This is a genomic window from Clostridioides sp. GD02404 (assembly GCF_045898275.1).
Classification (GTDB): Bacteria; Bacillota; Clostridia; order Peptostreptococcales; family Peptostreptococcaceae; genus Clostridioides; species Clostridioides difficile_A.
Genome location: NZ_JBJOCA010000009.1, coordinates 1 through 57,671, shown reverse-complemented (window position 1 = coordinate 57,671; position 57,671 = coordinate 1). Strand labels below are relative to the sequence as shown.

General features: G+C 29.1%; 56 protein-coding genes, 1 tRNA gene and 1 riboswitch (1 of these 58 running past the window's edge). Of the genes, 49 read left to right on the top strand and 8 right to left on the bottom strand.

The window, feature by feature from the left end; genetic code table 11:
• From Q3287_RS07465 to Q3287_RS07430, 8 genes are all read left to right on the top strand, one after another.
• On the top strand, positions 1-48 hold the final stretch of the coding sequence (locus Q3287_RS07465) for a helix-turn-helix domain-containing protein (protein ID WP_054269641.1). It extends 504 nt beyond the left edge of the window; only the last 48 of its 552 coding nucleotides appear in the window; its start codon lies beyond the left edge, outside the window; it ends in the stop codon at positions 46-48.
• Between the two features lie 160 nt (positions 49-208).
• Entirely contained in the window at positions 209-1,084 is an 876-nt protein-coding gene (locus Q3287_RS07460; protein WP_407963792.1) for a metallophosphoesterase, read from the top strand.
• A 155-nt stretch (positions 1,085-1,239) separates the two neighbouring features.
• A complete protein-coding gene (locus Q3287_RS07455; protein WP_054269643.1) occupies positions 1,240-2,220 on the top strand; it encodes an SPASM domain-containing protein in 981 nt (326 codons plus the stop codon).
• Positions 2,221-2,724: 504 nt separating this feature from the next.
• Positions 2,725-2,946, top strand: a complete 222-nt coding sequence (locus Q3287_RS07450) for a hypothetical protein (protein ID WP_054269644.1) — start codon at positions 2,725-2,727, stop codon at positions 2,944-2,946.
• A gap of 502 nt (positions 2,947-3,448) precedes the next feature.
• A complete protein-coding gene (locus Q3287_RS07445) occupies positions 3,449-4,318 on the top strand; it encodes a nitroreductase family protein (protein WP_054269645.1) in 870 nt (289 codons plus the stop codon).
• Positions 4,319-4,547: 229 nt separating this feature from the next.
• A complete protein-coding gene (locus Q3287_RS07440; RefSeq protein WP_407963791.1) occupies positions 4,548-5,414 on the top strand; it encodes a GyrI-like domain-containing protein in 867 nt (288 codons plus the stop codon).
• Between the two features lie 154 nt (positions 5,415-5,568).
• The gene (locus tag Q3287_RS07435) at positions 5,569-5,766 is read left to right on the top strand and encodes a helix-turn-helix transcriptional regulator (RefSeq protein ID WP_054269647.1); all 198 of its coding nucleotides are present in this window, start codon (positions 5,569-5,571) and stop codon (positions 5,764-5,766) included.
• 2 nt (positions 5,767-5,768) lie between these two features.
• Entirely contained in the window at positions 5,769-6,212 is a 444-nt protein-coding gene (locus Q3287_RS07430) for a hypothetical protein (protein WP_054276218.1), read from the top strand.
• 194 nt (positions 6,213-6,406) lie between these two features.
• On the opposite strand, the gene Q3287_RS07425 is transcribed toward Q3287_RS07430, so the two are convergent.
• Positions 6,407-6,754 carry a cupin domain-containing protein gene (locus Q3287_RS07425; RefSeq protein ID WP_407963790.1) on the bottom strand — a complete coding sequence of 116 codons (348 nt, stop codon included), beginning with the start codon at positions 6,752-6,754 and terminating at the stop codon, positions 6,407-6,409.
• Positions 6,755-6,884: 130 nt separating this feature from the next.
• On the opposite strand from Q3287_RS07425, the gene Q3287_RS07420 reads away from it, so the two are divergent.
• Complete coding sequence (locus Q3287_RS07420; RefSeq protein ID WP_407963789.1) at positions 6,885-7,790, top strand: LysR substrate-binding domain-containing protein; 906 nt, start codon at positions 6,885-6,887, stop codon at positions 7,788-7,790.
• A gap of 703 nt (positions 7,791-8,493) precedes the next feature.
• On the opposite strand, the gene Q3287_RS07415 is transcribed toward Q3287_RS07420, so the two are convergent.
• From Q3287_RS07415 to Q3287_RS07405, 3 genes are all read right to left on the bottom strand, one after another.
• Complete coding sequence (locus tag Q3287_RS07415) at positions 8,494-9,687, bottom strand: alginate O-acetyltransferase AlgX-related protein (RefSeq protein WP_407963788.1); 1,194 nt, start codon at positions 9,685-9,687, stop codon at positions 8,494-8,496.
• A gap of 16 nt (positions 9,688-9,703) precedes the next feature.
• Entirely contained in the window at positions 9,704-11,113 is a 1,410-nt protein-coding gene (locus Q3287_RS07410) for an MBOAT family O-acyltransferase (protein ID WP_407963787.1), read from the bottom strand.
• 952 nt (positions 11,114-12,065) lie between these two features.
• Positions 12,066-12,148 (bottom strand) — tRNA-Leu (locus Q3287_RS07405).
• 338 nt (positions 12,149-12,486) lie between these two features.
• Here Q3287_RS07405 and polA point away from each other — a divergent pair.
• The 26 genes from polA (at position 12,487) to mgsA (ending at position 38,131) form a co-directional block, all read left to right on the top strand.
• Complete coding sequence (polA, locus tag Q3287_RS07400; protein WP_407963786.1) at positions 12,487-15,135, top strand: DNA polymerase I; 2,649 nt, start codon at positions 12,487-12,489, stop codon at positions 15,133-15,135.
• 8 nt (positions 15,136-15,143) lie between these two features.
• The gene (gene coaE, locus Q3287_RS07395; RefSeq protein WP_054269652.1) at positions 15,144-15,746 is read left to right on the top strand and encodes a dephospho-CoA kinase; all 603 of its coding nucleotides are present in this window, start codon (positions 15,144-15,146) and stop codon (positions 15,744-15,746) included.
• On the top strand, positions 15,739-16,293 hold the full coding sequence (locus Q3287_RS07390) for a lytic transglycosylase domain-containing protein (protein ID WP_054269653.1): 555 nt from the start codon (positions 15,739-15,741) through the stop codon (positions 16,291-16,293). The genes coaE and Q3287_RS07390 overlap by 8 nt, the downstream gene beginning before the upstream one ends.
• Entirely contained in the window at positions 16,293-18,011 is a 1,719-nt protein-coding gene (locus tag Q3287_RS07385) for an ABC transporter substrate-binding protein (protein WP_407963785.1), read from the top strand. The genes Q3287_RS07390 and Q3287_RS07385 overlap by 1 nt, the downstream gene beginning before the upstream one ends.
• 72 nt (positions 18,012-18,083) lie before the next feature.
• Entirely contained in the window at positions 18,084-18,296 is a 213-nt protein-coding gene (locus tag Q3287_RS07380; protein ID WP_054269655.1) for a heavy-metal-associated domain-containing protein, read from the top strand.
• 200 nt (positions 18,297-18,496) lie between these two features.
• Positions 18,497-19,096, top strand: a complete 600-nt coding sequence (locus Q3287_RS07375) for a hypothetical protein (protein ID WP_054269656.1) — start codon at positions 18,497-18,499, stop codon at positions 19,094-19,096.
• Between the two features lie 278 nt (positions 19,097-19,374).
• The gene (locus Q3287_RS07370; protein ID WP_054269657.1) at positions 19,375-19,746 is read left to right on the top strand and encodes a VOC family protein; all 372 of its coding nucleotides are present in this window, start codon (positions 19,375-19,377) and stop codon (positions 19,744-19,746) included.
• A gap of 131 nt (positions 19,747-19,877) precedes the next feature.
• Positions 19,878-21,164, top strand: coding sequence for an SH3 domain-containing protein (locus Q3287_RS07365; RefSeq protein ID WP_407963784.1), 1,287 nt, complete (start codon positions 19,878-19,880; stop codon positions 21,162-21,164).
• 110 nt (positions 21,165-21,274) lie between these two features.
• Positions 21,275-22,219 (top strand): hypothetical protein, encoded by a 945-nt coding sequence (locus tag Q3287_RS07360; RefSeq protein WP_407963783.1) that lies wholly within the window; start codon positions 21,275-21,277, stop codon positions 22,217-22,219.
• Between the two features lie 215 nt (positions 22,220-22,434).
• A complete protein-coding gene (rsxC, locus tag Q3287_RS07355) occupies positions 22,435-23,772 on the top strand; it encodes an electron transport complex subunit RsxC (protein ID WP_054269660.1) in 1,338 nt (445 codons plus the stop codon).
• Between the two features lie 22 nt (positions 23,773-23,794).
• Positions 23,795-24,772 (top strand): RnfABCDGE type electron transport complex subunit D, encoded by a 978-nt coding sequence (locus Q3287_RS07350; RefSeq protein WP_054269661.1) that lies wholly within the window; start codon positions 23,795-23,797, stop codon positions 24,770-24,772.
• Positions 24,772-25,341, top strand: a complete 570-nt coding sequence (locus Q3287_RS07345) for an RnfABCDGE type electron transport complex subunit G (protein WP_054269662.1) — start codon at positions 24,772-24,774, stop codon at positions 25,339-25,341. Before Q3287_RS07350 ends, Q3287_RS07345 begins: the two co-directional genes overlap by 1 nt.
• A gap of 12 nt (positions 25,342-25,353) precedes the next feature.
• Positions 25,354-25,947: an electron transport complex subunit RsxE gene (gene rsxE, locus Q3287_RS07340; protein WP_021383804.1), complete on the top strand. Its 594-nt coding sequence runs from the start codon at positions 25,354-25,356 to the stop codon at positions 25,945-25,947.
• Between the two features lie 14 nt (positions 25,948-25,961).
• Positions 25,962-26,537 (top strand): electron transport complex subunit RsxA, encoded by a 576-nt coding sequence (gene rsxA / locus Q3287_RS07335; RefSeq protein WP_054269663.1) that lies wholly within the window; start codon positions 25,962-25,964, stop codon positions 26,535-26,537.
• 15 nt (positions 26,538-26,552) lie between these two features.
• The gene (locus tag Q3287_RS07330; protein WP_054269959.1) at positions 26,553-27,524 is read left to right on the top strand and encodes an RnfABCDGE type electron transport complex subunit B; all 972 of its coding nucleotides are present in this window, start codon (positions 26,553-26,555) and stop codon (positions 27,522-27,524) included.
• A gap of 219 nt (positions 27,525-27,743) precedes the next feature.
• On the top strand, positions 27,744-28,328 hold the full coding sequence (locus tag Q3287_RS07325; RefSeq protein ID WP_054269664.1) for a nucleoside triphosphate pyrophosphatase: 585 nt from the start codon (positions 27,744-27,746) through the stop codon (positions 28,326-28,328).
• Between the two features lie 44 nt (positions 28,329-28,372).
• Complete coding sequence (gene radC / locus Q3287_RS07320) at positions 28,373-29,032, top strand: DNA repair protein RadC (RefSeq protein WP_021383866.1); 660 nt, start codon at positions 28,373-28,375, stop codon at positions 29,030-29,032.
• 69 nt (positions 29,033-29,101) lie between these two features.
• Positions 29,102-30,163, top strand: a complete 1,062-nt coding sequence (locus Q3287_RS07315) for a rod shape-determining protein (RefSeq protein WP_054269665.1) — start codon at positions 29,102-29,104, stop codon at positions 30,161-30,163.
• A 9-nt stretch (positions 30,164-30,172) separates the two neighbouring features.
• A complete protein-coding gene (mreC, locus tag Q3287_RS07310) occupies positions 30,173-31,066 on the top strand; it encodes a rod shape-determining protein MreC (RefSeq protein WP_054269666.1) in 894 nt (297 codons plus the stop codon).
• Between the two features lie 14 nt (positions 31,067-31,080).
• Positions 31,081-31,569 (top strand): rod shape-determining protein MreD, encoded by a 489-nt coding sequence (mreD, locus tag Q3287_RS07305; RefSeq protein WP_219673570.1) that lies wholly within the window; start codon positions 31,081-31,083, stop codon positions 31,567-31,569.
• A gap of 11 nt (positions 31,570-31,580) precedes the next feature.
• Positions 31,581-34,559 carry a penicillin-binding transpeptidase domain-containing protein gene (locus tag Q3287_RS07300; RefSeq protein ID WP_054276226.1) on the top strand — a complete coding sequence of 993 codons (2,979 nt, stop codon included), beginning with the start codon at positions 31,581-31,583 and terminating at the stop codon, positions 34,557-34,559.
• A gap of 97 nt (positions 34,560-34,656) precedes the next feature.
• On the top strand, positions 34,657-35,340 hold the full coding sequence (gene minC / locus Q3287_RS07295) for a septum site-determining protein MinC (RefSeq protein ID WP_054276227.1): 684 nt from the start codon (positions 34,657-34,659) through the stop codon (positions 35,338-35,340).
• Between the two features lie 23 nt (positions 35,341-35,363).
• Positions 35,364-36,161, top strand: a complete 798-nt coding sequence (minD, locus tag Q3287_RS07290; protein WP_021383865.1) for a septum site-determining protein MinD — start codon at positions 35,364-35,366, stop codon at positions 36,159-36,161.
• Positions 36,162-36,178: 17 nt separating this feature from the next.
• Positions 36,179-36,463, top strand: a complete 285-nt coding sequence (minE, locus tag Q3287_RS07285) for a cell division topological specificity factor MinE (RefSeq protein ID WP_021383822.1) — start codon at positions 36,179-36,181, stop codon at positions 36,461-36,463.
• Between the two features lie 84 nt (positions 36,464-36,547).
• Positions 36,548-37,678: a rod shape-determining protein RodA gene (gene rodA, locus Q3287_RS07280; RefSeq protein WP_407963782.1), complete on the top strand. Its 1,131-nt coding sequence runs from the start codon at positions 36,548-36,550 to the stop codon at positions 37,676-37,678.
• A gap of 39 nt (positions 37,679-37,717) precedes the next feature.
• On the top strand, positions 37,718-38,131 hold the full coding sequence (gene mgsA / locus Q3287_RS07275; RefSeq protein WP_054269671.1) for a methylglyoxal synthase: 414 nt from the start codon (positions 37,718-37,720) through the stop codon (positions 38,129-38,131).
• A gap of 103 nt (positions 38,132-38,234) precedes the next feature.
• Here mgsA and Q3287_RS07270 read toward each other — a convergent pair whose 3' ends face one another.
• Positions 38,235-39,428, bottom strand: a complete 1,194-nt coding sequence (locus Q3287_RS07270) for an FprA family A-type flavoprotein (protein ID WP_054269672.1) — start codon at positions 39,426-39,428, stop codon at positions 38,235-38,237.
• Between the two features lie 318 nt (positions 39,429-39,746).
• Between Q3287_RS07270 and Q3287_RS07265 the strand changes: the two genes are divergently transcribed.
• The 9 genes from Q3287_RS07265 to Q3287_RS07225 all read left to right on the top strand — a co-directional run bounded on the left by Q3287_RS07265 (position 39,747) and on the right by Q3287_RS07225 (position 48,069).
• The gene (locus Q3287_RS07265) at positions 39,747-41,591 is read left to right on the top strand and encodes a TIGR03960 family B12-binding radical SAM protein (RefSeq protein WP_074178849.1); all 1,845 of its coding nucleotides are present in this window, start codon (positions 39,747-39,749) and stop codon (positions 41,589-41,591) included.
• Between the two features lies 1 nt (position 41,592).
• Positions 41,593-42,294, top strand: coding sequence for a TIGR03936 family radical SAM-associated protein (locus tag Q3287_RS07260; RefSeq protein WP_054269674.1), 702 nt, complete (start codon positions 41,593-41,595; stop codon positions 42,292-42,294).
• 16 nt (positions 42,295-42,310) lie between these two features.
• Positions 42,311-43,732, top strand: coding sequence for an Rne/Rng family ribonuclease (locus tag Q3287_RS07255; RefSeq protein ID WP_407963781.1), 1,422 nt, complete (start codon positions 42,311-42,313; stop codon positions 43,730-43,732).
• A 100-nt stretch (positions 43,733-43,832) separates the two neighbouring features.
• Positions 43,833-44,144, top strand: a complete 312-nt coding sequence (rplU, locus tag Q3287_RS07250) for a 50S ribosomal protein L21 (protein WP_003419082.1) — start codon at positions 43,833-43,835, stop codon at positions 44,142-44,144.
• A gap of 14 nt (positions 44,145-44,158) precedes the next feature.
• Positions 44,159-44,476, top strand: coding sequence for a ribosomal-processing cysteine protease Prp (locus tag Q3287_RS07245; RefSeq protein ID WP_021383819.1), 318 nt, complete (start codon positions 44,159-44,161; stop codon positions 44,474-44,476).
• Positions 44,477-44,489: 13 nt separating this feature from the next.
• Positions 44,490-44,780, top strand: coding sequence for a 50S ribosomal protein L27 (gene rpmA, locus Q3287_RS07240; protein ID WP_003419086.1), 291 nt, complete (start codon positions 44,490-44,492; stop codon positions 44,778-44,780).
• A 110-nt stretch (positions 44,781-44,890) separates the two neighbouring features.
• Positions 44,891-46,168: a GTPase ObgE gene (gene obgE / locus Q3287_RS07235; RefSeq protein WP_167639690.1), complete on the top strand. Its 1,278-nt coding sequence runs from the start codon at positions 44,891-44,893 to the stop codon at positions 46,166-46,168.
• A 29-nt stretch (positions 46,169-46,197) separates the two neighbouring features.
• On the top strand, positions 46,198-46,566 hold the full coding sequence (locus Q3287_RS07230) for a YhbY family RNA-binding protein (RefSeq protein WP_054269677.1): 369 nt from the start codon (positions 46,198-46,200) through the stop codon (positions 46,564-46,566).
• A 91-nt stretch (positions 46,567-46,657) separates the two neighbouring features.
• Positions 46,658-46,764, top strand: a riboswitch (SAM riboswitch).
• A gap of 102 nt (positions 46,765-46,866) precedes the next feature.
• Positions 46,867-48,069: a homoserine dehydrogenase gene (locus Q3287_RS07225; RefSeq protein WP_054276234.1), complete on the top strand. Its 1,203-nt coding sequence runs from the start codon at positions 46,867-46,869 to the stop codon at positions 48,067-48,069.
• A gap of 121 nt (positions 48,070-48,190) precedes the next feature.
• On the opposite strand, the gene Q3287_RS07220 is transcribed toward Q3287_RS07225, so the two are convergent.
• Together Q3287_RS07220 and Q3287_RS07215 are read right to left on the bottom strand one after the other, a co-directional pair.
• Complete coding sequence (locus tag Q3287_RS07220) at positions 48,191-48,757, bottom strand: tyrosine-type recombinase/integrase (RefSeq protein WP_054269679.1); 567 nt, start codon at positions 48,755-48,757, stop codon at positions 48,191-48,193.
• A gap of 267 nt (positions 48,758-49,024) precedes the next feature.
• Entirely contained in the window at positions 49,025-50,284 is a 1,260-nt protein-coding gene (locus tag Q3287_RS07215; protein ID WP_054276235.1) for a nucleoside recognition domain-containing protein, read from the bottom strand.
• A 124-nt stretch (positions 50,285-50,408) separates the two neighbouring features.
• Here Q3287_RS07215 and Q3287_RS07210 point away from each other — a divergent pair, with 124 nt between their 5' ends.
• The 5 genes from Q3287_RS07210 to Q3287_RS07190 all read left to right on the top strand — a co-directional run bounded on the left by Q3287_RS07210 (position 50,409) and on the right by Q3287_RS07190 (position 55,954).
• Positions 50,409-51,122: a FadR/GntR family transcriptional regulator gene (locus tag Q3287_RS07210; RefSeq protein WP_054269681.1), complete on the top strand. Its 714-nt coding sequence runs from the start codon at positions 50,409-50,411 to the stop codon at positions 51,120-51,122.
• A 116-nt stretch (positions 51,123-51,238) separates the two neighbouring features.
• Positions 51,239-52,513 carry a nickel-dependent lactate racemase gene (gene larA / locus Q3287_RS07205; protein WP_407963780.1) on the top strand — a complete coding sequence of 425 codons (1,275 nt, stop codon included), beginning with the start codon at positions 51,239-51,241 and terminating at the stop codon, positions 52,511-52,513.
• A 16-nt stretch (positions 52,514-52,529) separates the two neighbouring features.
• On the top strand, positions 52,530-53,318 hold the full coding sequence (locus Q3287_RS07200; protein ID WP_054269683.1) for an electron transfer flavoprotein subunit beta/FixA family protein: 789 nt from the start codon (positions 52,530-52,532) through the stop codon (positions 53,316-53,318).
• Between the two features lie 13 nt (positions 53,319-53,331).
• The gene (locus Q3287_RS07195) at positions 53,332-54,552 is read left to right on the top strand and encodes an electron transfer flavoprotein subunit alpha (RefSeq protein ID WP_407963779.1); all 1,221 of its coding nucleotides are present in this window, start codon (positions 53,332-53,334) and stop codon (positions 54,550-54,552) included.
• Between the two features lie 10 nt (positions 54,553-54,562).
• Positions 54,563-55,954 carry an FAD-binding oxidoreductase gene (locus Q3287_RS07190; RefSeq protein ID WP_407963778.1) on the top strand — a complete coding sequence of 464 codons (1,392 nt, stop codon included), beginning with the start codon at positions 54,563-54,565 and terminating at the stop codon, positions 55,952-55,954.
• 220 nt (positions 55,955-56,174) lie between these two features.
• On the opposite strand, the gene Q3287_RS07185 is transcribed toward Q3287_RS07190, so the two are convergent.
• Positions 56,175-57,455: a nucleotidyltransferase gene (locus Q3287_RS07185; protein ID WP_407963777.1), complete on the bottom strand. Its 1,281-nt coding sequence runs from the start codon at positions 57,453-57,455 to the stop codon at positions 56,175-56,177.
• Positions 57,456-57,671: the final 216 nt, after the last annotated feature.

Genomic DNA, 57,671 nt, shown 5'->3' with positions numbered 1-57,671 from the left:
TTAAATAAAGGAAAAACTATATTTCATAATATAGAAGTTTATAGATAATTTTATAGTTATCCTTTTCTAAAATAAATTATAATTTTAGAAAAGGATGACTTGTTTTTATAATATTGGAAAAAATATATATGTATTAATGTTACTGTTTAAAAAAAAACATAAAAGCATTATAATAATATTAACAAAATAGAATAAAGAGGAAGATAATATGATTATAAAGGTTTTATTGACAGTATTAGTATTAGTGGTATTGTATATTCTGTATAAATATGAAACTCAGCATATAGAAACGACAGAATATACTATTTTTAATGAAAAAATTCCAAAAGAGTTTGATGATTTTAAAATAGTTCAAGTAAGTGATTTACATAATAAGGTGTTTGATAAAAAAAATAATAAGGTATTGATAGATAAAATTGATTCCTTGAATCCAGATGCTGTGTTTATAACAGGAGATTTAGTTGATGGAGAAAATAAAAATTTTCAAGTTGCACTAGATTTAATAGACAATCTAGTAGAAAAATATGAAGTATATCATATAATTGGAAATCATGAACAAAAATCTTTGATAAAAAAGTACAAGCATTTATATAAAGACTATTTTAAAAAGTTATATTCAAAAAAAATAATAAACATGGAAAATGAGTCTGTAAGAATCGATAGAGGAGATAGTCATCTTAATTTATATGGTTTAATTATACCATTAGAGTGCTATCCATATTTTTTTGGCAATAATAAAAAGTTAGAATTAAGTGACAATTTTATAGAGGATAATTTAGGTAAGATAAATGAAAATGAGTATAATATACTTTTAGCTCATACACCATTTTTCTTTGAAAAATATACAAAATGGGGAGCAGATTTAATTTTAGCTGGACATGTTCATGGTGGCATAATAAGGATACCTTTTATTGGAGGTGTATTATCTCCAAATAGAGAATTTTTTCCTAAGTATGACTGGGGTAAATATGAAAAAGATAATAGTACTATGATTTTAAATAAAGGCTTGGGAGGCTCAAAAGTTCTAATTAGACTTAATTGTAAACCAGAAATAGTCAAAATTATATTGAAATCTAATGAATAAGAATTTGTATATAAGCATCAATAACATATAGATAAAGTTGATGTTAAATCCAGTTAAACATGTACGATGACCAATTTTGAATAAATGTTGAATTAATAAAAATAAAGTGCTATTTTTAGCATAGAATGTTTAAAATATGGGGGGATAGAAGAATCATGTGTGATATAAGTAGATTTTATGAATCTGTAAGAAATAAATATCCAAAACTAAAAGATGGAACCAGGGTTCATATGTGGCCAAAGGAGAACCTTATAATTGGACCAATTTATGATGAAGCAAATGGATATGAAAAAAGCATAGGAAATGTGGATAGCTTAACTTGGAATCAAATTGTCGTATTGGCAGAATGTGATGGGAAAAACACCACTGAAGATGTAATAAATATATTATCCAACAGATATAGAAATATACTTAATATGAAAGAAAATGTTATAGAATTCTTTAGGTTTTATGAGAACGTATATTTAACTTTTGAAGATGAAGTACAACCATTATCAAGTGTTTTTGAGATAACAGGAAATAAAGTATATCTTACTCCTTTATATTTTACGATAGAGATGGATGGTGACAATAGTACAAGTAAATATTTTTCTGAAATCATAAGTTTATTAAAGTGTATGCATGAAAAGGGTTGTAGATTTATAGAAGTTATTGGTGAAGATATTTTAAAAAATAAAAATATGAGAGAAATATTTCAATATATGCTAGACTATTTTGATTTGATTGTGGTAACTAAGGAGAGCTTTACTATTGATAGAGGATTGATAAAAGAATTAGACGATTATCGCCATAAAGTAATCTGGAAAGTATATTCAAAGAATGATAATGCACATGTTAGATTAAAAGAAGATATAAAAATAACTAGTCTGATAAAAAGAGGGCATACAGTAGTAAGAGAGGATAGGGGAAAAGCAATAAAGATAGAAGATATGAGATTTAAAGATACAAAAGAAAGATTTTCAAAATATGGTGCAGAATGGAGTCATTTGTACATTTCTTCTGATGGTAGTGTGAAATCTTATTCACTTCAAAAAGATAAAAGAATCTATTTAGGTAATATATTTAACAATTCTGTTGAAGAGATTTTCTTAGAGATGCAAGATAAGATTGATAAATTAGAGATTGTGTATCAATAAGTACTAAAAGTATATTTTATAAGAGTTTTATAGACTGTTTATTTAATTTTATGTCAATAATTATAATGAGGTGATATAACTTGTTAAAATTATTGGATAAATTTTTTTATGATTTTTTACTTAAATGCTGGTTATTTATGATGTTATGGATTTTTAGAGAACTTTTTACAAATTTTAAAATGACTAAAAAATTTAAATTTCATAAAATATTTATGTAAAAATCATATAAAATTCATATAGCATATGTATTATATAGAGTATAGAAAGACTAGCTTAAAAACCATAATATAATACCCTATTGTAATGATAACCCTCCCTCACATCCTCAAATAGAGTTATCATTACAAGAATTAATCCATAAATTTTAAATTTATGGTTTTTTTTTATTTAATTTGTTTTATTATATTAGAATATGATTTATTATAGAATATATACTAAGTAATATAGAACACAATAATTAAGTTTCTGACATGTTTTTAACTATATTAATAAGGAGGAGTATTTATGAATGTAAATAATCACAAGTGCCCAGAGTGTGGTGAACACAGTAAAAAGTTTGAGATAGTAGAGGAAAATGAGGATTGTGTGACATTTGAATGTTACACTTGTGGAACTATATCTATATTGAAGTATTGTGAAAACTGTAAAGAATTTGTATTTGTAAATATTCCAAATAATGTGGAGACATATGAGTATTGTTGTGGAAAATGCAATAATAAGATTTAATATAATAAATATACGTAATTTCATATATCATTTATACAAATCTCATATAAAATTCACATATAAAATGTATTATATAAATATAGAAAGAACTAGCTTAAAACATAATATAATTACCCTAAATTTATAATGACAACTCTCCCTCACATCCTCAAATTATAGTTGTCATTATAAAATAACTTGGCTGTTTCAAAATGTGAAATCATTTTAGGAACAGCTTATTTTTTGCAAAAATAAAGAAGGCAACGGGAAGCCTTCTTTCGTGTAAAAAAAGTTTAATTTTTTGTTAAGATTTGTTTGTTTATTTTATATTACCTTTATAATATGTGTTTATTTGAAGGTTGGCAATGGATTTTGCGCAACTGGTCATTATTAATGTAAAAGTGGAATATTATTAATAAATAATGATTACAAAATTGTAATTATTATTTGTTAAGTAAATGAGTAAAATATCATATTAATGGGTATATAATTAATAATATACTAGTTTGGGGAGGATAAAATTATGAATTATAAAACAATCATATTAAATAGAAAGTCTGTTAGAGAGTACAAGAACACAGATATTAAAGAGGAATATCTTAGTGACATTAAGAAATACTCAGAATCTTGCAAGAAACTAGTTCCAGAAATAGATGTTGACATAAGAATTATGAATAGAAATGAAGTTTTTGACAATTTAGATAAAGTGGCAGGATATAAGGGAAATATGATAGATGCTCCAAGTTATATTATCATATTATCTGATGTAAAAGATAACTATATTGAAAATTCAGGATACATAGGAGAAAGTATAATCTTTAAAGTGACAGAACTTGGAATAGGTTCTTGTTGGGTTACTTTTGAAGATGGCAAAAAAGTAAGAGAGAAACTAGGAATTGATTCAGATAAAGAAGTAACAGGAATTATAGCAATTGGATATGGCGAAAATGTAAGTAATACTAAAGTACTAAACGCTACAAAGACTGGCGAAAATTATTCAAAATCTGATATGCAAGTTGTATTAGACAATGGTTCTTCTAGACTTGGTGTAGAAGATGTAGTTTACATGGATGAATGGGGAAATGATGCAAGTATAGAAGTATTAGAAGAAAGAGCACTTCTTGAGGCATTCCACTATGCAAGATTAGCACCATCTACACTAAACAGACAGCCATGGAGATTTATAGTTGATGGAGGAGTTGTAGTTTTAGCTGTTAGAAAAGATGGTCATACTAGTCTATATGAAGAAAAAATAGATGTGGGTATTGTTATGCTTTACTTTGCAACAATAATAAGTGCAACTATGTTTGAATTGAAGTGGAATTTAGGTACTCCAGACAAAGATTACAAAGTACCAGAAGATTATAAAATAGTTGGATACTGTAATATATAAGATAATTTAATACTTAATTTAACTACACTTAAATTAATTTTTATAAAAAGTTCAATAACATTCTATAATATAATGTTATTGAACTTTTTTATTGTGTAATACAACTTTTTTATTCATTATAGCTATGAATAAAAAAATACCTGTGAATTTAAATGCTTACAATTTTGTGCATGAATAGAGAGGTATATTATTTTATTAGATTGTATAATTTGCTTGGAGGTAATATCAAATGGAATGGATAAATAAATTAAATCAAGCTATTACTTATATTGAAGATAATCTTGAAAGTGGAGTAGATTATGCAGAAGCAGCAAAAATCGCATGTTGTTCAACCTTTCATTTTCAACGAATGTTTTCATATATTGCAGATGTACCATTATCTGAATATATTAGACGAAGACGTATGACTAAAGCGGCATTTGAACTACAGAATAGTAACATTAAAATTTTAGAACTATCAGAGAAATATGGTTATGATTCACCAACATCTTTTAATAGAGCTTTTCAAAATATACATGGCATTTCTCCGTCGGCAGCTAGGGCAAAGGGAGTTGTTTTAAAAGCATATCCTAAGATGACACTGAGTATTTATGTAAAAGGGAATGTAGAAATGCAATATCGTATTGTAGAAAAGAAAGGATTCCGTATTGTTGGTATAAAAGAAAGTATGAATATGATTGTAGAAGAGTGTTTTGATAAAGTTCCTAAGCTGTGGGCTAAATCCATAAAAAATGGAACAATTGATAAACTTTTAGAATTGATAAATAACGAGCCTCAAGGATTGCTAGGAGTTAGTGTATGTACTAATGGTAAAGATTTAGATTACTATATTGCTGCTCCAACAGATAAGTCTGTATTAGAAAATACATATGAATACTATATACCATCAGGTACATGGGCAGTATTTGAATGTGTATCTCCAATGCCAAATGCTTTGGCAATACAAGAATTACAAAAAAGAATTATTACTGAATGGTTACCAAGCTCTGGATATGCATATGCTAATTTGCCAGATATTGAACTTTATCCTAATGGTAATGTCAATGCTCCTAATTATACTACAGAAGTTTGGATTCCAATTAGGAAACAACATTAAAGTTAATTAATAACATAATATTTTAAAATTGCAGACTTAAAAAGGTCTGTTATTTTTTTTGAATAAATGGAAAGTAAACTTTACATGAGAGAAAAATAGTTGTATAATTATGGAAAGTAGACTTTACATTAATGAGATATTAAAGGAGAAAAAGGTGAAAAATAGATTAGAAGAAATAAGAAAAAAGAGAGGTATAAGACAAGAAGAACTAGCATCGGCCTTGCAAGTATCAAGACAAACTATAGGTTCATTAGAAAATGGTAGATATAATCCTTCTATCATATTAGCTTTTAAGATAGCAAGATATTTTGACATGAATATTGAAGAAATATTTATTTATGAGGAGGAGTAAAAATGAAAAAGAGCAGATTATACATTGGAATTGGATATTTTGTTTGTGGAATTCTACTTGTTTTGTTGGCTATATTTACAGAGTTTTCATTTGAGGCTTTAATTTGGGGATTATCTGGAGCTGCTTTAGGGCCTGGGGTATGTATGATTTTTCAATATATATATTGGAGTAAGCCAGAAAAATCTGTAGAATATGAAGAAAGGCTAGAGAATCAAAGAATAGAGATGAATGATGAAAGAAGAATTATGTTACGTGATAAATCTGGACGAATTACTAACCAAATCATGTCTTATATTTTCGTAATTCTTATAGTTATTGTTTCTGTATTGAGTGTATTCTCTGTAATGATAATAAGTAAGTGGGTTTTAATTGTTCTTGGATTGCTTATTTTATTTCAATTTATTTGTGGGGTTGTTGTATATAATAAATTAGATAAAAAGTTATAATACTAAGTATAAAATTATATAAAGGTAAATTAGCTTTAAAGTTTATATTAGGAGATGAATTTATATAATTGTATAAATTCTTAAAGCCACAAGTATTATGTATTGTGGCTTTTTTTTATGGAACTCTATATGTTTTAAAGATAATTACTATAGTATACTTACTTATGAATGACTTTTAGATATTATAAAATAGATTAATCTTCATATAAATCACCACTATTTTCTTTATTAAGAGTTCCTTCTAATTCAATCATTAGAAATTTTGTAAGTTTTTTAACTATTGGTCTATGTATTGTATTTTGAGGAACAATGATAAATTCTCCTTCTTTAACTTCTGTCAACCCCTCTAAAGTTTCTAAATTAAATTTTCCTTCTATTACATAAAACAATTCGTCTGATTTTTCATGAACATGAAAATCTAGACTTCTGTTTGCTACTTGTACAACACTTAGTATGTTATTATTTATCTTTCCTAATTTTTTGTATACATACAGTTGCTCAATATTATTTACTTCTTCAATTATATTAGTTTTTGATAACATTAGAGTCTCCTTTAAATTTTATTTTGTTTGACTTTTACTATACCTGTATGTTAACATCAAACTTATTATTTGTGAAATAGATTGATTTGATTGTATCAATCTGATATTTAGATAATATGGAGGAATAGATATGGAATTAAAACATTTGAATACATTTTTAATACTTAGTAAAATTAAAAATTTTACTAAAACTGCTGAATATTTGAACTATGCACAATCAAATATTACAGCTCATATACAACAATTAGAAAAAGAATTGGATGTACGTCTCTTTGAACGTATAGGAAAAAGTGTAGCATTGACTAGAGAAGGTGAGAAGTTGCTTCCATATGCTGAAAAGATGCTTTTATTATCATCAGATATAGAAAAAATGTATAAAGAGAAAGATAATTATGGGCGTATTGTTATTGGAGCATCAGAATCTATTTGTATTTTTAAGTTACCTGAGATTATAAAAATATATAAAGAGAAATATCCGGATGTTGACCTTTTTATAAAAACTCTAGATTCTTCTGATTTTGTTCCTTTACTTGCAGATAATACTATTGATATAGCATTTATACTTGATTTACCCATAAATGATAAATCTGCTATTTCTGTATTAAAAAATGAGGAGCCTATCTGTGTATTATCAGTTCCAGAAAGTGATTTAGCCTTAAAAGAAAAGGTGTATATTCAGGACTTTCAAAATGTTCCATTTATTTTGACAGGAAAGAGTTGTTGTTATAGAAGTCTGTTTGAAAAAGAGTTGTCTGAATCATCTATAGTACCTAAAAGAGTTCTTGAAACTGGAAGTATTCAGGTAATTAAACAAACAGTACTTAGTGGACTTGGATTGTGTCTTCTTCCAGAGCTTGCAGTGGAGAAGGAATTAGAAAAACATGAGTTGATTAAGGTTCCATTTACTACCAACTATAATATTTATTCACAATTAATCTACCATAAAGATAAGTGGCTTTCTAAGAATCTTTGTGATTTTATTTCTATAGTAAAAAAGATGTATGGGATTATTTTTTTATTGTTTATGCTATGCTAATATTAAGATATATATTGATAGTTTTAGAGAGATAACATAGTGTAGAGAGGTTGTTTATATACTCTTTTTTGCAAGTGGATATCCCATCTTTTTATTATAACTACCTATAAAGACCTTGTCATTTGCATATCAGGTACAATATTTTTTTTTATGATTATCTATTTCTGATTTAGATAAACCAAGATCCAATTTATCAATCATAAATTTATAATCTTCAAATGCTCCTAACGAATTTCCATGATGATCTGTTTTTAAAAAGAAGTTCTATCTTTCTTTTTCAGTAAAACTTCCATAAAAGTAATCACCTATATCTATGAAATTTATATCTATTAACTGATTCTCTAAGTTTTTTTGTTAATATCTATATTGTTTTTACCTTTTATATCGCTTGGATATAAGTGTTTAAGCATATTTGCTTTGTGAGGAATTGAAACAAAATAAAAATAGTTTTTTACATTTAAGTAGCTCAAGTTATTAATAGCCTGAAAGTAAGATTTTATATAATAATCAGGTAACAAATTAGCCTATTAGTTATCCATCCTCGGTTAAGTAGTAGTTTTGTTCAATCTTTTAATTTTGAATATATGTAATATACTCATTAGAAACTTCTTTCATAGATTAAAGGTAATTAAGGATATCAGCAGTATCGATAATGCTATAGGTAGATTAAATCTTTTATTCAATGTGCTACATCTCCTTGTTTTTATTTTATTCCTTTATCTATCATCGCATCTATCATTGAATCAAAACCAGAGCTATTATACATAAACATTACAACATCTGCATTGCTTTCCTCAATCATATCTTTGTATGTTTTATCTATTGAGTTTATATTTCTAGGGTCTACTATCTCTACTTCATTAAACATATCAGCAAATAAAAGTGTTGTAGGAGCTTGGTATGAATCTCTAAATATTAGTATTTTTTTATCTAATAATGCTTTAGTATTTTTTATAGTTAATATATTAGTTTGAGCTCCTCTAATGTATGCTCCACCATAATCCCACTTTTTATCACTTCTTTTAGTTGCATAGACCTCCTTTTCTTCTTTTTCTTTTCCATTTATATCAAAGCTATAATCTTGGTTATCTTTTGTCATATAAACTACATATTCATTTTTTTTTATTAGCATATCTATATTTTGATTATAACTTCCTACAAACTTTTTATCAGTAACTATAGATTTTTTGTAGCTATTAAAATGATTTCTTAAATCTTGCTTAGATACACCCAAGTCCATATTTGATACTATCATTTTAAAGCCTTCAAATGCTCCATACCCAGTCCAGTGATGATCAGTTTTAAAATATAAATTTTCTCTTTCTTTATCTGAATAGTTGATTAAAAAATACTCGTCCATATCTATGTATTTAATTGAATCTTGATTTAATTTACTTTTAAAATTCTTTAAATTTATATCTATATTACTTATGTTATCAACATACTTAGGATATAAATGTTTTAGCATATTAGATTTATGTGGCATCATTGTAAAATACACATCTTTTCCCATATCTTTACTTAGATCAGATAAATAATTAATAGATTTTTCGTATCTATTTAATTGGTTTTGGTTTAAAAGTTTTGGAAATATACCTAATATCCAGTTATCTTTTCCTAAGTAATAGTTACCTACTTTAGTTTTGTTAAAACTAGCTTGAGATTTTGTATTTATTGATATCATTTCATCTCTAAATGCAAAATGGTCATTAAAGTATTCTTCAAATTTAGCTATGTAGTTACCTTTTTTTAAATTTCCTATAGTCGGAAATTTTGTAAGATTTCTATTTTCAGTTATACTCAATTTTTTCTTTGGAAGTGCAAAATTTAATATAAAAAATCCAAATACTATAATTAAAAATGAAATGGCAACAATCTTTGGTTTATTTTTATTCATGTCAATACCTCCAAAATTAGAATCTAAAGTATAAAAATGGATTATAAGTTGAGCTACTTAACATTACCACTACAATAAACATGCAAGCAACTATGAAAGCTGCATTAGCAACTTGACACACTGTGTTATTTAGTGTATTTTTATTCTTCTTAATTACTAATGACTTTATAATTTCTACAATAGGAGTTGATAGAATGATTGCTCCAACAATTACATACCAATATTCAATTACAAATACATTGAATGCATTACTGAAAAGTGGATAATTTCCAGAACCAAACATAATACCTATAAATTTAATAGCTTTTGGTAAATCTTCTGCTCTAAAGAATACCCACCCAATCATGACTATAAAAAGTAAATACATGTGTCTTATGATTCTTGGCATTTTATATAACAATTTTTCTAAAAATGCTTTTTCTATCGATATTAATATTCCAAAATATAACCCCCATATAATAAAAGTCCAATTAGCTCCATGCCACATGCCAGTTAAAAACCATACTATAAATAAATTTCTATATAGTTTTAATCTAGAGACCCTATTTCCACCTAATGGAAAATATACATAGTCTTTAAACCAAGTACTTAAAGATATATGCCACCTTATCCAAAACTCAGATACTGTTTGAGAGATATATGGATAGTTGAAATTTTCTAAAAAATCAAATCCAAATATCTTACCTAAACCAATAGCCATATCACTATAACCACTAAAGTCATAGAATATTTGAAGTGTATAGCAAACTACACCTAGCCACACCTCAAGTCTTGATAAATCTCCAGATGACTTATTAAATACATCATCTGCGATTATACCTAATTGATTTGCTAAAATTACCTTTTTTCCAAGACCAATAACGAATTTGTTTACGCCTTGAGTAAATTTATACCAATTATGTTCTCTATGTTCAATGTCATCTGCCACAGTCTGATATCTAACAATAGGACCTGCTACAAGCTGAGGAAATAAACTTATGTATAATGCTAGGTTAGTTAATTTTCTTTGAACTTTAGCATCATTTCTATATACATCTATTACATAGCTCATTATCTGGAATGTGAAAAATGAGATACCTAAAGGCAATTTAATTTCGGGTATAGTTATATTTGTATTTAATAAAAAATTAATATTATCTACAAAGAAATTACTATACTTGAATATACCAAGAATGGATATATTGTAAATCACAGAAAGCACAACCCATATTTTCTTATCTTTACTGTCAGAAACTTTAATACCAAATATATAGTTTGCTATTATTGATAGCATCATCAAAAAAATATATTTTGGTTCTCCCCATGCATAGAAGGCAATACTTGCTAGAAGTAACATAACATTTGTATACTTAGGATTTGCCAAGTAATAGCAAATGAGTGTGAGTGGAAAGAATAAAAATAAAAATATTAAACTACTAAATATCATATTAGACTCCTTATCTATTTATTATTTAATAAATGAATAATAAATAAAACAACTAAAATTAATAATATATATTAAGAGTAAGGTCTTGATTTATTTCTAATTTTAGTCTCATGCTATTTAACTATTGTTGCTTGCTGAGCGCTTCTTGAGAGAGTACCAATACCAACAATAAGTTGATGTAGCAAGAATTATACTCAGAGCAATTTCTAAAGATCTAGCTTTATAATTTTTTATGTACTTTAGTGTTATTTTTAACTTGTCTTTTATATTTACCACTTCCTTTCTTAACTAAATAAATTATATCTTTATCTAAAATATATAGCAAAGTAAGTATTTTCAAGTTTTAAGTGCTTAATTGTACAAATTTAACTGTGTTTTTACAAGTTTAATTAATATATATGTAAAATTTGACTTTTTATATAATTTTTTAAAATGATGTAATATTATAATGGATTAATAAAGTTATTACAATAAAATAATAAAGAAAAGACATGGACATATTACTTAACTATATGTGTTTACCTTTGGTTGTGGATTTATACAGTTCATCAAGATAGATGTTGTTTATATCTATAATTGTAAAAATAACTCTTTATTAAGTATTGGAGTCAGAATACTTTCAGATATGCTTTTATTACAAGTTTGTTTTAAATGACAAATACTTTAAAATAATATTGAATTGTTATACTGAGTAATGATTATTGATTATAAATATTTTTAGAGAGGGAAAAGTTTTAGAGATCGGGAAAAAATAAATATGATAAGAAGTATGGATTTATTAAGTAAATACATAAAATAAGTAAATACATAAAAAATCCTGCCTTATTTAGATATGTTTTAGGAGTTCAAGAAGTCATGCCTATGGTATTTATACTTATACAAGGCTAGAAACAAAGATGAAAAAATATTACAATAAAAAACTCTTTAGTATATACTAAAGAGTTTTTTTTATTGGTGCCGCTGATGGGACTCGAACCCATATGGTTTCCCGTACGATTTTGAGTCGTATGCGTATGCCAGTTCCGCCACAGCGGCTTATATTTTAAATCTGAGCTACTTATATATCTTACCAAATTTTCCAAGAATATGCAAGAGGAATATTGAATACAAAATACTCATCAAACTGTAAAATATCATAAATACTAGACTTTTATTACAAGAACTCATGAATCAACACAATTGATTTTGAACCCATTGTATTTATCAATTCCACCACTCAGACATATCATGTATATCATTATAGCAAAAAAATATATTGTTTGCAACATATTTAATTTTAATATACTATTATTATTATGGGAATATTAAATAACAGTATATTGGTATATAATATATATGTTAGAAAAATAGATAATTTTTAGGAGTGATATAATTTGGAAAAAAAATTAATTATAATAGATGGAAATTCAATAATAAATAGGGCTTTTTATGCTCTTCCAGAAATGAATAATAAAGAAGGTCTAAAGACCAATGCTATATATGGATTTACAACAATGCTATTTAAAATGATTGATATATATAAACCAACACATATAAGTGTAGCTTTTGACAGGAAAGCACCTACATTTAGACATCTAGAATATAAAGAATATAAGGCTGGAAGAAAGGGAATGCCAGATGAATTGGCAGAGCAACTACAGCCATTAAAAGATCTTTTAGATAAATTTAAAATAAATAGATTAGAAATAGATGGTTATGAAGCAGATGATATTATAGGTACTGTTTCTAAAAAGGCAGAAGAAAATGGATATAAGGTATACATAGTAACTGGAGATAAAGATGCTATTCAGCTTGCTTCAGATAATACAACTACTCTTATAACAAAAAAAGGAGTTGGAGAAGTAGAAGAATACAACTTTAATTCTGTGATTGAAAAGTACGAGATGACTCCAACACAGTTTATAGATTTAAAAGGTCTTATGGGAGATAAGTCAGATAATATACCTGGAGTACCTGGAATAGGTGAAAAAACAGGTATAAAACTTATAAAGGAGTTCTCTAGTATAGAGAACTTAATAGATAATACAGAGAAGCTTAAAGGTAGTGTAAAAAAGAAAATAGAAGAAAATAAAGAACTTGCTATTCAAAGTAAAAGACTAGCAACTATTATAAGAGATGTACCAATAGAAGTAAATTTAGACAGTATGATTTTTGGTGATTACGACAAAGATGAGCTTTTAGATAAATTTAGATATTTTGGATTTACAAGTCTCTTATCAAGATTGGTTGATTTGGTTGATTCAAATGATACAGAGCAAGTAGAAGAAAAAATAGAAATATTAAAATTGAAAGAGATAGACAAATTCATAGATGAAGTGAAGGAAAAAGGACAAGTTATTTTAAAAACTGTTAGAGGACAAGGTAATATACTTGAAAAAAATATAATATATATCTTTATAAGTGTAGATGGAGAAAAAATATATTATATAGATTCAGATGAAATAACAAAATTAGATAGTATACTTTCAAATAACGAAATTAAAAAATATGGATATAATTTAAAAGATGATTATATATCTCTAAAACCATATAATATAAACTTGGAAAATATGTATTTTGATATAACAATAGCTGAGTATTTAATAGATTCAACTTCATCTACTTCATATGATTGTGGTGCAATAGCTATGAAGTACTTATCAAAAAAGGTTAAATCAAAAGAAGAGTTATTAGGCAAAGGAGTTAAATCTAAAAACTATGAGGATTTAGAATTTGAGGATTTAGCTGAGTACATGGGTCAAATAATATGCACAGTAAAAGAAACAGTTCCTATGATGGAAAGAAGTCTAATAGATATGAGTATGGATGGTCTTTTTTATCATGTAGAGATGCCTTTAGTAGAAGTTTTAGGGCATATGGAGTATGAAGGCATAAAAGTAGATAAAAGTATCCTGGATGAATTGAGTGTTGAGTTTAAAGAAATAATAGCTACATTAGAAAAGGAAATCTATGAATTATCTGGAGAGCCATTCAATATAAATTCACCAAAACAACTAGGTGTCATATTATTTGAAAAATTAGAGCTTCCAATAATCAAAAAAACTAAGACTGGATACTCTACTAATGCAGATGTTTTAGAAAAATTAAGGGATAAACATCCAATAATAGATAAGATAACTGAGTATAGACAAATAGTAAAGCTAAACTCTACTTATGTTGAAGGACTTTTAAATATAATAAATCCAGAGAGTAATAGGATTCATTCATCATTTAATCAAACAATAACAACTACAGGAAGAATTTCATCTACAGAACCAAATCTTCAAAATATACCTATAAAAATGGAAATGGGTAGAAAAATAAGAAAAGTGTTCATTGCGGATGATAATTGTAAGTTGGTTGATGCCGATTACTCACAGGTAGAACTTAGAGTTCTTGCACATATGAGCCAAGATGAAAATATGATAGAAGCATTTAAACACAATGAAGACATTCATACTAAGACAGCTTCACAAGTTTTCAATGTTCCTATGGAAAGTGTCACTAGTGAACTGAGAAGTGCAGCTAAAGCAGTAAACTTTGGGATTATATATGGCAAAAGTGATTTTGGATTGGCTGATGATTTAAATATACCTGTGCCAAAAGCAAAAGAGTACATTGAAAGTTATTTTGCTAAATACCATAAAATAAAAGAATTTATGGATATGACAATAGAAAAGGCTAGTGAAGATGGATATGCTGTAACAATTTTAAACAGAAGAAGATATATACCAGAAATAAAATCAAGTAATTTTATGGAGAGAAACAGAGGAAAAAGATTTGCGATGAATGCACCAATACAAGGAAGTGCAGCAGATATAATAAAAATTGCAATGATAAATGTTCATAAAAAATTGGAAGATAATAATTTAAAATCAAAACTTATACTACAAGTTCACGATGAATTGATAGTTGAAGCAATTGATGATGAAATAGAGATAGTTAAGAAGATAGTAAAAGAGGAAATGGAAAATGCTGTAAGTATGGATGTTCACTTAGATGTAGATTTAAATGTCGGTAGTTCTTGGTATGAGACAAAGTAGGTGATTTTATGTTGATATTAGGACTTACAGGAGGAATAGGCTGTGGAAAAAGCAGCCTATCAAATATATTCAGAAACCTTAATATTTCTATAGTGGATGCAGATATTATATCTAGAAAAATATTTGAAGATAAGATACTATTAAAAAAAGTATTTGATTGTTTTGGGCAAAATGTAAAAAATGATGATGGAACATTAAATAGAAAAGCTCTTGGAAGAATCGTTTTTAATGATGAAGAAAAACTTAGAGAGCTAAATAATTTGACTCATCCACGAATAAGAGAAAAAATAATGAGTGAAATAGATGAAGTAAGAAAAAAAGGCGAAAGTATAGTGATTTTGGATGCGGCTATATTGGTAGAGAGTGGATTTTTAGAGATGGTTGACAAGCTATTAGTAGTTACTTGTAAACAAGAAGTGCAAATTAGCAGAATAAAGAATAGAGATAATTGTAGTGAACAAGAAGCAATTAGTAGGATAAATTCACAAATGAGTCAGGAAGAAAAATCCAAATATGGTGATTATATAATAGATAATTCGGGAACAATAACTGAATTAGAAAGTAAAGCACACAAATTTATTGAGTACATGAAGGAGAATTGGCGTGAATAGTAAGAAAGTATTGATTCTATCTATTTTTATAATCTTATTTGGAACACTATTAATGGAAAGTAAAGTAATACATAAATTTTTATATCCAAAAAAATATTCAGAATATGTAGAAAAATATTCTAAGGAATTTAATTTAGATGAAAATATAGTTTACAGTGTTATAAAAGCTGAAAGTAAGTTTAATAGTTCTGCTGTTTCAAAAAAAGAAGCAAAGGGTTTAATGCAACTATTAGACATAACTAGGGATTGGGGAGCAGATGAACTAAAGTTGAAAAATGTTGATATCTTTGACCCAGAGACTAATATAAGACTTGGTTGTTGGTACTTAAATAAATTATACAAGGAATTTGGTAAATTAGACTTAGTAATAGCTGCATATAATGGTGGTTCAGGTAATGTGAAAAAGTGGTTAGAAAATAATGAATATAGTAAAGATGGAGAAAATCTACATGACATACCTTTTGAACAAACTTCAAAGTATGTAGAAAAAGTGAAAAATAATTATAAACATTATAATAAGATATATGGCAAGAAAGGAAAAAACTAATGAAGAGAATAAAAGTCTTAACAGTTGTTTTAGCTATAACTCTTATGGTAGTTGGGTGTAGTAATACTAAAACAAAACAAAGTAGTAGTGATTCAAGTTTAAAAAGTCAAAGTTCTATAGATGCTAAGTATATAAACTTAACAATGGTAACTCCCAAAACTATAAATCCTATAACGAATACTGATAAGTCTGTTGGTTATATAATGAATTTAGTTTATGATGGTTTATTTACTATAGATGAGAACTATAATGTAACTCCTCAACTAGTTAAAGAGTATAATATAGCTCAAGATGGAATGAGTATAGATATAAAGTTAAAAGATGCAAAGTGGCATGATGGAAAATCTGTTACTTCAAATGATGTAAATTATACTATTGGTTTAATTCAAAAAAGTGCAGATAGTCCATACAATGAATTTACTAAAAACATAGCTTCAGTGAATATTAAATCCGACAAAGATTTTACGATAAAATTTAAAGCTAGATATGCTTTCTCTATTGATAGTTTAATTTTTCCAATAGTATCTCAAAATCATTTAGATTCAAAAGATGCAAATGACAAAAATAATAATATGATAGGAAATGGGAAATATAAAATAGAATCATATACAGAAAGAGAAGGAATGATTTTATCTGTAAATAAAGAGTATTATGAAGAAGTTCCAAAGACAATGAAGAATATAAAAGTAGGTATGGTTCCTAATGAAGATGCAAGAACATCTATGGTTATGGCTCTTGATAGTGATATAACTAATGTTACATTGAATGATTTGAGTAAGTTTCAAGAGAAAGAATTTAATATAACAAAATATCAAGGTAGAGATTATGAATGTATAGTATTTAATTATAATAATCCTTTTTTCAAAGATGTTAATTTCAGAAAAGCAATTGCACATTCTATAAATAAAGATAGAATTATTAGTGAAGGATATATGGATGATGCTACTCCAGTTAATTTTCCACTTAATTCAAAATCAAAATACTATGATAGTGAAATGAAAGCTTTAGAATTTAATAAAGATAAAGCAATAGAGTATCTTAATAAAGTAGAATATGCAAATATAAATTCAGTAAATCAAAATGATAATAAAGTAGATAAAAAACAAAAAAAAGTAACTAAAAAGAATACAAAGAAACTTACTCCTGAAGAAGAAGCAAAAGCTAAAAAAGAGGAAGAAGAAAGAGTTAAAAAGGAAGCTGAAGATAAAAAAAATAGAGAAAAAGAAGAAGTAAAGAAAAGACTTTCTGAAATGAATTTAAAAATTATAGTAAATAGAGATAATAGTGAAAGATTAAAAACTGCAAACATAATAAGTGAGAACTTAAAGGCTATAGGAATAAACAATACAATAAATCAGTTATCAGATAAAGACATGGAAAATGCTCTTAATTCTAAAAACTACGATTTAGCATTGGTTGGATGGAAACTATCAAGTATACCAGATGCAAGTAGCATTATAGCAAGTAGTGGATATACTGATGATAGGTTAAATGGATATATGTCTACACTTACAAGTTCTACATCTGAAATTGAAACAAAGAAAGCATACAAAGATGTACAGACATATGTAAAAGATAACGCAACATTTATAAGTTTGGCTATCAGAAATAACTATATTGTAAGTAATAGTAGATTAAAAGGTAAAATTACTCCAAATGATTTTGATGTATATGAGGGAATATCTAATCTAGATATAAAATCTAGTGAATCAAATTAAATGATTAATTAGTATTTAAAAAGTCAAAACTATATGATAAAATACCCTTATAGGGTATAAGGAGGTAATTAAATGAAAAAGAAACTATTAGTAGAAGGTATGAGTTGTGGTCATTGTGTAAATCATCTTAAAACTGCATTAACAGAAGATATAGATGGTGTTGAAGTTTTAGATGTAGATTTAGAAAACAAATGTGCATCTGTAGATATGAAAGATGATGTATCAACTGAAAAATTAAAAGAAGTAATTGCAGAATTAGGATTTGAACTAAAAGGAATTGAATAGAAAATAATAAACTAAAAAAAGACCTCTATTGGGGGAGTAATAGAGGTCTAAAAATGGGGGAGATTGAGTATGTTTGATTTTACATTACTATTATCTCCCCTTTTAAATTAATATATACATAAAAAATAAAAAATTTTCGTGATTACTCACATTTCTTAATTATTTTGAATATACTATAAATAGTTAAGGGAGGGAGTATCATGGAATCTAGGGGATATAAAGAGGATTTAAAAAAAATGATACTTGATATGGCCCACAAAGAGCTTGAGAGTTATGTATCACAAAAAGGAGCAAAAAAATACTTTGAGGGCAATTTAGATAAGATTATCAATAATAACATAAAAAAATTTAATCAAAGTATTGGTCTTAATAGAGTATATTTAAAAATGTTGAAAAAGTGTGCATATCAAGAAAGTGTAAATTCGATATCAAGAACTATAAAGAAGGAAACTTTATTTAAATCAAAAAAAGAGCTATTTGCTTTTTCAGAGTACTTAAAGCTTGATATTAACAAGAGACTTTCATATAATCAGATTTTAAGAAAAATATCAAGATATATATACTATAATAGAAGTTCATATGCTCAAAAGTATGTTGCTTTTAAAAGAGGAGATGAAGAATATCTTTTAGAACCTGAAAAGATAAAAGATGAATTAATAGCAAGTTATAGGTCAAAAACTAGGGAAGATATGAAGTCTATAGCAAAACTTTTGGATATACAAGTAGAAGATGATTATAATGCTGAAGACATTAGAAAAAAAGTAATAAACTATATTATTAAAGAAAAGATTAAGAATTAAGATTTTAATCTGTTTAGTTAGAATTGAATGAGGTAAGGTAATTATTATAAAAATTTTAAATAGTAAGTTCTATCAATTTACATGATTAAGTATAACTTGATTATAATTCTTCTGTGGATTTGATAGAACTTATTCTTTTTTTGACATATTATCTTAAATAATTTACTACTATTTATGAATTACACAGCATTATTCAAATTTTTAACTTAATGTGATTTAAATAAATTTATAATAATGATATAATATAAAAAAAATAAAAATTGGAGGGTGATTTCAAAATGAAGTTTAATTTTTGCCATAACAATTTCAATGTTACTGACTTAGAAAAAAGTCTGAATTTTTATAATAAAGCTTTAGGGTTGAAAGAAGTAAAGCGTAAAGAGGCAGAAGATGGTAGTTTTATATTAGTTTATTTAGGGGATGGTATTACTAGCCATACATTAGAATTAACTTGGCTTAGAGATTGGGATGGAGTATATAATTTAGGAGATAATGAATTCCATTTGGCTTTAGAAGTTGATGAATTTGATAAGGCAAAAAAACTTCATAAAGATTTGGACTGTATATGTTTCGAAAATGAAAATATGGGAATTTATTTTATAGCAGACCCAGATAATTATTGGATTGAAATACTTCCTAAAAATTATTAATTTTAAGGAAATATTTATAATTTCTTTACAATTAATTATATTATAAGTTATCATTAAATTATAGGTACTAAAAATGGATAATAATGTTATGACTTTATGTTTATAAAAATTTGTTGGGGGGAGTGATAGTAGTGAAGAAAGCTATAGCAGCTTTAGGAATTGGAGCAGTAGCAGTATCAGTTAGTTCCATAAATGCAAGTGCTCTTGAAAAAGGAGTAGTAACGGCAAGCGCTTTGAATATAAGAAGTGGGCCAAGTGCTGACTGTGATAAAGTAGCAAAATTATACAAAGGAAAGGCTGTAGAGATTTTAGAAAAATCTAATGGATGGTATAAGGTAAGGGTATCAAATTCTGTTGTTGGATGGGGAAGTGCAAAATACATATCGACTAGTGGTTCATCTGAAAGTACATCAAACCAAAGCAATTCAACTTCAAGTGGTACAACTATAAGTGGAAATGGCAAGGTTAATGTAAGTTCGAGATTGAATATAAGAAGTGGCGCAGGTACTAACTATTCATTAGTTGGTAAGGCAAATAATGGAGATGTAGTAAAATTATTAGAACAAAGTAATGGATGGTATAAAATAAAATTATCAAATGGAGTTACTGGATGGGCTAGTAGCCAATATATCTCAAAAACGTCAGAAGATGTTGGGACAAATAATTCTAATTCGAACAGTTCTAATTCAAATAGTACTAATAATTCTGATAAAAAGCCATCTAGTGAAGAATCAATAGAAGGTAAAAATGGTAAAGTTACATCTACTGTAAGTTTAAATGTAAGAAGTGGACCTGGGACAAGCTATTCTATAATAGGAAAATTAAATGCTGGAGATATTGTTGAATTAAAAGCTAAGAGTAGTGGATGGTATAAAGTAAAGTTATCAAATGGGACAACTGGATGGGTAAGTGCTAGTTATATTTCTGAGACTAGTGAAGGTGCAAAAGAAAATCCTAGTTCATCATCTAATCAGAATTCTCAGTCTAACAGTAATTCTAATTCGTCATTTAATGGAAATTCAGATAAATCTACAGCAAAAGGTTCAACAATAGTAGACTTTGCATATACTCTTATTGGAATTCCATATCAATGGGGAGCATCAGGCCCTGATAAATTTGACTGCTCTGGATTTACACAGTATGTTTTCAAAAATTCTGTAGGTGTTTCTATTCCAAGGGTTTCTAGAGAGCAAGCTAAGTCTGGAAGCGCAGTTTCTATGGGCAATTATGCTCCAGGAGATTTAGTTTACTTTGATACTGATGGAGATGGAGCAACTAATCATGTAGGTATATATGTAGGTAATAGTAAGTTTATCCATTGTAGTGGTACTCAGACCAATCCTAATAAGGTAAAAGTGGATAATTTAACTAGTTCATATTGGTCCAAAGTATTACTTGGAGCAAGAAGACTTGCTTAACGAATATAATTTCTTATTAAAAAATTAGAATAAATAATTATTTCTATTCATAAATTGTGACTCTTAAAAATATACTTTATTAATAATATAATTTTTGGGGGGACAAACTAATGAATAGAAGAAAAACGATATACAGAGGATTTAATAATAATAGACATAAAATTGATTTACGTAAGTATGTTATAACTATTGCTTGCTTGTGTCTGATTGGCTATTATTCTTATACAAAAATAAAAGATAGCAAGGTACTTGAATATGTATCAGCTAAAATACCATTTCTAAATCATTCATCAGATATAACTTATAAAGATATATCTGATGAATTAAATTCAATAAAAAACGGAAAGAAATCTAAATCACAAACCAATTCAGAAGGTAAAGAAGAAACTAATCCAGAAAAAACAGTAAATAATACTAAAGAAGCAGAAGAAGTAAAATTAGCTACTATAGAGGGCTGGGACATGTATACTATTCAAGTTGCAGCAATAGATAATAATGATGACTTGAAAAAAATACAGACATCATTAGTCAGCAGTGATATACCTTTTTCAGTTATGGAGAAGGATGGTGTAAAAAAAATACAGACATATTCTTCATTTGATGAAAATGAGGTTAGAAAGCACATAAACAATGTAAGAAAGATATTTCCAGATGCATTTTTGTCACACCTAGATGCACCTATGTTATCTCTAGAATACACAAATAATTACGCTTATATAGAGAGTATATCTAATGAATTAAATAAATTAATAACAAACTTTAAAGAAGAATCAAGTTTTTGGTCAAATGATGAAAATAATGTGGATATGAAAAAATATAATACTATTTTGACAAATAGAAAGGCAATATCACAAAATATATCAAAAGAAGCTGAAAAAATTGACTATTCTGAAATGCGTTTATTTAAAGATAATTTGATTGATTATGTAAAGAATGTAAACGAAAAAATTGATACAGCTTCAAAAGCTGCAAATGAAGAAAAATATAGTGTGAGTAAAAGTCTACTTTTATCATCTATGCAAGAGTACTCTCTGTTTATAAATTCTATAAAATAAAATACAGAAAATTTAGACTTTAGAAAGCTATATGAAAAGGATTGTTTAATTAAGCAATCCTTTTCCTCGTTTTGACTTAATATAAAGGTATTGATTTATAAAATAAATTATAAAAATAGGGATATTTTTTTAACAATTGTTAAGATTTTTTAATATATATAGTATACTTATAGAAGGCAGAAAAAATGTTTTTTTATAGATAAGGGGGTAAAACAATGAAACTCTTAACTTTTAAGGGAGGGATACATCCTCCATATAGAAAAGAGTACTCTAACACAAAGGCACTTGAAAAAGCTCAAGCTCCAAAGATAGTTTACATTCCTCTTCAGCAACATATAGGGGCACCAGCTAAACCTATCGTTGAAGTTGGTGATGAAGTAAAGTTTGGGCAAAAAATAGGTGAGCAACAAGGTTTCGTTTCATGTAACGTTCATTCTTCAGTATCAGGAAAAGTTATTGCTATTGAACAACATGAAGTACCAGGTGGTTCAGCTCAATGTGTAGTTATCGAAAACGACTTTAAGGAAGAATTACATGAAAGTGTTCAACCAAAAGGTCAGTTAGAGGATTTGAGTAAAGAAGATATAGTAGGTATTATAAAAGAGGCAGGAATAGTAGGTATGGGTGGAGCTACATTCCCTAACCATGTAAAAGTATCTCCTCCACCAGATAGTAAAGCAGAAGTAGTTATATTAAATGGAGCAGAGTGTGAACCATATTTAACTGCAGACCACAGATTAATGCTTGAAAATCCAGAAGATGTTGTGTTTGGTTTAAGAGCTTTAATGAAGGTATTAGATGTTAAAAAAGGATTTATAGGAATTGAAACAAATAAACCAGATGCTATAGAAGCAATCCAAAATGTAGCTAAAGATTATAGTGAAATCGAAGTTGTTGGTCTTCAAGTGAAATATCCACAAGGAGCAGAAAAACAACTTATTTATGCGTGTACAGGTAAAGAAGTTCCATCTGGTGGATTACCAATAGCAGCAGGGGCAGTTGTTGACAACGTTGCCACAGCAGCTCAAATAGCTAAATCTATTAAAACAGGTATGCCTTTGGTAGAAAGAATTACTACAATAACAGGTAGTTGTATCAAAGAACCTAAAAACCTAATAACAAAAGTTGGGACATTGGTTTCAGAAATAATAGAACAATGTGGTGGATTTAAAGACGATAAGAAGGTTGGTAAAGTTATAATGGGTGGACCTATGATGGGGATAGCTCAATATACTACTGAAATAGCAACTAATAAAGGTTCTTCAGGAATTTTATGTTTGGATGAGGAAGAATCACGTACTCCAGATATTCAAAACTGTTTAAGATGTGGAAGATGTACAGATGTATGTCCATCATTCTTACAACCACTTTATATAAGTGCATATTCTTTAAAAGATGATTATGACACAGCTGAATATCATAGAGCAATGGATTGTATAGAATGTGGGTCTTGTTCATTTATTTGTCCAGCAAGAAGACCATTACTTCAATCTATAAGATCAGCAAAGAGAGAAATAGGAGCAAAGAGAAGAAAGCAAGCTGCTCAGAAATAAAGAAAGTTAAGGGGGAAAAACGATGGAAAATAAGTTGATAGTATCATCTTCTCCTCATGTGAGAAGTAATGAAGATACTTCATATATAATGAAACAAGTTATTATAGCACTCCTTCCAGCAGCAGTAGCAGGAGTATACTTCTTTAGACTTAATGCTTTGAGTGCTATGTTTTTTTGTATACTTGGTACAGTAGGTACTGAATTTTTATATCAAAAATTTATGAAGCAAAAAAGTACTATAGGAGATTTTTCAGCTGTTGTAACAGGATTATTATTGGCATTTAACGTACCTGCATCACTTCCTTGGTGGATGTGTCTAGTAGGAGGAATATTTGCAATATTAGTAGTTAAAATGGTATTTGGTGGAATTGGATGTAACTTTGTCAATCCAGCACTTGCTGCAAGAGCATTTTTACTAGCATCATTCCCAGTTGCAATGACTGCTTGGACTCAACCAGGTGTTAACTGGATAGGTAAAAACTTAGATGCAGTTAGTACAGCAACTCCATTGAGCTTTTTGAAAAATGGAGCAGCAGGATTAGCAGACCTTTCTAGCAATGGAATTAGTCTCGCTGATATGATGATTGGTAATATTGGTGGATGTATAGGTGAAACATCAGCAATATTATTATTATTAGGTGGAGTATACCTAATGTATAAAGGCATAATAAATTATGTTATACCAGTTTTTTACATAGCAACTGTATTTATATTAACATTCCTTTTAGGTGGATTTAATATAAATTTCGCAATATATCAATTGTTTGCTGGAGGTCTTATGTTAGGTGGATTCTTCATGCTTACGGATTATACAACTTCGCCTATGACTAAGAAAGGTCAAATAATATACGCTGTATTAGCTGGTCTTATAACAACTGTTATAAGAATGTATGGTGGATATCCAGAAGGTGTATCTTACTCAATACTACTAGTAAACTGTCTTGCTCCACTTATAGATAAGTTTGTTAGAAATAGAGTGTTTGGGGAGGTGGCTAAATAATGAATAGTATTGTAAGACTAGGTGGAACTTTACTTGCTATAAGTGCTATAGCCGCATTAGCACTTGGAGCTACAAATCAAGTTACAGCTCCAGTAATAGAACAAAGAAATATACAAGCAAATAATGAACTTAGAAAGGCAGTACTTCCAGAAGCAAAAGAGTTCAAAGAAATGAAAGAAAGTACTTATAAAAACCTTGGAGATGGACTTATAGCTGAGGTATATGAAGGTCTTGATGGTTCTGAAGTAGTGGGATATACTTTAAAAGCTAAACCAAGTGGTTATGGTGGAGAAATTGAAGTTATGGTAGGTATATCATCTGAAGGTCAAGTTACAGGTGTTGATATTGGGAATATGACAGAGACAGCAGGACTTGGAGCAAAAGCTAAAGATGATGCGTTTAAAGGTCAATACAAAGGAAAAACTGCTGAACCTCTTGAAGTAGCAAAAGGTAGTACAACAGCAGACAATCAAATACTAGCAATATCAGGTGCAACTATTACGTCTACAGCAGTTACTACAGGAGTAAATGCGGCTATAGATGTTTTCAATAGTGCTCTTAATAAATAAGGAGGGTTAATTATGAATTTAGCTAAAGTATTTAAAAATGGGCTAATAGATGAGAACCCAACATTTGTGCAAGTTATAGGTATGTGTCCAACACTAGCCGTTACAACTTCAGCAATAAATGGAATCGGTATGGGTCTTTCAACAGCAGCAGTTTTAATATGTGCAAATTTAGTTATATCATTACTAAGAAAAATCACACCAGATAAGATAAGAATACCTATATTTGTAGTAATTATAGCTACATTTGTTACAATAGTAGGAATGGTTTTAAAAGCATATGTTCCTGCTCTTGATAAGGCTCTTGGTATATATATACCATTAATAGTTGTTAACTGTTTAATACTAGCTCGTGCAGAAAGTTTTGCTTTTAAAACTGGTCCACTAGCTTCAATTGTTGATGGTGTGGGTCAAGGTCTTGGATTTACTGTTGCTCTTACAATAATAGGTGCAGTAAGAGAATTACTTGGAAATGGTAGTTTATTTGGATTGACTCTATTTGGAGCATCTTTCCAACCAGTATTAATATTTATATTACCACCAGGTGCATTCTTAACATTAGGATTCTTATTTGCAGGATTTAATAAATTAAGAAGTAAAAAAGCGTAGTGGAGGTGTAATAAATGAATTTAATACTTTTATTTTTAAGTATCGTTCTTGTTAATAACGTTATAACATCTCAGTTCTTAGGTATATGTCCTTTCTTAGGAGTTTCTAAGAAAGTTGATACAGCAGTGGGGATGGGAGTTGCAGTTACATTCGTTTTAACTTTAGCTTCAATTATAACTTATTTTATACAGATTTTATTAGTGAAAACTGGAACTGAATTTTTACAAACAATAGCTTTTATATTAGTTATAGCTTCTATAGTTCAGTTCGTTGAAATGGTAATTCAAAAGATGAGTCCATCTTTATATCAAGCATTAGGAGTTTATTTACCTCTTATAACTACAAACTGTGCAGTTCTTGGTATAGCTCTAGTTAATGTTCAAAAAAGTTATAACTTAGTAGAAACAATAATAAACGGATTTGGAGCTGGAGCTGGATTTACTTTAGCAATAGTAATATTCGCAGGTATAAGAGAAAGACTAGAATTAGCTGATATACCAGAAGCGTTTAAAGGTTTCCCTATAACACTTATATCAGCAAGTTTAATGTCAATAGCTTTCTTAGGATTTACAGGACTTATAAAGCTATAAAAAAGAGGGGTGAAAATAGTGATACTTACAGCTGTATTAGTTTTAGGAGTTATGGGCTTAATCTTCGGGATAGTGCTAGATTTCGCATCTAAAAAGTTTGCTGTAGAAGTAGACGAGAGAGTGGAAGCTATACTAGGAGTACTTCCAGGAGCTAACTGTGGTGGTTGTGGATTTCCAGGTTGTGGAGGTCTTGCAAGTGCAATAGTTGAAGGAAAAGCACCAGTTAATGGCTGCCCTGTAGGTGGAGCAGATGTTGGTGCAAAAGTAGGAGAAATAATGGGAGTAAGTGCTGAAGCAGGTGAAAAACAAGTAGCAAAAGTTATTTGTAAAGGAACTTGCTCAAGTGCAAAAGATAAATATGAGTACGAAGGAATATCAGATTGTAGAGCAGCAAATGTTTTAAATTCAGGAGCTAAAATGTGTAAATTTGGATGCTTAGGTCTTGGAACATGTAAGGCTGCTTGTAAATTTGATGCTATCTCTATAGTTGATGGAGTAGCAGTAATAGATGAAGAGAAATGTGTAAATTGTGGAAAATGTAAAGAAGTTTGCCCTAAGGGTATAATAATCACAAAGCCAGAAAGCCAAGAAGTAGTTGTAGAATGTAATAGCAAGGAATTTGGTAAAGCTGTTAAGGAAAAATGTACTGCTGGATGTATTGGTTGTGGAATGTGTGTGAAAGCTTGTAAATTTGATGCTATAGTATTTGAAAATAAAATAGCTAAGATAGACCCTAGCAAGTGTGTAGGCTGTATGGAATGTGTAGCAAAATGCCCTACAAAAGTAATATCAGGTGATATAACTAAGAAAAAGAAAGTTACTATTGACCAAGAACTTTGCGTTGGATGTACAGTATGCAAAAAACAATGTAAGTTTGATGCAATAGAAGGAGAATTAAAAGAAAAACATAAGGTAGATGCTGATAAATGTGTAGGATGCCATTTATGTATGGAAAAATGTCCAAAGAAAGCTATTAAAATTTTGTAATATGGACAAAATAAGGATATGGAATAATTTCCATATCTCTAATGAGTACATAAAACAGAGGTATGGAATAATTTCCATACCTCTATTTTATGTATATTTATTCTATTGGTAATAAATATAACAATAGTGTAACAAAAAAGGTTCGACATTTCTGTTGAATTTTTTACAATATAGTGATAGACTAAATAGGTACAAATTACGTACAAACGAGGTGAATAAATGAATATAATCTTGGCATCAGCCTCTCCAAGAAGGAAAGAAATTCTAGAGAATACAAATGTAATATTTGATATAATTAAAAGTGAAATTGATGAGATTATATTGGAAGGCGAAGCACCAAAACATTTAGTTATGAGATTGGCTTTTGAAAAAAGCATGTCTGTAGCATCTGAACATAATGAAGATGTTGTTATTGGAGCTGATACAGTTGTTGTTTTAGACAATGCTATTTTAGGAAAACCTAAAGATGAGTCTTGTGCAAGAGATATGCTAAAAAGACTATCTGGAAGAGAGCATCAAGTCATAACAGGTATTAGCTTAATAAACTTGTGCGAAGATAAGAAAGTAATTGATTATGTAATCAGCAATGTGAAATTTAAAACGTTATCAGAACAGGATATTGAGGATTATCTGAGAACTAAAGAGTCATTTGACAAAGCAGGAGCTTATGGCATACAAGGCTATGGGGCTTTGCTAGTTGAAGAAATTAAAGGAGACTATTTTAATATAGTTGGTCTTCCGATTTCAAAGTTAGGTGACTTATTAAAAAAACATTTTAATATAAATCTTTTTTATGGAGTGTGATTTATCTGAAAAGGTCATTTAATTCAACCATTAAGGTAAAAGAAATGGCACCAGAGGAAAGACCCAGAGAAAAGATGCTTGCTGAAGGAGTAAAGAGCTTATCAAATACTGAATTGTTGGCTATACTTTTAAGAACTGGCAATAAAAACAAAAATGCTATTGAGTTAGCCAACTATATAATAAATAGAGATATTCAGGGTATTAGACATTTAGAAGATATGACAATAGAGGAGCTGTGTAATATAGATGGAATTGGGTTATCAAAATCAACTCAAATTAAAGCAGCTTTAGAACTAGGCTCTAGAATAGCCAGTTTTAAACCTATGAAGTATAAAATAAAAAATCCTTGGGATATACATAAATATTATATGGATAGCCTGAGGTATTTAAAAAAAGAGGTTTTTAAAGCGGTTCTTTTAAACACAAAAAATGAGATAATATCTGATGTAGATATATCTGTAGGGACTTTAAGTTCGTCATTAGTCCATCCTAGAGAGGTTTTTAAAGAAGCTATAAGGAGAAGTGCAAGTAAAATAATAGTAATGCATAATCACCCTTCAGGAAGTGTGGAACCATCAAGCGAAGATAAGAATATCACATCAAGACTTGTTAAATGTGGAGAAATAATTGGAATAGAAATAATTGACCATATAATTATTGGAGATGGATTATACTTTAGCTTTAAAGAAAATATGATAATTTGACTTTATATGTGATAAAATAGTAGGAGAATGTTTTTAACATGATTCTTAATAGTAGGAAGGAGTAAAATCATGGCTAAGGAAAAAAAGAAAGAGAAAAAAGGTTTTTTTAGTTTTAATAAGATGACAAAGGATATGGGAATAGATTTAGGGACTGCAAATACATTAGTTTACATAAAAGGACAAGGTATTGTTGTTAGAGAACCATCAGTTGTCGCAATAAGAGATGACAGTAAGGAAGTTTTAGCAGTAGGTGAAGAAGCTAAAAAAATGATAGGTAGAACACCAGGAAATATAGTAGCTATAAGACCAATGAAAGATGGTGTAATAGCAGATTTTGATATAACTCAATCAATGATTAGTTATTTCATACAAAAAGCAGCTGACAAAAAAGGTGTTGTAAGTCCAAGAATAGCTATATGTGTTCCTTTTGGAGTTACAGAAGTAGAAAAGAGAGCTATAGAAGAAGCTGCAAGACAAGCAGGAGCTAAAGATGCATTCCTTATAGAAGAGCCAATGGCAGCAGCTATAGGAGCAGGATTAAAAGTGGAAGAACCAGAAGGTAATATGGTAGTTGATATTGGTGGAGGTACTTCAGAAATAGCTGTAATATCTTTAGGAGGAATCGTTACTGCTAAATCTATAAGAATTGGTGGAGACGAGTTTGATGAGTCTATAGTTGCCTATGTAAAAAAAGAATACAATCTTATGATAGGTGAGAGAACTGCTGAAAATGTTAAGATTAACATAGGTTCTACATTTAAAGATGATGAAGAAATAAACATGCAAATAAGAGGTAGAGATTTAATTTCAGGGCTACCTAAGACAATAGAAATCTGTTCTACAGAAGTTAGAGAAGCTTTAAAAGAACCTGTAAGTTCAATAGTAGATGCTATAAAATCTACACTAGAAAAAACTCCACCAGAATTAGCATCAGATATAATGGAAAACGGAATAATGCTAACAGGAGGAGGAGCTTTGCTTAGAGGTCTTGATAAACTTATTACACAAGAAACTGGAATGTCTGTGCAAATAGCAGAAACACCTCTTGATTGTGTTGCACTTGGAACAGGAAAATCTGTTGAAGACCAAGAAATCTTTGAAAAAGTATTAATGATGAATGCTAAAAATTAGAAGTTGGTGATGGCCTTGAGATTTGACAAGAATAAAAATGAGAAAAAAAGGATTAATGTTAAAGTGATAGCAACGGGCGTAGTTGCTATCACTTTAATTGGAATTGTGGGTATATCAATTGGTAAGTTTTCTAGTGGTAGCCCTGTAAATTTAGGAGTAGCATCGGATGCTATTACAAGTGTAGGAAAAGGAATAAATGATGGATTTTCTTTTATCAAAAATGGATTTAAAGACATATCAAATTTCAAAGAAAATTCTAAAAAGGTAAAAAATTTAGAAGCAGAAAATGAAAAACTTAAAAAGAATATGATAGCTTTAAATGCAAAATTAGATAAAACAGAATCATTAGAAGAGTTAAAAAAGACACTTAACTTTGTAGAGGAAAAATATAAAGCAACAAGTATTTCTACAAGTGTTGTCAGTAAAAATGATGGAAACTGGTATGAGAGTTTTGTCATAGGTGCAGGAAAAAATTCAGGTGTAAAAAAAGAAAGTATAGTTATGAATGGTAGTGGATTAGTCGGTGTAGTTTATGAAGTTTCAAATAATTATAGCAAGGCAATTTCACTATTGGATTCTAAGGCATCTGTAAGTTTTAAACTAGCAAAGGATGCTAATGCCAAAGGAACAATTACTCAAAATACTACTTTAGATAATAAAGATAGTTATAATAGTAAAGGATATTTACAAGGTTATATGTTTGACTCATCATACAATGTGATTCAAGGAGACATAATAACAACATCAGGTCTTGGATTCTTCCCAGAGGGGATACCAATCGGTGAAGTTGAAAAAGTAGTTGATGATAAAGATAAGTCACTAAAATATGTAGTTGTAAAACCTTATGTTGATTTTAAGAATATAGATGACGTTGTAGTCATAGAACCAAGAAATATAGGATAAAGGGGATAAAAACAATGAAAAAAGTTTTACTTTGTCTGTTGGGGATTGTGCTTATGACTATAGAAAATAGTATAACAAATTATATAGATATTTTTGGCATAAGCTTTAATCTAGTTCTTATATATGTGACTATAATCTCTCTTTATTTAGATGAACTAGAGGGTGGAATTATAGCGGCTATAATAGGGCTTATTAAAGACATAACCGTTGGTGGAATTTTTGGTGTAAATGCGTTAGTTTTGTTTATTATTGCATATGCAATTGGACACATGAGAGACCAGCTATATAAAGGTAGCTATATTATTACTTTCGTTTTGATTTTTATAGGAAGTTTAATTGATTCAATTGTCAATATAGGTACATCTAGTATAATCTATCAAAGCTATAGCATATCAACACTTTTTATAAAAGGTCTACTAGTAGCACCAATAGTGAATAGTTTAATTGGTTTAGTAATATATCGCTTATCTAAAAGAGCAGTTTTAAAACTTAAAGAAGATTAGTTGGTGAGTTCATGGAAGAAAATAAACAAGTTGATAGACTAAAAATAATTAAAATAGTCATAAGTGTGGTGTTTTTAGCTATTTTAGTAAAAATAATCTACATGACTACATTTAAATATGAATTTTACAATGAGTTAGCTGAAAATAAAACATATAAGAAGTTGGCAATAGAAGCTCCAAGAGGAGAAATAAAAGATAGATATGGAAGATTGTTAGCAGGAAATAAAAACTTATTTACTGTTCAGGTTTCAGGTAACGATATTAATAAAAAAGATGCAAAGAAGCGTTCAAGAGCAAATGAAATATCATTAAAGCTTATAAATTTGCTTGAAAAAAATGGTGAAGAATATGTAGATGAGTTTCCGATATACGTAGAGAATGGAAAATACTATTATACATATGACAGAGATATTAGAGAGTATAAATCAGAAAATGGTATTCCAAACGATTATAATGCTAAAGAAAGTTTTTATTACTTAGTAGATAAGCTTATATCAGCTGGAATATTGTCTCAAGAAGATAAAAGATTGGATGCAACAAAATTACAGGCAAAACTGAATGAAAATGGATATTATCCACCTATTTTAGTTAGTAAATGGATGTTTACAGCAGAAAGAGATAAGAGAGATTGGCTGGCTAGTTATAAGATAAAAGAGACCAAGCTAAATGCTAAAGAAGCGTTTGAAAAAGTAAGAAATAGTGAGGCATTAGATATTGATAAAAGCCTAAGCGATGAAGATGCTAGAAAAATAATGGTTGTAAGAGATTTGATAAAATCAAAAGGATATTCTCAGTATAATCCAGTAACCATTGCAAAAGATGTAGGAGAAACTACAATTGCACAAATTGAAGAACGTGCTATGGACCTTGTTGGTGTTTCAATAGCAGTCGAACCAGTAAGATATTATCCTAATGGAACTTTAGGTTCACATATGCTAGGATATGTAGGAAAAATGCCATCAACTCAAATAGAATCATATCTTCAAAAAGGTTATAAAACTGGAGATATGGTAGGTCTTGCAGGAGTAGAGAAAAGTAATGAAAGCAGGCTAAGAGGAACTGATGGTTATAAAATGGTTAAGGTTGATGCATTAGGAAGAATAAGTAAAGAAATTGAATCTAAAAAGCCTAAATCAGGAGATACTGTATATCTTACTTTGGACAAAGATTTGCAAGAAGTCTCAGATAATGCATTAAAACAGATAATAGAAGTTGCTTCTAAAGGTGGTACTTTTAAAAGTAAATTTGGTGATAAACCAATTAGTGCATATGCAGGAAAAGCACAATCAGCAGCCCTTATAGCTATTGATGTAAAAAATGGAGAAGTACTAGCTTCTTCAAGCTATCCTAATTATGACCCAAATAAATTTGCAAAAGGTATTTCTACAGAAGATTATAAAGCACTTCAGCCAAAGAATCCAAATGACTTACTAGCAGGAAGTCCGCTTTTAAACTTGGTTACACAAGGGGAATTCCAGCCAGGTTCTTCATTTAAGATGGTAACCTCAATGGCAGCTTTAGAAAATGGCTTAAATCCAAACTTTACAATAAATGACCCTGGTGTTATCATGTTAGGTAAAAAATCTTTTGGTGACTATGTATGGAACCATGGTAGAGGAAATCATGGTATGACAAACTTGTATAAAGCAATACAAGAGTCTTGTAATATATATATGGCAACTATTGGTACAGGTAAAACATGGCCAGATGGAAAAAGCATTGGTATAGACATGAATGCCAATAAAATTCTTGAATATGCAAAATTATTTGGACTTGACCAAAATACTGGACTTCAAGATGAAGTAGAAGAAAGAGCAGGTAAAGTACCTAGCACAGAGGATAAGCTGAAATCAACACAAGCTCTGTTAAAGTCAAATTTAGAAAGAGAAATGGCAAATGATTTTGTTGATATAACTAGAGATAAAAATCCTAAAGAATATGAAAAAAGAATCAATGAGATTGTAAGCTGGGCAGCAGAAAAGAAAACTCCTGGTAGAGTAGAAACAATGAATAGACTAAAAAAATTGGATGTTAAAGAAGATAGAATTGAAGAAGTAGCAGATTTAGCAGTATTTAGTTATTTTAACTTTGCAAAATGGAGTACTGCAGATACATTCAACTTAGCTATAGGACAAGGTGAGAATGCCTATACACCAGCTCAGATATCAAGATACGTGGCTGCCATAGCAAATGGAGGTAACTTAGTAGAATTATCTGTAGTTGATAGAGCTGTTTCAAGTGATTATTCATCAGTGAAAATCAATGACCAGAAGAAGGTAGAAAAAATACCTTTTAAAAATCCTGATAACTTAAAAGAATTAACAAAAGGTATGAAATTGGTTGCAAGACAAGGTACAGCAAAGAGCGCCTTTGCTGATTTCCCAATAGATGTAGCAGCAAAGACTGGTACAGCTGAGAAAAGTGGGAAAATACCTACAGATAACGAATATGAATATTTAAAAAGTCATATGTCATCTTATAATGTTAATCTAGATGATGCAGTTAAACTAGCAGATAGGATGAAAGCAGAAAAAGAAAAAGAACTTTCATTAGCTAAAGAAAAGGAAGTAAAAAAGAAATTAGAAAATAAAGATTTAAAGGACGAAGAAAGAAAGAAATTAGAAGAAGAATTAGAGGATGGAATAAAAGTTAGATTAGAAGATACTGATAAAGTAAATTCTTCATATTTAAGAAAAGCTATAAAAGAATTAAATCCAAAAATAACAGATGACGAGATAGATAAATTTAAACAAGATTATGGTTCTTTTACATGGACTGTTGCTTTTGCTCCAGCAGATGACCCAGAAATAGCTGTTGTATGTGTAATTCCTCAAGGTGATTCAAGTGTATTCTCACTTTTACCAACTAGAGAAGTTATTGGAACATACATGGGGTTAGAACCAACTAATAGTAAAAAAGACAACAATACGAATGATGTTAACAATTCTTCTGACGAAAATATAAATTTCGAGTCACAAATTAACAGATAGCTTAATCCACGTATAAACTTTAGCTTTATATATAAAAAATAAAAGGATTTAAAGCGTATTTGAAGAATATAAATGATATATCACTCTGGAGGTTGTTATGTCTTTAAGAGAAATTTGTAGTCAAGAACTAGTAGAGTTCAAGGGTAATAAAAGAGGGATAATAGTAAATATAAAAAAAGAAGCTCCATTTGAGGAAATACAGGAAAAAATAATAAACAAATTGGAAGCGTATGTTGGTTTTTTTAATGGGGCTAAAATTAGTAAAATTAATAGTGATTATTTGACTGACATGGAGATTTTAGAATTAAAAGAAGGAATTACTTCTAGATTTGATGTGGAATTTGTTGAAGATCACAAAATTGAAGAAAATAGTAATTTTCCAACAAAATATGTCAACACCCTAAGATCTGGAGAAAATATTGAATTTGAAGGTGATGTAGTAATATTAAATGATATGAAACCTGGTTCAAAAGTCCTTTCAAAATCAAATACAGTTGTTATGGGAGATATAAATGCTGGTGCTAAAGTTGTAGCAGGTGGTAATGTTTTTGTAATGGGTAAAATAGAAGGCTTTGTACATGCAGGTGCAGAAGGTAATGAATTTGCATATGTTGTTGCTGGAAATCTTAATCCTAAAATATTACAAATAGCAGAGAATATTGCAGAAGCTCCAGATGATGAAGAAAATTATGAAATTGAATCAGAAATTAGCCCAGAAATAGCCTTTGTGAGTAATGGAAGAATTGTAATCGAAAGCTATTTGTCAAAATTAGACAAATAGAAAGAAAAATAGGGGGTAGTATTATGAGCGAAGTTATAGTTATAACATCTGGTAAAGGTGGAGTTGGAAAAACTACTACCGCAGCAAACTTAGGAACTGCGCTAAGCCTAGAAAATAAAAAAACAGTAGTTGTAGATGCAGATATCGGACTTAGAAACTTAGATGTAGTAATGGGTCTTGAAAATCGAATAGTTTATGACATAGTAGATGTAGTTGAAGGAACTTGTAGGCTTAAGCAAGCTCTAATAAAAGACAAAAGATTTGATAATCTATATTTATTACCAGCAGCACAAACTAGAGATAAAAATGCTGTTTCAGTTGAACAAATGGTTGACCTATGTGAGAAACTGAAAGAATCTTTCGAGTATATAATAATAGACTGCCCAGCAGGTATTGAGCAAGGATTTAAAAATGCAATAGCTGGAGCAGATAGAGCTATTGTAGTTACAAATCCAGAAATATCAGCAGTAAGAGATGCTGATAGAATCATAGGTCTATTAGAAGCAAATGAAATAAAAGAGATAAGATTAGTTATAAATAGAATTAGAAATGATATGGTTAAACGTGGAGACATGATGGACAAACAAGATATAATAGAAATATTAGCAATTGATTTGTTAGGTCTTGTCCCTGATGATGAAAGTATAATTATATCAACAAATAAAGGTGAACCAGCTATACTTGACTCAAAGTCACTTGCTGGTCAAGCATACAAGAATATCGCAAAAAGGATACTAAATGAAGAAGTTCCTCTACTTGAACTAGAAGTTGAAGATGGATTCTTTGGTAGACTTAAAAAAATGTTTAGCATGGCTAAGTAGCAAAGGAGGATACATCTGTGTTAGATTTATTTAGAGTTTTTTCTAACGATGCTAAAACTAGTAAATCTGTTGCTAAAGAGAGGTTAAAATTAGTTTTAGTTCATGATAGAGTAGATTGTTCACCACAACTTTTAGAGATGATAAAAACAGACATTTTAAAAGTAATAGCCAATTATGCAGAGATAGAAGATGATGGCCTTGAAATAAAAATGTCTAAATGCAGAGGTGAGCATGATGACAAACCTGTATCTGCATTAGTTGCTAATATACCATTAAAGAATATAAAAGATAGATGTATGTAATTAGTGCTTAAAAGGGGGATATCCTTATTGGTATATGCCCCTTTTATTTAATTATGTGTTTAAAGATAGAAAGACGGTGATTCTTTGAAAAAAATCAATATTAATTATAAGTCGACAATTAAGTTGATAAAACAGTTAGACTGGAAACTTATAGTTACAGTATTAGCTATCTTTATTTTTGGGCTTGTTATACTTAGTAGTGCAACACATGCTAATTCGACAGGTTCATATAATCAATTAATTAAGCAAGGATTAGCTTTTGTACTTGGTATAGGGATGATTATAGTCATATTATTTTTTGATTATAATCTTCTAGGTAGGTATTACAAAGTGCTTTATATAATAAGTCTTGTTTTGTTAGCCATCGTTTTATTACCTGGAATTGGGACAGCAAAAGGTGGCGCTAGGTCGTGGATTAATTTAGGTCCACTTGATTTGCAAACATCTGAAATAGTCAAATTAACATTTGTACTTAGTTATGCAAAGATACTTGAAACTAAGAAGGACAAATTAAATACATTGAAAGAAGTTATACCTGTTGTGGTTTATGCTATTCCATTTATTGGATTATTACTTGCACAGCCAGATTTAGGAACAGGAATTGTCTTTTGTTGTATGATATTTGCAATGCTATTTACAGCAGGTCTTAGTTCAAAATTGATAAAAAGAGGAATAATCATACTGTTGGTATCTATGCCACTGATGTATTTAATGATGGCAGACCATCAGAAGATAAGAATAGAAGCATTCTTAAATCCAGAAGATGTAACACTGAAAGGAAATTATCAGGTTATGCAATCTCTTATTGCGATAGGTTCTGGTGGTGTAACTGGTAAGGGGCTATATAATGGAAGTCAAAACCAAGAGGATTTTTTACCTGTACAAGATAGTGACTTCATATTCGCTGTTGTAGGTGAAGAACTTGGTGTAATAGGAATGTCAGTGTTGATAATCTTATTTGCAATATTCTTATTGAGGCTTTTAGTAATTGCAAGAGATGCCAAAGATTTTTATGGAACCCTCATCGTGGTTGGTGTTATGGGTATGTTTGGCTATCAGATAATCCAAAATATAGGTATGACCGTCGCATTAATTCCAGTAACGGGAGTAACATTACCTTTTGTAAGTTATGGAGGTAGTTCTTTATTAACATCCTTAGCAAATTTAGGGTTAGTACTAAATGTGTGTATGAGAAGAAAGAAAATAAATTTCTAGATTTGATACTTGTAAACATAAATTGAGGAGATTGAGTATATGAATATAGCATTAGTAGCGCATGACCAAATGAAAAATACTATGGTCGGATTCTGTATAGGTTATGAATCAATTTTAAAAAAGTATGGACTGTATGCAACTGGAACTACAGGAAAAAGAATAATGGATGAAACTGACTTAAATATAAATAGGTTAGCATCTGGTCCTTTAGGTGGAGACCAACAAATAGGTTCTTTAATAGTAACACAAGATATAGATTTAGTTATTTTTTTAAGAGACCCATTGACATCTCAGGCTCATGAAACGGATATACAAGCATTGATAAGACTTTGTGATGTTTATCATGTTCCAATAGCTACAAATCTAGCTTCTGCAGAAATATTTATAAAAGCTCTTGATAGAGGAGAACTATCATGGAGAGAAGTTAGAAAAAATAAAAGTCAACGTGTTTAAAAAAATAAATTGTATAATTGTATATGAAATAAGGAGATGTTTCAAAATAAAACTTTGAATCATCTCCTTATTTAAATTAAATAATTTTATTTGTTATTAATGACTATTTAACTAATTTTGCAAATTCTGCACCAAATGCCATACAGTCTTTTAATGTTTCTTCACTAGGGAAGAATTTTTTCTTAAGAGATTCTACAGGCATTTTAAATGACATAGCTTTAAGTAAAGTCTCAGCCATAGTTATACCTTCACCACTCCAACCGAATGAACCAAACACTCCTGCTATCTTACCTTGGTTAGCCATTGGGTCTATAACAGAGAATAAATCCCACATAGGTTTAACCATAGTTTTGTTTATAGTTGGAGAACCTAATAGTATTACCTTTGATACTACTAGTGTATCATGCATTTCTGTTAATGTCATATCTTCCAAATCATATAATTCAGCTTTTGCACCTTCTGCATCAAGACCTTCTTTTATCTTTTTAGCCATCTCTAAAGTATTACTGTAAGCTGATAAGTAGAATATAGAAACTTGATTTTGATTTGTTGTATTAATAGCTTCTGTAGACCATTCAACGTATCTTTTAACGGCAGCCATTGGGTCTTTAGTAAGCATTGGACCATGAGAAGTTAATATAGTATCAAATTCTATGTTCATTCCTACAACCTTATCTACAGCGCTTAAAACATGCTTAGCAAATGGTTTAACTATGCAGTCATAATAGTGTTTAGCTGATTTTAGATAATCTTCACTGTTTACTATATCTGCATCAACACTTGCAAAGTGACAACCAAATGCATCACAAGTTAAAAGAGTCTTGTCCTCTTCAATGTAAGTAAACATTGTATCAACCCAATGTAAGAATGGAGCAGTTATAAATTTAAGATTTCTTTTACCAATATTTAGAACTTCACCATCTTTTATTACATGACAATTAAAAGGTCTATTTATTTGACCATCTAAGTATAGTTTAGCAGCTTTAGTACAATAAACTTCTATATTAGGATTTAAATCTAATAAGTACTTTAAACTACCAGCATGGTCTGGTTCTGTATGATGAATTACAACATAGTCAATTTTAGCTATATCAGTAACTTCTGATAGATTGCTTAAGAATTCATCTTTAAAATTTGCCTTTACTGTGTCAAATAAAACCGTTTTTTCGTCCTTGATTAAATAAGAATTGTAAGTTGTCCCAAACTCAGTTTCCATTATTATGTCGAATACTTTTAAACCTTCATCTACTACGCCAGTAAAGTAGATATCTTTTTTTACTTCAAAAACTTTACTCATTTTTAACCCTCCTAAAATTTATCATTATACAAGTAACATACCCCGTTTTGGGGTCAATGAAACAAAAGATGTCATTATAAGTTATCTAAAACAATAGTTCTATGTTTATAATATATCATATTTTGTAAAAAAATTGTAATTCAATAAAAATTTAATGTAAAATATACTCAAATATTTTTAATTATTCTATTTTGTGAATAATATAGGTTTTAAATTCAATATTTTAGTTATATTTTTGATAGAAAATATTTTATCGTGTATAATATTACTTATAAATAAGAATAAAAATAAAGAGCTTGTTTGGAGGAATTTGGATAAATGAATAAAGTAGACTTGAAAAAAATCTTAAAAAAAGTAGAAAAGCCTGCTAGATATCTTGGAAATGAAATAAATTCAATTCATAAAGATACTAGTAATAGTGAATTGATAAGATACGCACACTGCTTTCCAGATTTATATGAAGTTGGTATGAGTCACTTAGGAAGTCATATATTATACGATGTAATAAACAAAGATGAAGATGTATTTTGTGAGAGGGTATATTCTCCTGCTGTTGACATGGAAAATATAATGAGAGAAAAAAACATACCATTATTTGCATTAGAGTCAAGAGAGCCTATAACGAACTTTGATTTTGTTACTTTTACACTTCAATATGAACTTTCATATACTAATATCTTAAATATATTAGATTTAGCAAATATACCAATATTAAAAAAGGAAAGAAAACTGGAAGACCCATTTGTAATGGTTGGAGGCCCTTGTGCCTATAATTCTGAACCTTTAGCAGATTTTGTGGATATAGTAATATTAGGTGAAGGTGAAGAGGTCAATTTAGAAGTAGTAAATGAGTATAAAGAATGGAAGAAAAATAAAACAACTAGAGAAGATTTTTTATATAAAATATCAAGTATAGAAGGAGTCTACATACCAAGTTTTTACGATGTTAAATACAATGAAGATGGTACAGTTCAAAGTGTAACTCCTAATAGAGATGGTATTCCAAAAAATCCTACTAAGAGAATAATAAAAGATGTTGAAACTGTAGACTATCCAGAAAAACTAATAGTACCTTATATAGATACTGTTCATGATAGAATAGTGTTGGAATTATTCAGAGGATGTACAAGAGGATGTAGATTCTGTCAAGCAGGTATGATATATAGACCAATAAGAGAAAAAAGTGTTGAAAGACTTAAAGAGATATTGGATAAATTAGTTAAAAATACTGGATATGATGAAATATCATTATCATCACTTAGTACGAGTGATTATAGTAAGCTATCTGAGCTTACTGATTATTTGGTGGACGAGTATGCTTCTAATAATATAGGGATTTCACTTCCATCTCTTAGATTAGATAACTTCTCAATGGAAATTGCTGATAAAATACAACAAGTAAGAAAGTCTGGACTTACTTTTGCTCCAGAGGCAGGAACTCAAAGACTTAGAGATGTTATAAATAAAGGTGTTACAGAAGAAGATTTAGAAAATGCAACAGAAAGAGCTTTTGAAATGGGATGGAATAGTGTCAAACTATATTTTATGATTGGTTTACCAACTGAGACTTATGATGATTTAGATGGAATAGCTAAATTAGCATATAAGGTTATTGATATTTACAGAAAAGTAAATGGAGGTAAATTAAAGAGAAGCTTTAGTGTTACAGTAAGTACTTCTACTTTTGTACCAAAGCCATTTACACCTTTCCAATGGCATGGTCAAGATACTACAGAAGCAGTAGTTGAGAAGCAAAGACATTTAGTAAATAAATTAAGAAACAACAATATAAAATACAATTACCATGATTCAAAAACTAGCTTGATGGAAGCTGTAGTGGCTAGAGGAGATAGAAGAATAGGAGAAGTTATATATGATGCATTCAAACTAGGTGCAAAGTTTGATGGATGGGCAGAACACTTTAATTTAGACATATGGAAGGAAGCTATGGAAAAGAATAACCTTTCTATAGATTTCTATGCACATAGAAATAGAAATTATGAAGAGGTATTTCCTTGGGACCATATAGATGTAGGTGTCAATAAAAAATTCTTAATTAGAGAAGATGAGAATGCTAAAAAAGAAAAAATCACTTCTGATTGTAGACATAATTGTAATGGCTGTGGAATAAATATACATGATATAGGAAGGGGGCTTTGCTAATATGAGTAAAATAATAAGAGTAAAATTTAAAAAAGAAGGCGATATGATATATATATCACATCTTGACCTTCAGAGATTATTGCAAAGAGCATTTAGAAGGGCTGAAATAAACTTAGCACATTCTCAAGGATTTAATCCTCATCCTAAGATGAGTTATGGTAATGCTTTGGCTTTAGGTACGGAAAGTCAAGGAGAGTATGTAGATATTGAGATAGAGGAAGAAGATTTATCAGTAGAGGAGTTTTTAAGTAAAGTATCAGTTCAACTTCCAGATGGGATAGAATTTATAAAAGTAAAAGAAATTGATAGACAAACACCTTCTCTTTCTTCTGTTATAGATTATGGAGAATATCTGTTTAATATAGAATTGAAAAGACCTCTAACTAAAGAGTTTGTAAAAAGAAAAGTAATTGATTTTATGAATAATAAAGAGATAATTATAACAAAGAAGAATAAAAAAGGTAAAATGGTCGAAGTAGATATAAGACCTATGATAAGAACTTTTGATGTTTTAAATTTAGAAGATGAACATATTACTCTTACTGCTACTATAGCTACAGGTTCAAAGACTAATTTAAATACTAATATACTTATTCCAAAAATATTAGAGATGTTTGAATTGAATATTGACCCATTAGATGTTGATATATTGAGAAGAGACTTATATGTATTAGAAGATGGGGAATTAGTGACTCCTATGTAGCTCGAGAGGTGAAGTTGTGAAAAAGATAGTTATCGAGTCCTTAGTAGGGTCTCAAAAAACAGCAGTACTTGAAGATGAAAGATTAGCAGAACTTTTTGTTGAAGATAGTTTAAATAAAAAGACTGTATCCAATATATATCGTGGAATTGTAAAAAAAGTTATACCAGGAATAGAAGCTTGTTTTGTAGATATTGGCTTTAAAAAGCTTGCTTATTTACAATTGAAAAAAGGAAGTACTATAAAATCTGGTCAAGATATTCTAGTTCAAGTAAATAAAGAAGAGATAGGTACTAAAGGTGCAAAATTAAACACTGAAATTAGTATTTCTGGAAGGTATATTGTCTATATACCTTCCAATGATAGAACTACAATATCAAATAAAATTACTGATGAAAAAGAAAGATTTAGATTAAAAAAAATTACTAAAGCAGTGAATAAAGAAAATTTAGGATTAATAATAAGAACTGAGGCTCAAGGTTGTACTCATGATGAAATAAAAAAAGATATAGAAGAATTAAAATTACAGTATGAGAATATTTTAAAAGAATATAAACTTGGTATAGGACCAAAAGTATTATATAAATCTTTAGACTTTGCAACCAAATATGTAAAGGATAATGTGAATGATGATATCGAATCCATAATTACTAACAGTTATGATAGATATTGTGAACTTAAGTCTATTTTAAAGGGAATAGACAATACTTATGTTGATAAACTGTGTCTTGAAGAAAATAGAGATGTATTTGATTTATATAGAATAGAATCTCAAATAGAGAAATTATTAAATAAAAAGGTATGGTTAAAGAGTGGAGGTTATCTAGTAATTGAAAAGACAGAAGCTCTTACTGTTATAGATGTAAATACAGGTAAGTTTGTTGGAACTGGCAAACTTGATGAGACTGTTTATAAAACTAATATTGAAGCTGCAAAGGAAATTGTAAGGCAGCTTAGAATTAGAGATATAGCTGGAATAATAATAATTGATTTTATAGATATGCACAAAAAGAAGCATCAAAACGAGGTTTTGCACCTCTTAGAGGAAGAATTTAATAAAGATAAAAGAAAAGCTGAAGTGTTAGGTATGACGAAGCTTGGTTTAGTAGAAGTTGCAAGACGTAGAGAAAAAGAGTCTATTGATAAATATTATCTAATGTCCTGCCCATGTTGTGATGGTGCACAAACGATAAAATCTATACATCATATGGTAGATGGCATTGAAAAAGAAATTATGAGAATAAGCAAGCATACAGTTTATAAAAATATAATAATAGAGTTTAATGATTTTATTTTTAGACAAATAAAAGAATATTATATGGATATAATTGATAAAATTGGTGAAAAATATAATATAAAAATTTCTTTAACTGCAAATTGTACATTAAAACACAATAAAACCAATGTTATTTTCGATAAAATAGTTGACAATAAAATGTAAATATTTTATAATTAATAATTGTAATGCCGCACAGTAAAGGTCTAAATCTTCAAATGAAGTACCTTGTACTGGCGAGTTTGAGGCCGAGGAGGTGTATTTAATGTACGCTATAGTAAAGACTGGTGGGAAACAATATAAAGTTTCTGAAGGTGATGTGTTATTCGTTGAAAAATTAGAAGCTAACGCAGGTGATGTTGTTACTTTAAACGAAGTATTAGCTTGCTCTAAAGATGGAGAATTAAAATTAGGTTCTCCAGTAGTAGAAGGAGCATCTGTTCAAGCTAAAGTTGTTGAACAAGGTAAAGCTAAGAAAGTTATAGTTTTCAAGTATAAAGCAAAAAAAGATTACAGAAGAAAACAAGGACATCGTCAATCATATACTAAGATAGTTGTAGAAAAAATAAACGCTTAGTAGTTGGTTAAGTTATGATAAAAGTAAAATATTATTATAATGATGATTTCTTGATACAAGGTTTTTGTTTAAAGGGACATGCTGATTTTGCTGAAATAGGCTATGATATAGTGTGTGCTGCAGTTACATCTAATGCTATTGCAGTTATAAATTCTTTAGACAAATTACAAAAGATTGAATTTGAGAAAGTAGTAGGAGAAGAAGGTCATATAGAATGTATAGTTAAAGATATACATATAAAAGATGCACAATTATTACTAAATCACTTTCAATTAGCGGTTGAAGAAATTAAACGGGAATACCCAAAAAATATAAAAATTTTAAAAAAGTAGGGGGTGACTCCATATGTTAAACATGAATTTACAATTATTAGCATCTAAAAAAGGGGTAGGTTCTTCTAAAAATGGTAGAGATTCTATATCTAAAAGATTAGGTGTTAAAAGATTCGATGGTCAATTAGTAACTGCTGGAAGTATAATAGTTAGACAAAGAGGAACTAAAATACATCCAGGAACTAATGTTGGAAAAGGTAGCGATGATACTTTATTTGCATTAGTTGATGGTACTGTTAAATTCGAAAGAAAAGACAAGAAGAGAAAAAAAGTTAGTATATATCCAGTAGCAATAGCTGAGTAATATACATAAAAGGAGTGTTGAGGCACTCCTTTTTCTTATAGTACTGATGAATTTATAATAGTGTTTTTGGTAATGCTAATTAAAAGTTTTTAATTAAGTAGGTGAAGAATTTGTTTATAGATAAGGCAAGAATATTTGTTAAGGCTGGAAATGGTGGAAATGGTTCGGTAGCATTTAGAAGAGAAAAATACGTTCCAGCTGGTGGACCAGATGGCGGAGATGGTGGTCGTGGAGCAAGCATCATATTTGAAGTTGATTTGGGTCTTAGAACGCTAATGGACTTTAAGTATCAAAAAAAATATCAAGCTCAAAATGGTGGGGACGGAAGCAAAGGTAAAAGAGCTGGTAAAAATGGAGAAAATTTAGTATTAAAAGTACCAGCAGGTACAGTAATAAGAGATGAGGCTACAGGTCTTATATTAGCAGATTTAAAGAAAGAAGGAGATACAGCTGTAGTTGCAAAAGGTGGTATAGGTGGTAAGGGAAATCAACACTTTGCCAATGCAGTAAGACAAGCTCCAGCTTTTGCAAAGTCTGGTACAGATGGAGATGAAAGATGGGTAACTCTTGAACTTAAAATGATAGCAGATGTAGGTCTTTTAGGATTTCCTAATGTAGGCAAATCAACATTTCTATCTGTAGTAACTAAGGCCAAACCAAAAATTGCAAACTATCATTTCACAACATTGACACCAAATTTAGGTGTTGTCCAAACTAAGTTTGGAGATAGTTTTGTACTTGCAGATATACCTGGAATTATAGAAGGTGCTTCTGAAGGTATAGGATTAGGTCATGAGTTTTTAAGACATGTAGAGAGAACCAAGGTATTGATACATATTGTAGATATATCTGGACTAGAGGGTAGAGATGCTATTGAAGACTTTGACAAGATAAATGACGAACTTAGACTGTACAATGAAAAGCTTTCAAAGAGACCACAAGTTGTTGTTGCAAATAAATTTGATATATTAGAAGATGAAAGCAAGTTTGAGACATTTAAAAATGAATTAGAAGGCAGAGGGTATACAGTCTTTAAAATGTCTGCAGCAACTCGTGAAGGAATAGATGATGTAATAGCTTATGTCTCTAAACTTTTAAAAGAAGTAGAAGATGTAGAATTAGTTTCAGAAGAAGAAATGTACAGACCAGAGCTTGATATTGGTACTGAAGAAGAATTGAGTATAGATATTGAAGATGGAGTGTATGTAGTTACAGGTAAAGCACTTAGAAGAATAATGTATTCTGTAAATTTTGATGATATGGAATCTCTTCAATATTTCCAAAAAGCTATGGAAGGTCAAGGTGTGTTTGACAGACTTAGAGAGATGGGAATAGAGGATGGAGATGTAGTTAGAATTTACGAATTGGAATTTGAATTTTACAATTAATTTTAGTATAGAATTATAGAGGTGAGAATATGTTAAAAGGAAAACAAAGAGCGTATTTAAGATCTTTGGCAAATACTTTAAAACCTACTACACAAATTGGTAAAGAAGGTGTCACAGAAAGTTTCTTAGAGCAATTAGATGATATGTTAAGAGTTAGAGAATTAGTAAAGGTTACTATACTGGAAAATGCAGGCCTTGATGCTAAAGAAACTGCTAATGCTGTGTGTGAAGCTTTAAGAGCTGAATTTGTACAAGCTATTGGTTTTAAATTTACTATTTATAAAAGAAATGTTGAGGAACCTAAGATACTTTTCCCAGGACATGAACAGGCAAAAGCAAAGATTAAAAATAATAACGTTACAAAAAAAGGGAAACCAACTAAAAGAGCGGTTAGATAATAGCCTATATACTTTTAGGAAAATAAGTTAAAAAAATAGTGACAATTGGCATAAATTGTATTATACTATTAAACATAAATTTAAATTAGCAATCTTATCAAGAGAGGCAGAGGGACTGGCCCTATGAAGCCCGGCAACCAGTATATTTTATTATACATTGGTGCTAAATCCTGCAGCAGTTATGCTGAAAGATGAGTATAAACCCGTCATATGGCTTGAGTTTATACTCAAGCTTTTTTAATTGGTATATTTATACATATAAATAATTTAATATAATCAAAATGATGGGGGTATGTAACAGTGAAGATAGCAATATTAGGGTATGGAACAGTAGGAAGTGGATTAATTGATTTAATAGAAAACAATAATTCAAAAAGAGATATAGAGATAGTTGGAATTTTAGTTAAAAATAAAGAGAAACATAAGTCTAAGAAGTATTTTGACAAGATAACAACAGATATAGAAGATATATTTGATAAGGATATTGATATACTGGTTGAATTAATTGGAGGATTGAATCCAGCTTTTGATTATGTGACAAGAGCGTTAAATAAAAAAATACCTGTAGTAACAGCCAATAAGGATTTACTTGCAGAGAGAGGTAGTGACCTTATAGAATTAGCTAATTTAAATGATGTTAGTATTAAATTTGAGGCATCTGTGGCAGGTGGTATTCCAGTTTTAAAGCCATTGATAGAATCATTAGAAGGTAACAGTATAAAGAGTATAAATGCTATTTTGAATGGAACTTGTAATTTTATATTATCAAAGATGTATGATGAAAATTTACCATATGATGTAGCTTTAAAACAAGCTCAAGAATTGGGGTTTGCAGAAGTCAACCCAGATGCAGATGTTTTAGGATATGATAGTGCTAGAAAATTATCTATATTATCTACCTTGTCTTATGGAAAAATAGTATATTGGAAAGATTTATTACTAGAGGGAATAACTTCGATAGATGAAAAAGATATAGAATATGCAAAAAAACTAAATTGTAAGATAAAGTTGGTTGCTAGAAGCAAGTATGAATCAGGAGAAGTAAGTGGATTTGTTAGACCAGCATTGGTTGATAACGATAATATGCTTTCAAAAATAGATAATGAGTTTAATGTAGTAATTTTAGTAGGTGATTCAGTAGGTGAACTTTCTTTTGTAGGTAAAGGTGCTGGAAGAGGGGCAACAGGTAGTGCTGTTTATGCTGATATCATAGATGTAATAGATAAGAGAAATGCCAATATAAAGTCATTCTCAAAAGGCAAATTGGACTTAAGTGGACTTATAGAAGATGAATGTAGTGCTGTAGTTAGATTTGATGGATATAATAAAGATGGAATTTTAAAATGTCTAGATAAATATGTAGATAGTTACGATATTATAGATGACGAAGAACTAGCAATTTTTGTAAATGCAAAGTCAGAACATGAAATTGATAGACTCTTGGAAGAGGTAAAAAGAAACAATTATAGTAAATCAGTCAAAAAATTATTAAAGATAGATTAATCTGTTTATATAGGAATTATAAAATTGAAGGTGAAGCAAAACAAAATAAATATTTTGTTTTGCTTCACCTTTTTAATATCTGGTGAATTAATAAGATAATAGAAAAATAAATACGTTATAATTAGCCAATAAAGAAATTTTCACTAGCTTCATTAATAGCTTGCTGAGTTACCCTTATATATCGCTGTGTAGTGGCCACAGAACTGTGATTTAAGAGCTCCTTGACTAACTCTAAGTTATTATTACTCTTTTCAAATTGAGTAGTAGCATAGAGCTTTCTAAAGCTATGTGTGCTTATATTATACAAATTTAAGTATCTGCAAATTATTCTTAACTGTTTTTGAATAGCTTTTGTTTTTATATTTACTAAGTAGTCGTTTGATTTAAGATTATACTTTCTTGCATGTTCATTTATAGATTCAATTATATTTTTATTAACTGGTCTATACTGTAATTTACCTGTCTTTTTTTCATTTATTTCTAACATGTTACCCTTAAAATTTCCTATTTTTAATCTTAAAATATCTGATATTCTTAGACCTAAATTAGCTTCTAACATTAGTGCCAATGCAACTTTAGGATTTTTTCTAAATCTTTTTTCAACGCCATTTTCACTATAAATAAAGCCAGTATGTAATAGTTCCATTATCTTTTTATATTCGTCTATCTCTATAGGTCTTGTTGCCATTTTCAACCACTCCTCTTATTTGATTTGTTAAGTTTGGGTCGGTATTTATTATATAATATAAATGAAATATTATATAATGGAAAAATATACCAATTAACTTATGCAAGCGTGATATATGTGATTAAGGAGAATTTTTTGAAAAATATTTACTAATAAAATTATAAAATTGTGATGAAATAACTGTGTTGTTAAACTAATTAAAAAGGTTATTAAAATTATGACAAATATAATAAAAAAATGGAAGTATTTAGTCAATTTTTGTGATTTTTATTTTTTTCGTAAAAATTTTTTAATGGAGAAAGTGTTTTTATATCTGATTAATTTTCCATCTGTAGATAAACTTTTCATATGTTTTTTAGCAATAAATAAAGCTGAGATTAGATAAATTATTACTACAATTTGAAGAATTGTGTCATAATAGCTAAGATAATAAAACCAAATTAAGTTATTATATATAACATTATATGTATCAGCAAAACTAGAAACCAATACAGTAGAGTTTGCAATAGGATAAAGTATAAATATGAAGAGAGCAGCTAAGATTCCATGAGCAAACTTACTTAGTATGTATAATTTTAAATCTATGTCTGTTTTTGATAAAAATGTACAGCATTGAGCTAGTATGGATAATCCACTAAATCCTATTAAAAAGCTAGCTAAAGATGCTCTTAGTATTTCTGGAGCACTTGTTATACTGGATACCTTATTGCAACCTATAGTAATTTCAAATAAACCACTTACAAATGCTTGACAGAGCTCTTTGTTTACACCTAAAAATGAAAGGGGTAAATACAAAACTGATGCTATTAAAGATATTACATTAAAAAGTGATAGTATTTTAAATACTACTGAAAAAACAATTACAAATCCACCAACTGTGAGTAATGTGTTTACTCCATTAAATACAGCATTTCCAAATAGAACAAAAAATCCATTTCCACTTGAATTTCGAAGATTGATTATATTTTTTATGTTTGTTTTTAAATCTAATTTTGTCTTTGGAAGATTTTCATTACCATAATTTCTAAAAAAAAGACCAACCAATATAGTCCCTAGATAATGGCATAGAATCATTAAATAACCTAAATTTGAGTTTTGAAACATACCAGTGCCAACTGAACCTATTATGAATAAAGGTCCTGATGTAGAACAAAAAGAAACGAGTCTTTGTGCCTCATGTTTAGAAATTTGTCTATTATTTCTAAATTCAGAAGCCAAACTTACCCCTACTGGATAACCAGATACTGCTGATATTGCAAAAGCTAAAGCACTTTTACCTGAAACATTAAACACGAGTCTAGTTATGGGATTAATAATAAATCCTATAATATCCACTATTTTTAAATCGACAATCAGGTTTGCACCAATTATGAATGGGAGTAGTGATGGAACTAGGACGTTAGACCATATAGAGAAACCCTCTCTTGCAGATTTTATAGCTTCATTTGGGTATAGGATAATGCCTAAAACTAGAACTCCAACTATAATAGCTGGAGCAAAAAAAGCAATAATTTTATTTTTTTTCATAATATCACCTATAAATTTGAGTTATAAGATATTATATTAAAAATAATAAAAATATATGAATGTAATGGCTTAAGATATATAATAGATATATATTACAAGAACGATTATCATATTGGAGGAAAAAATGTTTAATAGTATAGCTAGTAAGAAAGTTTATGAACAAGTGATTGAACAAATACAACATAAAATACTGAATGGAGAATTAAAAAAAGGAGATAAATTACTGTCTGAAAGAGAATTGTCTGAACAAATGAATGTAAGTAGAACATCTATTAGAGAAGCTATTAGAGTCTTAGAAACTATGGGCGTGATAGAAAGTAGACAAGGTGAAGGAAACTTTATATGTACAAATATAGAAAAAACTTTAATAGAACCATTATCTATGATTTTTAAACTTAATAATGGGACACTTGAAGACATATTAGAGCTTAGAATAATTTTAGAGATTGAAATTGCAAAACTTGCTTCAAAGAGAATAACTTCTTCTGAAGCTATAGAATTGAAAAATATAATAGATGAAATGAGGATAGAAACTAAGAGAAAAGATAATAACCAAACTTTAGTTTTGTTAGACCAAAAATTTCACAGTAAATTAGCTACAATAAGCAAAAATTATTTAATTCAAAGTCTTTTTATGACAGCATCAAAATTATTTGATGGATTTATAGAAGATGCAAGAGAAAAAATAATTGCAGAACCTTTAAATGAATATATATTACTTGACCAACATGAGGCTATATATAATGCAGTTGTAGAAAATAATTTAGAACTTGCATGTGAAAAAGCAAAAGAACATATGAAGTTTATAAGTAAAAACTATAGAAAAAATGAAAATTAAAAGTTTGTTATAAAATAAATTATTCTTGCAAATGGAATATAATGGTATTATCATATAAGTGTAAAACTGGTATGACCACATACCAATTTTATAGTTTATATAATGGGAGATTAAAAATGGTAAAGTTAAAAGTACCGTATTCAAAGCAAGGAATGATTTTAGAAATACCTGAGAAACGTTTTACTGGTGTTTTGGAAGCAAAATCGGATAATTGTATAGAATGTAAAACTCAAGAAGAAATTGTTGAAGAATCTATGAATAATCCAATAGGCTCTCATTCACTAGAAGTGCTAGCTAAGGGAAAAAAGAATGTTGTCATAATTACGAGTGACCATACAAGACCTGTGCCAAGTAAAATAACTATGCCAATTATATTGAAACGAATTAGGAAGGTCAATCCAGACATAGATGTGAAAATTATAGTGGCAACTGGATTTCATAGGCCAAGTACAAGGGAAGAGTTAGTTTATAAAATGGGAGAAGAAATAGTAGATAATGAGGATATAGTTATGCACATATCTACTGATGACGAATCTATGTGTAAAGTGGGAGTACTACCTTCAGGTGGGGATTTATATATAAATAAACTAGCATATGAGGCAGAACTTTTAATAGCAGAAGGATTTATAGAACCACATTTTTTTGCAGGTTTTTCAGGTGGAAGAAAAAGTGTACTTCCAGGAATAGCATCTGCAAAGACTATAATGTACAACCATTGTAGTGACTTTATAGATAGTGATAATTCAAGAACTGGAAAATTAAAGCATAATCCTATTCATGAAGATATGGTATATGCAGCTAAAGTTGCGAAGTTAGCATTCATACTGAATGTTGTAATAGATAAAGATAAAAAGATAGTTGCATCCTTTGCTGGTGATGTCGAAAAAGCACACACTAAAGGTTGTGAATTTGTAACAGAGCTATCAAAAGTAAATTCCATAAAATCAGATATTGTTGTAACTACAAATGGAGGATATCCGCTAGACCAAAATATTTATCAAGCAGTTAAGGGGATGACAGCAGCAGAGGCAACTTGTAGGGATGGTGGAGTAATAATAATGATTGCAGCATGTAATGATGGTCATGGAGGCCAATCTTTTTATGAAAATGTAGCAAATGCAGATTCTCCAAAGCAATTATTAGAAAAAATTAGGAGTGTTGGTAGATGTGATACAATCCCAGACCAATGGGAGTTTCAGATATTAGCAAGAATATTATCTAAGTATACTGTGATAATGGTAACGGATAAATGTAATACTGAAATGATAAAGAAAATGCATATGAAGCATGCGTTTAATTTTAAAGAAGCTTTAGAAATGGCGACTAGTATAGTTGGTATAGATAGTAAGATAGTAGTTATACCTGATGGAGTGTCAGTTATAGTTAAATAAAAAAGGAGTGTACTTTATGGAAATTTTGACATGTATAAAACAAGTACCTGGAACAACTTCAGTAGAAGTTGATGAAACTACAGGAGTACTAAAGAGAGATGGAGTAGATTCAAAAATGAATCCTTATGACCTATATGCTTTAGAAACAGCACTTAGAATAAAACAAGAAAAAAAAGCTAATCTAAAAGTACTTAGTATGGGGCCTCCTCAAGCAAAAAAAGTAATAGAAGAGAGCTTTATGATGGGAGCTGATGAAGGAGCTTTAATAAGTGATAGAAGATTTGGAGGTGCAGATGTACTGGCTACTTCTTATACTATATCACAAGGCATCAAGAAGATGGGAAAGGTAGATTTAATAATATGTGGGAAACAAACTACTGATGGTGATACAGCACAGGTTGGACCTGAAATAGCTGAGTTTTTAGATATACCTCATGTTACTAATGTCACAAAATTGATTGATGTCAAAGAGAAAAGTATAGTTGTTGAAATAGATATGCCAAACGATTTACAAGTATGTGAGATTGAATATCCATGTTTAATAACTGTAGAAAAAGATATTTTTCAACCAAGACTACCTTCATTTAAATTAAAATTAGATACTAAAGAAAGAAAAATACCTGTATATAACTTAGATGATTTTGAAGACAAAGATGAAAACAACTATGGACTTAATGGTTCTCCTACTCAAGTTGTAAAAATATTTCCTCCAAAGCCAAATACAGATAAAAATATTGTAAGAGGAAATGCAGATGATTTAAGTTCTGCACTTATAAATAAATTAGAGGAATTAAAATTAGTTTAAGGAGGATTAATAAATGTCAAAGATAATTGTAAATCAAGATAAAATAACTGATTTAAAAGGAGTATTAGAAATATGTCCTTTTGGTGCTATAGAAGAAAAATCAGGGATAGTAGAAATAAGTGCTGGATGTAAGATGTGTAAGTTATGTGTCAAAAGTGGGCCAAAAGGTGCATTTGAATTTATAGAGAGTTGCAAAGTACAAATAAATAAAGAGGAATGGAGGGGAATTGCAGTATATGTGGAACATCACAATGGAAGCATACATCCTGTGACATATGAGCTTATAGGAAAAGCTCGTGAGATGGCATCAAAGATAAAACAACCTGTGTATTGTGTGTTTGTAGGAAAAGATATAAAAGATAAGTGTAATAATTTGATTTCTTATGGTGTGGATGAAGTATTCGTATATGATGAGGATGAATTTAAAGATTTCAGGATAGAACCATATGCAAAAGCAATAGAAAATTTTATAAAGAATATAAAGCCAACAATAATGCTAGTAGGTGGAACTACGCTAGGTAGGTCATTAGCTCCAAGGCTTGCTGCTAGATTTAGAACTGGTCTTACAGCCGATTGTACAATACTTGATATTCAATCAAATACTGATTTAGACCAAATAAGACCAGCATTTGGTGGAAATATAATGGCTCATATAAATACACCTAATAATAGACCACAATTTGCTACTGTAAGATACAAAATATTCTCAGTACCAGAAAAAGTGCAGAATGCTACAGGAAAGATTACTTTATGTCAAATAGAAAAAAAAGAGCTAAGCTCTAAGATTAAAGTATTGAGTGTAAAAGAAAAAAATAAAGAAGTTGGTTTAGAAGAAGCTGAAGTAATAGTTGTCGCAAGTAGGGCAATAAAGAAACAAGAAGATATGGAGATGATATATAAGTTAGCTGGTAAATTAAATGCTCAAGTAGCAGGAACAAGACCTGTAATAGAGGCAGGATGGATAGATGCCAAAAAACAAATAGGTCTTAGTGGTAGAACTGTAAAGCCTAAACTTATAATAACTTGTGGTGTATCTGGAGCTGTTCAATTTGTTGCAGGGATGCAAGGTGCTGATTATATAGTAGCTATAAATAAAGATGATAAGGCTCCTATACTTGATGTAGCGCATCTAGCTTTAATAGGTGATATTTATGATATTATTCCTAAATTGATTGAAAAGATAGAAAATAAAAAAGATGATAATCAAATATATATGGCATCAGCAGCCAAATAGGGGGATAGAAATGTACAAATTAATCGATAAAAAAGATATAGATTTTTTAATAGATACTTGTGGAGAAGAAAACGTAATAGTTGGAAGTGATATAAATGAAGATTTTTCACATGATGAACTTGGAGGGATTGAAAAATATCCTGAAGTTTTAGTAAATGTAGTTGAAACTGAACAAGTATCTAAAATAATGAAATACGCATATAAAAATAATATACCAGTTACACCAAGAGGTCAAGGAACTGGTCTTGTAGGTGCTGCTGTTGCCATAAAAGGTGGAATAATGATTAATCTGTGTAAAATGAATAAGATACTTGAAGTTGATTATGAAAATTTAACATTAACGGTAGAACCAGGAGTATTGTTGATGACAATAGGTCAATATGTTCAAGATAGAGATTTGTTTTATCCACCTGACCCAGGTGAAAAAAGTGCTACAATTGCTGGTAATATAAACACTAATGCAGGTGGGATGAGAGCAGTAAAATATGGTGTTACAAGAGATTATGTAAGAGGTCTTGAAGTTGTATTGCCAAATGGAGAAATTATAAATGTAGGTGGAAAAGTGGTTAAAAATAGTTCAGGATATAGTATAAAGGACTTATTAGTTGGCTCAGAAGGAACTTTAGGAATAGTCACTAAAGCTATATTAAAATTGCTTCCACTGCCAAAGAAAAGTATAAGTTTACTTATACCATTTCCAAATTTATCAATGGCAATCGAGACTGTTCCTAAAATAATAAAGTCAAAGTCAATACCAACAGCTATAGAATTTATGGAAAGAGATGTAATACTAGCAGCAGAAGAATTTTTAGGTAAGAAGTTTCCAGATAATACATCAGATGCTTATCTTCTACTTACATTTGATGGAAATAGCACTGAAGATATAGAAAAAGAATATGAAAAGGTAGCTAAATTATGTCTAGAAAATGGTGCATTAGATGTATTTATATCAGATACACAGGAAAGAAATGATTCTATATGGTCAGCTAGAGGGGCCTTTTTAGAGGCTATAAAGGCATCTACAACACAAATGGATGAATGTGATGTCGTTGTTCCAAGAGATAAGATAGCAGAGTTTATAAGATATACTCATGAGCTTCAAGATGAATTAAAAATAAGAATAAAAAGTTTTGGTCATGCAGGAGATGGAAATCTACACATATATATTTTAAAAGATGGTATGGATGATAATACATGGAAGACAAGATTAAAAGAAACTTTTGACTGTATGTATAGAAAGTCCAGAGAACTTAGTGGTCAAGTTTCTGGCGAACATGGTATAGGGTATGCTAAAAAAGAGTACTTACATGAATCAAATTCAGATGCTTATATGATGCTAATTAAAAATATAAAGTTAGCTTTTGACCCCAAAAATATTTTGAATTCAGGAAAAATATATTAAACATACCAATAATGTAATATTTTAAAACTTACTTTTAAATGACAGCATAAATTGTAAAAGTTTTAGGATGGCAATATTTACTTAAATTTAGAAATTAGCATAATATTTAAGTTGATGTTGCAATCCTAAAAGTATGTGCAAATAGATTCAAATGAGATTATTGTGTTTATATAAAGTATTAATAAAATAGTTTTTTATAAATATTTTTTATTTTAAGAATCTATTTTACATAGACTGGATGAGTATAAAAATCCATAGGACCTTTTATTAAGTCTTTATTATTTTTATAATATACTGAGTCATATATATTTGTAGATTTTATATCATAATTTATGAGTGTTTTAAAAATTACATCATCTAATGAAAATGATATATTTGAAAATTTGTTTATTATTTCTATTTCAGATTTATTTTTTACTTCCTTTAGAACTTCTCTGCCTTTATCATTAAAAGCAAGTATTCTTACATAAGGAATAGTATCTATGTTTTTTACAAGTTGCATATCACTTTTTTTAATACCTAATAATATATTGTTTAAAGTTCGTTTAATTTTGGTTAAAGTATATCGTTTAGATTTAATTGATAATTGCAGTTCATATAAAGATTTAGATGTAAAAATATCTTTGTAGATTTTATTTTCTATACCTTCATTTACTTCAAAATAATCTTTTAAATTGTCTATATCTCTAAGTATAATGGTCTTTAAAGTATCAAAGAAAAAATCATCAAACATAGGCAAAAAGCCATTATCTATTTTTTCATTTAGGATATTATAAGTCTTTTTTGGAATAACATTTTTTAAGTGAAAAAGACTATTATTTTCTTTAAGTGAAGTTCTTATAGCAGTAGCAGAACAAATATTACTATTAATTTCTTCAGAATTGTATTCTGACTGAACTCTAGAGATAGTAAATGGTTTTATATCACTATTTAGGTGGATAAGATTTTTTATATATTCTATACCAAGTATATTATTTGATGAATTTAATGTTTTTGATAATTGTTCCTTTGAATAATTCTCCATGAATTCATTTTTTTTGCATTGATGTATATAATCAAAAAGTGCATTAGCTCTAGCTGTTGGAAATAACAGGCCCTCATCTAAATGTTTTTTTAAGAATAGCTTAAAGTCATCTGGTTCACTTGCTAAAATTTCTGCAATATTGTAAAGAATTTCTGTATTTCCTTCTTCACTACCAAAACATACAGAATCTATACAGTTTAGTGAATTTAAAATTGTTATGGCACCATGAGAAAAAATTTCAGCACTTTGGCAAGCAAATAGAGTTGGTAATTCTATAACTAAGTCTATACCATTTTCGACAGCAATTTTTGCTCTAGTATATTTATCAAATAAAGCTGGTTCGCCCCTTTGTAGAAAGTTTCCACTCATTATTGCTACAGTATGTGTTGCATTTGTTTTTTCTATAGATTTAGATAAGTGATATATATGTCCATTATGAAATGGGTTGTATTCAACTATTAATCCAAGTACATTCATAAAATACTCCTTCTATCTTTAGTTATTTTTATATATATCTTAATTTATTAAAATGTATATAAAATTTAAATTTTTAATTATAAAACTAAAAAACGTAAAAAAAGTTATAAAAATGTAGAAATACTACATAATAAAAAACTAGTTAAATGTTATTAAAATAACTTTATTAGAGCTTTATATTATATTATTATAGCAAATGGGAAAGAATAATCTACA

Bases quoted from the DNA above. Each gene is read 5' to 3' on its own strand.
- Q3287_RS07190 (WP_407963778.1), top strand. From the start codon at position 54,563: ATGTACAAATTAATCGATAAAAAAGATATAGATTTTTTAATAGATACT.
- Q3287_RS07345 (WP_054269662.1), top strand. From the start codon at position 24,772: ATGAATAGTATTGTAAGACTAGGTGGAACTTTACTTGCTATAAGTGCT.
- Q3287_RS07410 (WP_407963787.1), bottom strand. From the start codon at position 11,113: ATGATATTTAGTAGTTTAATATTTTTATTTTTATTCTTTCCACTCACA.
- Q3287_RS07375 (WP_054269656.1), top strand. From the start codon at position 18,497: ATGGAATCTAGGGGATATAAAGAGGATTTAAAAAAAATGATACTTGAT.
- Q3287_RS07325 (WP_054269664.1), top strand. From the start codon at position 27,744: ATGAATATAATCTTGGCATCAGCCTCTCCAAGAAGGAAAGAAATTCTA.
- Q3287_RS07300 (WP_054276226.1), top strand. From the start codon at position 31,581: ATGGAAGAAAATAAACAAGTTGATAGACTAAAAATAATTAAAATAGTC.
- rpmA (WP_003419086.1), top strand. From the start codon at position 44,490: ATGTTAAACATGAATTTACAATTATTAGCATCTAAAAAAGGGGTAGGT.
- mreC (WP_054269666.1), top strand. From the start codon at position 30,173: ATGGCCTTGAGATTTGACAAGAATAAAAATGAGAAAAAAAGGATTAAT.
- Q3287_RS07430 (WP_054276218.1), top strand. From the start codon at position 5,769: ATGAAAAAGAGCAGATTATACATTGGAATTGGATATTTTGTTTGTGGA.
- Q3287_RS07420 (WP_407963789.1), top strand. From the start codon at position 6,885: ATGGAATTAAAACATTTGAATACATTTTTAATACTTAGTAAAATTAAA.
- Q3287_RS07245 (WP_021383819.1), top strand. From the start codon at position 44,159: ATGATAAAAGTAAAATATTATTATAATGATGATTTCTTGATACAAGGT.
- mreD (WP_219673570.1), top strand. From the start codon at position 31,081: ATGAAAAAAGTTTTACTTTGTCTGTTGGGGATTGTGCTTATGACTATA.
- Q3287_RS07220 (WP_054269679.1), bottom strand. From the start codon at position 48,757: ATGGCAACAAGACCTATAGAGATAGACGAATATAAAAAGATAATGGAA.
- Q3287_RS07455 (WP_054269643.1), top strand. From the start codon at position 1,240: ATGTGTGATATAAGTAGATTTTATGAATCTGTAAGAAATAAATATCCA.
- rsxE (WP_021383804.1), top strand. From the start codon at position 25,354: ATGAATTTAGCTAAAGTATTTAAAAATGGGCTAATAGATGAGAACCCA.
- Q3287_RS07200 (WP_054269683.1), top strand. From the start codon at position 52,530: ATGGAAATTTTGACATGTATAAAACAAGTACCTGGAACAACTTCAGTA.
- Q3287_RS07315 (WP_054269665.1), top strand. From the start codon at position 29,102: ATGGCTAAGGAAAAAAAGAAAGAGAAAAAAGGTTTTTTTAGTTTTAAT.
- minD (WP_021383865.1), top strand. From the start codon at position 35,364: ATGAGCGAAGTTATAGTTATAACATCTGGTAAAGGTGGAGTTGGAAAA.
- Q3287_RS07450 (WP_054269644.1), top strand. From the start codon at position 2,725: ATGAATGTAAATAATCACAAGTGCCCAGAGTGTGGTGAACACAGTAAA.
- Q3287_RS07270 (WP_054269672.1), bottom strand. From the start codon at position 39,428: ATGAGTAAAGTTTTTGAAGTAAAAAAAGATATCTACTTTACTGGCGTA.
- minC (WP_054276227.1), top strand. From the start codon at position 34,657: ATGTCTTTAAGAGAAATTTGTAGTCAAGAACTAGTAGAGTTCAAGGGT.
- coaE (WP_054269652.1), top strand. From the start codon at position 15,144: ATGTTGATATTAGGACTTACAGGAGGAATAGGCTGTGGAAAAAGCAGC.
- Q3287_RS07370 (WP_054269657.1), top strand. From the start codon at position 19,375: ATGAAGTTTAATTTTTGCCATAACAATTTCAATGTTACTGACTTAGAA.
- Q3287_RS07380 (WP_054269655.1), top strand. From the start codon at position 18,084: ATGAAAAAGAAACTATTAGTAGAAGGTATGAGTTGTGGTCATTGTGTA.
- Q3287_RS07385 (WP_407963785.1), top strand. From the start codon at position 16,293: ATGAAGAGAATAAAAGTCTTAACAGTTGTTTTAGCTATAACTCTTATG.
- rsxA (WP_054269663.1), top strand. From the start codon at position 25,962: ATGAATTTAATACTTTTATTTTTAAGTATCGTTCTTGTTAATAACGTT.
- Q3287_RS07360 (WP_407963783.1), top strand. From the start codon at position 21,275: ATGAATAGAAGAAAAACGATATACAGAGGATTTAATAATAATAGACAT.
- Q3287_RS07230 (WP_054269677.1), top strand. From the start codon at position 46,198: ATGTTAAAAGGAAAACAAAGAGCGTATTTAAGATCTTTGGCAAATACT.
- Q3287_RS07415 (WP_407963788.1), bottom strand. From the start codon at position 9,687: ATGAATAAAAATAAACCAAAGATTGTTGCCATTTCATTTTTAATTATA.
- mgsA (WP_054269671.1), top strand. From the start codon at position 37,718: ATGAATATAGCATTAGTAGCGCATGACCAAATGAAAAATACTATGGTC.
- Q3287_RS07445 (WP_054269645.1), top strand. From the start codon at position 3,449: ATGAATTATAAAACAATCATATTAAATAGAAAGTCTGTTAGAGAGTAC.
- Q3287_RS07265 (WP_074178849.1), top strand. From the start codon at position 39,747: ATGAATAAAGTAGACTTGAAAAAAATCTTAAAAAAAGTAGAAAAGCCT.
- rsxC (WP_054269660.1), top strand. From the start codon at position 22,435: ATGAAACTCTTAACTTTTAAGGGAGGGATACATCCTCCATATAGAAAA.
- Q3287_RS07425 (WP_407963790.1), bottom strand. From the start codon at position 6,754: ATGTTATCAAAAACTAATATAATTGAAGAAGTAAATAATATTGAGCAA.
- Q3287_RS07185 (WP_407963777.1), bottom strand. From the start codon at position 57,455: ATGAATGTACTTGGATTAATAGTTGAATACAACCCATTTCATAATGGA.
- Q3287_RS07440 (WP_407963791.1), top strand. From the start codon at position 4,548: ATGGAATGGATAAATAAATTAAATCAAGCTATTACTTATATTGAAGAT.
- Q3287_RS07215 (WP_054276235.1), bottom strand. From the start codon at position 50,284: ATGAAAAAAAATAAAATTATTGCTTTTTTTGCTCCAGCTATTATAGTT.
- Q3287_RS07260 (WP_054269674.1), top strand. From the start codon at position 41,593: ATGAGTAAAATAATAAGAGTAAAATTTAAAAAAGAAGGCGATATGATA.
- radC (WP_021383866.1), top strand. From the start codon at position 28,373: ATGGCACCAGAGGAAAGACCCAGAGAAAAGATGCTTGCTGAAGGAGTA.
- Q3287_RS07460 (WP_407963792.1), top strand. From the start codon at position 209: ATGATTATAAAGGTTTTATTGACAGTATTAGTATTAGTGGTATTGTAT.
- Q3287_RS07210 (WP_054269681.1), top strand. From the start codon at position 50,409: ATGTTTAATAGTATAGCTAGTAAGAAAGTTTATGAACAAGTGATTGAA.
- Q3287_RS07195 (WP_407963779.1), top strand. From the start codon at position 53,332: ATGTCAAAGATAATTGTAAATCAAGATAAAATAACTGATTTAAAAGGA.
- larA (WP_407963780.1), top strand. From the start codon at position 51,239: ATGGTAAAGTTAAAAGTACCGTATTCAAAGCAAGGAATGATTTTAGAA.
- Q3287_RS07350 (WP_054269661.1), top strand. From the start codon at position 23,795: ATGGAAAATAAGTTGATAGTATCATCTTCTCCTCATGTGAGAAGTAAT.
- rplU (WP_003419082.1), top strand. From the start codon at position 43,833: ATGTACGCTATAGTAAAGACTGGTGGGAAACAATATAAAGTTTCTGAA.